Origin of the sequence: Segeticoccus rhizosphaerae, from assembly GCF_005222685.1 — a bacterium.
Taxonomy (GTDB): Bacteria; Actinomycetota; Actinomycetes; order Actinomycetales; family Dermatophilaceae; genus Segeticoccus; species Segeticoccus rhizosphaerae.
Genome location: NZ_SWMA01000024.1, coordinates 1 through 56,442, shown reverse-complemented (window position 1 = coordinate 56,442; position 56,442 = coordinate 1). Strand labels below are relative to the sequence as shown.

51 protein-coding genes, 1 tRNA gene and 1 pseudogene (1 of these 53 only partly in view) are annotated in these 56,442 nt (G+C 71.1%); 19 read left to right on the top strand and 34 right to left on the bottom strand.

Translation table 11 applies throughout. From position 1 onward, the window contains the following. From FCN22_RS15280 to FCN22_RS15245, 8 genes are all read right to left on the bottom strand, one after another. Window positions 1-154 carry the 5' end (the start) of an FAD binding domain-containing protein gene (locus FCN22_RS15280; RefSeq protein ID WP_137122430.1) on the bottom strand. It extends 698 nt beyond the left edge of the window, so 154 of the gene's 852 nt are visible here — the first part of the coding sequence; the start codon lies at window positions 152-154; its stop codon lies off the left edge, out of view. Then, entirely contained in the window at window positions 154-2,652 is a 2,499-nt protein-coding gene (locus FCN22_RS15275) for a xanthine dehydrogenase family protein molybdopterin-binding subunit (RefSeq protein WP_137122413.1), read from the bottom strand. The genes FCN22_RS15280 and FCN22_RS15275 overlap by 1 nt, the downstream gene beginning before the upstream one ends. Continuing rightward, window positions 2,649-3,119, bottom strand: coding sequence for a (2Fe-2S)-binding protein (locus FCN22_RS15270; protein WP_137122412.1), 471 nt, complete (start codon window positions 3,117-3,119; stop codon window positions 2,649-2,651). The genes FCN22_RS15275 and FCN22_RS15270 overlap by 4 nt, the downstream gene beginning before the upstream one ends. 144 nt (window positions 3,120-3,263) lie before the next feature. Next, window positions 3,264-4,448, bottom strand: coding sequence for an XdhC family protein (locus FCN22_RS15265; protein ID WP_137122411.1), 1,185 nt, complete (start codon window positions 4,446-4,448; stop codon window positions 3,264-3,266). After that, window positions 4,441-5,553 (bottom strand): vWA domain-containing protein, encoded by a 1,113-nt coding sequence (locus tag FCN22_RS15260; protein ID WP_238384771.1) that lies wholly within the window; start codon window positions 5,551-5,553, stop codon window positions 4,441-4,443. Before FCN22_RS15260 ends, FCN22_RS15265 begins: the two co-directional genes overlap by 8 nt. 6 nt (window positions 5,554-5,559) lie before the next feature. Further along, window positions 5,560-6,447, bottom strand: coding sequence for an AAA family ATPase (locus FCN22_RS15255; RefSeq protein WP_238384770.1), 888 nt, complete (start codon window positions 6,445-6,447; stop codon window positions 5,560-5,562). 102 nt (window positions 6,448-6,549) lie between these two features. Further along, a complete protein-coding gene (locus FCN22_RS15250) occupies window positions 6,550-7,218 on the bottom strand; it encodes a nucleotidyltransferase family protein (protein ID WP_238384769.1) in 669 nt (222 codons plus the stop codon). 9 nt (window positions 7,219-7,227) lie between these two features. Continuing rightward, window positions 7,228-8,637 (bottom strand): NAD(P)/FAD-dependent oxidoreductase, encoded by a 1,410-nt coding sequence (locus tag FCN22_RS15245; protein WP_137122410.1) that lies wholly within the window; start codon window positions 8,635-8,637, stop codon window positions 7,228-7,230. Between the two features lie 224 nt (window positions 8,638-8,861). Between FCN22_RS15245 and FCN22_RS15240 the strand changes: the two genes are divergently transcribed. From FCN22_RS15240 to FCN22_RS15230, 3 genes are read left to right on the top strand one after another with little or no spacing between them, the layout of a single operon-like run. After that, window positions 8,862-10,019 carry a carbohydrate kinase gene (locus FCN22_RS15240; protein WP_137122409.1) on the top strand — a complete coding sequence of 386 codons (1,158 nt, stop codon included), beginning with the start codon at window positions 8,862-8,864 and terminating at the stop codon, window positions 10,017-10,019. Continuing rightward, a complete protein-coding gene (locus tag FCN22_RS15235) occupies window positions 10,016-10,945 on the top strand; it encodes a pseudouridine-5'-phosphate glycosidase (protein WP_137122408.1) in 930 nt (309 codons plus the stop codon). Before FCN22_RS15240 ends, FCN22_RS15235 begins: the two co-directional genes overlap by 4 nt. Before the next feature lie 37 nt (window positions 10,946-10,982). Further along, complete coding sequence (locus FCN22_RS15230) at window positions 10,983-11,315, top strand: YqfO family protein (protein WP_137122407.1); 333 nt, start codon at window positions 10,983-10,985, stop codon at window positions 11,313-11,315. A 12-nt stretch (window positions 11,316-11,327) separates the two neighbouring features. On the opposite strand, the gene FCN22_RS15225 is transcribed toward FCN22_RS15230, so the two are convergent. The 4 genes from FCN22_RS15225 to FCN22_RS15210 all read right to left on the bottom strand — a co-directional run bounded on the left by FCN22_RS15225 (window position 11,328) and on the right by FCN22_RS15210 (window position 16,158). Next, a complete protein-coding gene (locus tag FCN22_RS15225; RefSeq protein ID WP_137122406.1) occupies window positions 11,328-12,161 on the bottom strand; it encodes an SDR family oxidoreductase in 834 nt (277 codons plus the stop codon). A 114-nt stretch (window positions 12,162-12,275) separates the two neighbouring features. Next, a complete protein-coding gene (locus tag FCN22_RS15220) occupies window positions 12,276-12,749 on the bottom strand; it encodes a hypothetical protein (protein ID WP_137122405.1) in 474 nt (157 codons plus the stop codon). 207 nt (window positions 12,750-12,956) lie between these two features. Next, window positions 12,957-13,033, bottom strand: a tRNA-Met gene (locus tag FCN22_RS15215). Between the two features lie 62 nt (window positions 13,034-13,095). Then, complete coding sequence (locus tag FCN22_RS15210) at window positions 13,096-16,158, bottom strand: UPF0182 family membrane protein (RefSeq protein WP_238384768.1); 3,063 nt, start codon at window positions 16,156-16,158, stop codon at window positions 13,096-13,098. 105 nt (window positions 16,159-16,263) lie between these two features. On the opposite strand from FCN22_RS15210, the gene FCN22_RS15205 reads away from it, so the two are divergent. Continuing rightward, on the top strand, window positions 16,264-16,803 hold the full coding sequence (locus FCN22_RS15205; protein WP_137122404.1) for a PPA1309 family protein: 540 nt from the start codon (window positions 16,264-16,266) through the stop codon (window positions 16,801-16,803). Here the strand turns inward: FCN22_RS15205 and FCN22_RS15200 are convergent. After that, on the bottom strand, window positions 16,800-17,879 hold the full coding sequence (locus FCN22_RS15200) for a YlbL family protein (protein ID WP_137122403.1): 1,080 nt from the start codon (window positions 17,877-17,879) through the stop codon (window positions 16,800-16,802). The two genes, FCN22_RS15205 and FCN22_RS15200, sit on opposite strands and share 4 nt — an antisense overlap. 11 nt (window positions 17,880-17,890) lie before the next feature. Further along, window positions 17,891-18,328 (bottom strand): molybdenum cofactor biosynthesis protein MoaE, encoded by a 438-nt coding sequence (locus tag FCN22_RS15195; protein ID WP_137122402.1) that lies wholly within the window; start codon window positions 18,326-18,328, stop codon window positions 17,891-17,893. 196 nt (window positions 18,329-18,524) lie between these two features. On the opposite strand from FCN22_RS15195, the gene FCN22_RS15190 reads away from it, so the two are divergent. Continuing rightward, window positions 18,525-20,009 (top strand): zinc-dependent metalloprotease, encoded by a 1,485-nt coding sequence (locus tag FCN22_RS15190; RefSeq protein WP_238384767.1) that lies wholly within the window; start codon window positions 18,525-18,527, stop codon window positions 20,007-20,009. Next, window positions 20,006-20,641 carry an NUDIX hydrolase gene (locus FCN22_RS15185; protein ID WP_202911607.1) on the top strand — a complete coding sequence of 212 codons (636 nt, stop codon included), beginning with the start codon at window positions 20,006-20,008 and terminating at the stop codon, window positions 20,639-20,641. Before FCN22_RS15190 ends, FCN22_RS15185 begins: the two co-directional genes overlap by 4 nt. Before the next feature lie 34 nt (window positions 20,642-20,675). On the opposite strand, the gene FCN22_RS15180 is transcribed toward FCN22_RS15185, so the two are convergent. Then, the gene (locus tag FCN22_RS15180; protein ID WP_202911606.1) at window positions 20,676-21,242 is read right to left on the bottom strand and encodes a M48 metallopeptidase family protein; all 567 of its coding nucleotides are present in this window, start codon (window positions 21,240-21,242) and stop codon (window positions 20,676-20,678) included. 286 nt (window positions 21,243-21,528) lie between these two features. On the opposite strand from FCN22_RS15180, the gene FCN22_RS21930 reads away from it, so the two are divergent. The 3 genes from FCN22_RS21930 to FCN22_RS15165 all read left to right on the top strand — a co-directional run bounded on the left by FCN22_RS21930 (window position 21,529) and on the right by FCN22_RS15165 (window position 24,248). After that, entirely contained in the window at window positions 21,529-21,693 is a 165-nt protein-coding gene (locus FCN22_RS21930; RefSeq protein ID WP_137122401.1) for a DUF5679 domain-containing protein, read from the top strand. A 132-nt stretch (window positions 21,694-21,825) separates the two neighbouring features. After that, window positions 21,826-22,803, top strand: coding sequence for a TOMM precursor leader peptide-binding protein (locus tag FCN22_RS15170; protein ID WP_238384766.1), 978 nt, complete (start codon window positions 21,826-21,828; stop codon window positions 22,801-22,803). Between the two features lie 116 nt (window positions 22,804-22,919). Beyond that, window positions 22,920-24,248 (top strand): ABC1 kinase family protein, encoded by a 1,329-nt coding sequence (locus tag FCN22_RS15165; protein WP_137122400.1) that lies wholly within the window; start codon window positions 22,920-22,922, stop codon window positions 24,246-24,248. 324 nt (window positions 24,249-24,572) lie between these two features. Here FCN22_RS15165 and FCN22_RS15160 read toward each other — a convergent pair whose 3' ends face one another. From FCN22_RS15160 to nudC, 5 genes are all read right to left on the bottom strand, one after another. Beyond that, the gene (locus tag FCN22_RS15160; protein WP_137122399.1) at window positions 24,573-24,860 is read right to left on the bottom strand and encodes a WhiB family transcriptional regulator; all 288 of its coding nucleotides are present in this window, start codon (window positions 24,858-24,860) and stop codon (window positions 24,573-24,575) included. Window positions 24,861-25,087: 227 nt separating this feature from the next. Further along, on the bottom strand, window positions 25,088-25,339 hold the full coding sequence (locus tag FCN22_RS15155; RefSeq protein ID WP_137122398.1) for a hypothetical protein: 252 nt from the start codon (window positions 25,337-25,339) through the stop codon (window positions 25,088-25,090). Between the two features lie 141 nt (window positions 25,340-25,480). Beyond that, window positions 25,481-27,631, bottom strand: coding sequence for an ATP-dependent DNA helicase UvrD2 (locus FCN22_RS15150; protein WP_137122397.1), 2,151 nt, complete (start codon window positions 27,629-27,631; stop codon window positions 25,481-25,483). Between the two features lie 132 nt (window positions 27,632-27,763). Further along, the gene (locus FCN22_RS15145; protein WP_137122396.1) at window positions 27,764-28,198 is read right to left on the bottom strand and encodes a PPOX class F420-dependent oxidoreductase; all 435 of its coding nucleotides are present in this window, start codon (window positions 28,196-28,198) and stop codon (window positions 27,764-27,766) included. A 90-nt stretch (window positions 28,199-28,288) separates the two neighbouring features. Beyond that, window positions 28,289-29,263, bottom strand: a complete 975-nt coding sequence (gene nudC, locus FCN22_RS15140) for an NAD(+) diphosphatase (RefSeq protein WP_238384765.1) — start codon at window positions 29,261-29,263, stop codon at window positions 28,289-28,291. Window positions 29,264-29,304: 41 nt separating this feature from the next. On the opposite strand from nudC, the gene FCN22_RS15135 reads away from it, so the two are divergent. Further along, window positions 29,305-30,669: a phosphotransferase gene (locus FCN22_RS15135; protein ID WP_162308227.1), complete on the top strand. Its 1,365-nt coding sequence runs from the start codon at window positions 29,305-29,307 to the stop codon at window positions 30,667-30,669. An 80-nt stretch (window positions 30,670-30,749) separates the two neighbouring features. On the opposite strand, the gene FCN22_RS15130 is transcribed toward FCN22_RS15135, so the two are convergent. Further along, window positions 30,750-31,247: a hypothetical protein gene (locus FCN22_RS15130; protein ID WP_137122393.1), complete on the bottom strand. Its 498-nt coding sequence runs from the start codon at window positions 31,245-31,247 to the stop codon at window positions 30,750-30,752. Between the two features lie 125 nt (window positions 31,248-31,372). Here FCN22_RS15130 and FCN22_RS15125 point away from each other — a divergent pair, with 125 nt between their 5' ends. Then, complete coding sequence (locus FCN22_RS15125; RefSeq protein ID WP_137122392.1) at window positions 31,373-32,203, top strand: GAF domain-containing protein; 831 nt, start codon at window positions 31,373-31,375, stop codon at window positions 32,201-32,203. Between the two features lie 27 nt (window positions 32,204-32,230). On the opposite strand, the gene FCN22_RS15120 is transcribed toward FCN22_RS15125, so the two are convergent. From FCN22_RS15120 to moeB, 4 genes are all read right to left on the bottom strand, one after another. Then, a complete protein-coding gene (locus tag FCN22_RS15120; protein WP_137122391.1) occupies window positions 32,231-35,683 on the bottom strand; it encodes an ATP-dependent helicase in 3,453 nt (1,150 codons plus the stop codon). Next, entirely contained in the window at window positions 35,683-38,832 is a 3,150-nt protein-coding gene (locus FCN22_RS15115; RefSeq protein ID WP_238384764.1) for an ATP-dependent helicase, read from the bottom strand. The genes FCN22_RS15120 and FCN22_RS15115 overlap by 1 nt, the downstream gene beginning before the upstream one ends. A 164-nt stretch (window positions 38,833-38,996) precedes the next feature. Next, window positions 38,997-39,353 (bottom strand): MGMT family protein, encoded by a 357-nt coding sequence (locus FCN22_RS15110; protein WP_238384763.1) that lies wholly within the window; start codon window positions 39,351-39,353, stop codon window positions 38,997-38,999. Window positions 39,354-39,454: 101 nt separating this feature from the next. Beyond that, window positions 39,455-40,681, bottom strand: a complete 1,227-nt coding sequence (gene moeB, locus FCN22_RS15105; protein WP_137122389.1) for a molybdopterin-synthase adenylyltransferase MoeB — start codon at window positions 40,679-40,681, stop codon at window positions 39,455-39,457. Window positions 40,682-40,789: 108 nt separating this feature from the next. On the opposite strand from moeB, the gene FCN22_RS15100 reads away from it, so the two are divergent. The 3 genes from FCN22_RS15100 (at window position 40,790) to FCN22_RS15090 (ending at window position 42,193) form a co-directional block, all read left to right on the top strand. Beyond that, window positions 40,790-41,401, top strand: coding sequence for a TetR/AcrR family transcriptional regulator (locus FCN22_RS15100; protein WP_137122388.1), 612 nt, complete (start codon window positions 40,790-40,792; stop codon window positions 41,399-41,401). A 106-nt stretch (window positions 41,402-41,507) separates the two neighbouring features. Continuing rightward, window positions 41,508-41,735: a DUF3107 domain-containing protein gene (locus FCN22_RS15095; protein ID WP_137122387.1), complete on the top strand. Its 228-nt coding sequence runs from the start codon at window positions 41,508-41,510 to the stop codon at window positions 41,733-41,735. Between the two features lie 188 nt (window positions 41,736-41,923). Then, window positions 41,924-42,193, top strand: a complete 270-nt coding sequence (locus FCN22_RS15090; protein ID WP_137122386.1) for a GlsB/YeaQ/YmgE family stress response membrane protein — start codon at window positions 41,924-41,926, stop codon at window positions 42,191-42,193. A gap of 144 nt (window positions 42,194-42,337) precedes the next feature. Here the strand turns inward: FCN22_RS15090 and FCN22_RS15085 are convergent, their stop codons facing one another. Further along, window positions 42,338-43,039, bottom strand: a complete 702-nt coding sequence (locus FCN22_RS15085) for a ferritin-like fold-containing protein (RefSeq protein ID WP_202911605.1) — start codon at window positions 43,037-43,039, stop codon at window positions 42,338-42,340. Between the two features lie 209 nt (window positions 43,040-43,248). Here FCN22_RS15085 and FCN22_RS15080 point away from each other — a divergent pair, with 209 nt between their 5' ends. After that, the gene (locus tag FCN22_RS15080) at window positions 43,249-44,748 is read left to right on the top strand and encodes a DEAD/DEAH box helicase (protein WP_137122384.1); all 1,500 of its coding nucleotides are present in this window, start codon (window positions 43,249-43,251) and stop codon (window positions 44,746-44,748) included. A gap of 33 nt (window positions 44,749-44,781) precedes the next feature. Here the strand turns inward: FCN22_RS15080 and FCN22_RS15075 are convergent, their stop codons facing one another. Further along, on the bottom strand, window positions 44,782-45,561 hold the full coding sequence (locus tag FCN22_RS15075; RefSeq protein WP_137122383.1) for a ParA family protein: 780 nt from the start codon (window positions 45,559-45,561) through the stop codon (window positions 44,782-44,784). An 83-nt stretch (window positions 45,562-45,644) separates the two neighbouring features. Continuing rightward, window positions 45,645-46,517, bottom strand: a complete 873-nt coding sequence (locus FCN22_RS15070; RefSeq protein ID WP_238384762.1) for a RecB family exonuclease — start codon at window positions 46,515-46,517, stop codon at window positions 45,645-45,647. A gap of 237 nt (window positions 46,518-46,754) precedes the next feature. Here FCN22_RS15070 and FCN22_RS15065 point away from each other — a divergent pair, with 237 nt between their 5' ends. Further along, window positions 46,755-47,402, top strand: a complete 648-nt coding sequence (locus FCN22_RS15065; RefSeq protein WP_137122382.1) for a hypothetical protein — start codon at window positions 46,755-46,757, stop codon at window positions 47,400-47,402. Window positions 47,403-47,445: 43 nt separating this feature from the next. On the opposite strand, the gene FCN22_RS15060 is transcribed toward FCN22_RS15065, so the two are convergent. Then, a complete protein-coding gene (locus FCN22_RS15060; RefSeq protein ID WP_137122381.1) occupies window positions 47,446-47,964 on the bottom strand; it encodes a MaoC family dehydratase in 519 nt (172 codons plus the stop codon). 204 nt (window positions 47,965-48,168) lie between these two features. Here FCN22_RS15060 and FCN22_RS21635 point away from each other — a divergent pair, with 204 nt between their 5' ends. After that, the gene (locus FCN22_RS21635) at window positions 48,169-48,864 is read left to right on the top strand and encodes a hypothetical protein (protein ID WP_162308226.1); all 696 of its coding nucleotides are present in this window, start codon (window positions 48,169-48,171) and stop codon (window positions 48,862-48,864) included. A gap of 97 nt (window positions 48,865-48,961) precedes the next feature. On the opposite strand, the gene FCN22_RS15045 is transcribed toward FCN22_RS21635, so the two are convergent. Further along, on the bottom strand, window positions 48,962-50,416 hold the full coding sequence (locus tag FCN22_RS15045; protein WP_137122378.1) for a threonine/serine exporter family protein: 1,455 nt from the start codon (window positions 50,414-50,416) through the stop codon (window positions 48,962-48,964). A gap of 134 nt (window positions 50,417-50,550) precedes the next feature. On the opposite strand from FCN22_RS15045, the gene FCN22_RS15040 reads away from it, so the two are divergent. Then, a complete protein-coding gene (locus FCN22_RS15040; protein WP_137122377.1) occupies window positions 50,551-52,053 on the top strand; it encodes an aminopeptidase P family protein in 1,503 nt (500 codons plus the stop codon). 82 nt (window positions 52,054-52,135) lie between these two features. Here the strand turns inward: FCN22_RS15040 and FCN22_RS15035 are convergent, their stop codons facing one another. From FCN22_RS15035 to FCN22_RS15025, 3 genes are all read right to left on the bottom strand, one after another. Beyond that, window positions 52,136-53,041, bottom strand: coding sequence for a trypsin-like serine peptidase (locus FCN22_RS15035; protein WP_202911604.1), 906 nt, complete (start codon window positions 53,039-53,041; stop codon window positions 52,136-52,138). A gap of 265 nt (window positions 53,042-53,306) precedes the next feature. Continuing rightward, window positions 53,307-53,831, bottom strand: a complete 525-nt coding sequence (locus FCN22_RS15030) for a YflT domain-containing protein (protein WP_238384761.1) — start codon at window positions 53,829-53,831, stop codon at window positions 53,307-53,309. Between the two features lie 90 nt (window positions 53,832-53,921). Then, the gene (locus FCN22_RS15025; RefSeq protein ID WP_137122376.1) at window positions 53,922-55,118 is read right to left on the bottom strand and encodes an acyl-CoA dehydrogenase family protein; all 1,197 of its coding nucleotides are present in this window, start codon (window positions 55,116-55,118) and stop codon (window positions 53,922-53,924) included. Between the two features lie 251 nt (window positions 55,119-55,369). On the opposite strand from FCN22_RS15025, the gene FCN22_RS15020 reads away from it, so the two are divergent. Then, a complete protein-coding gene (locus tag FCN22_RS15020; RefSeq protein ID WP_238384760.1) occupies window positions 55,370-56,230 on the top strand; it encodes a serine protein kinase RIO in 861 nt (286 codons plus the stop codon). A gap of 75 nt (window positions 56,231-56,305) precedes the next feature. Here FCN22_RS15020 and FCN22_RS22965 read toward each other — a convergent pair. Continuing rightward, window positions 56,306-56,442: pseudogene (locus tag FCN22_RS22965) on the bottom strand (IS30 family transposase); the annotation flags it as partial.

Here is a 56,442-nt window from a genome sequence, read left to right as displayed (position 1 = left end):
CGACGACCTCGGGGGCAGCGAGCCTCAGCTTGAGCACCGGCAGGAGACTCTGTCCACCAGCCAGCACCTTCACGTCGTCACCGCTCTCGGCGAGCAGCCGGAGAGCCTCCTCGACGCTCGTGGGCGCGTGGTAGTCGAACGCCGCGGGGATCATCACGCACCGCCTTCGGTCCGGGGGCCCTGTTCGGGACTGATGACCCCGCTGCTGTTGAGGTTGCCCGAGGTCTGCTCGGGGTTGGTCGGCTGCACCGACGCCGGCTCACCCTGCTCACGCGACTGCAGTGCCTGCCAGACCCGACTGGGAGTGCACGGCATGGTGAGGTCCTGCACGCCGAGGTGCCGGATCGCGTCCAGCACGCCGTTGACGATCGCCGGGGTCGAGGCGATGGTGCCTGCCTCCCCGACCCCCTTGACCCCGAGCGGGTTGGTGGTCGACGGGGTCTCGGTGCGATCGGTGATGAAGTCGGGCACGTCCGCGGCACTCGGCACGAGGTAGTCCACGAAGGACCCCGTGACCAAGGTGCCCTGGTCGTCATACACCGCCTCCTCGAAGAGCGCCTGGGCGATGCCCTGCACCAGTCCGCCATGGACCTGGCCCTCGACGATGAGCGGGTTGACCACGATCCCGACGTCGTCGACGCAGACGTACTTGCGCAGCTTCACCGCGCCGGTCTCGGTGTCGACCTCCATCGCCGCGAGGTGGGTGCCGTGCGGGAAGGAGAAGTTGACCGGGTCGTAGGTGGCGTCGGAGTCCAGCGTGGGCTCCATCCCGTCGGGCAGGTTGTGTGCGGCGAAGACGGCGAGCGCGATCTCCCCGATCGCCATCCCCTTGTCGGTGCCCTTGACGCTGAACCGACCACCGGAGAACTCGAGGTCGTCCTCGCTCGCCTCCATCAGGTGGGCGGCCACGTGGCGAGCCTTCTCGATCACCTTGTCCGCGGCCTTGACCACGGCGATGCCGCCGACCGAGAGCGAGCGCGATCCATAGGTGTCCAGGCCCTTGACCGAGACCTGGGTGTCGCCGTGCAGGACCTCGACGTCCTCGAACGCGACGCCGAGCCGGTCGGCCACGATCTGGCTCCACGCCGTCTCGTGCCCCTGGCCGTGGGCGCTCGCGCCGGTGACGACCTCGACCTTGCCGGAGGGCAGCATCCGGACCTGGGCGTTCTCCCAGCCGCCGGCGCCGTAGGCGAGTGAGCCGAGGACCCGTGAGGGGGCGAGGCCACACATCTCGGTGAAGGTCGACGTGCCGATGCCGAGCTGGACGGGGTCGTTCGACTCCCGGCGCCGCTGCTGCTCCGACCGCAGCTCGTCGTAGCCGAAGAGCTCCAGTGCCTTGTCGGTCGCGGCCTCGTAGTTGCCGCTGTCGTACTCCAGACCGGCGACGGTGGTGAAGGGGAACTCCTCGTGGCGGATCCAGTTCTTGCGCCGCAGCTCGATCGGGTCCATCTGGAGCTCCGCCGCGAGGTCGTCCATCAGCCGCTCGATGGCGAAGGTGGCCTCCGGACGTCCGGCGCCGCGGTAGGCGTCGGTCCACGTCAGGTTGGTGAAGATGTTGTGACAGGTGAACCGATAGGCCGGGAACTTGTAGATCGAGTTGTACATGAACGCCCCGAGCACTGGCACCCCCGAGGTCACCAGACCCAGGTAGGCGCCCATGTTGGCCAGCAGGTCGACCTTGAGGCCGGTGACGATGCCCTCCTTGGTCGCCGAGAGGGTGAGCCGCTGCACCTGGTCGCGTCCGTGGTGGCCGGCCACGAGCGACTCACTGCGAGTCTCGGTGTACTTCACCGGCTTGCCGAGCCGGTTCGCCACCAGCAGCGTGGTCACCTCCTCCGGGGTCACCTGGAGCTTGCCGCCGAACCCGCCGCCGACGTCCGGGGCGATGACCCGCAGCTTGCTCTCCGAGATGTTGCAGGTCAGCGCGAGCATGAGTCGCAGGATGTGCGGCACCTGGGTCGCCGACCACATGGTGATCTGCTCGCTGGTGGGGTCGACCACGGTCGACCGGGGCTCCATGAACGCGGGGATCAGCCGCTGCTGGCGGTAGGTGCGCTCGATCACCACGCCGTCGCCGCGTGCCTGGTCGATCGCCGCCTCGACGTCGGAGCCGGTGCCCGCCTCGGCGGAGTCGAAGATCCAGGTCGCCGACTCGTTGGTGCCGAGATCAGGATGTGCGTATGGCGGGCCCGCGGCCGCCGCTTCCAGGTCCAGCACCGGCTCGAGGTCGTCGTAGTCCACCTCGACCAGCTCGGTCGCGTCCCGCGCCTCGCGTGGACTGCGCGCGACGACCACGGCGACGATCTCGCCGGCGAACGCGACCCGGTCGACGGCCACCGCGTGGTGCTCCGGGGCCTTCTGGTCCGGAGTGACCGGCCAGGCGTTGGGCAGGCTGCCGTGCGCCGCGGCCAGGTCGGCGCCGGTGTAGACGGCCACCACGCCGGGTGAGGCCTTCGCGTCGTCGGTCTGGATACCGGTGATCGTGGCGTGCGCGAGGGGACTGCGCACCATGCCGAGGTGCAGCATGCCGGGCAGGGTGATGTTGTCGGTGTAGCGCGTGCGCCCGGTGATCAGCCGCTGGTCCTCCTTGCGCTTGCGTGGAGAGCCGATCTCCGCGGCCGGAGCCGTCGTGGTCTCGTCGAGGGCCGTCATGACTGTGCCCCCGTTCCGGCAGCCTGCCGGACCGCCTTGACGATGTTCTGGTAGCCCGTGCAACGACACATGTTGCCCTCGAGTCCCTCCCGGATCTCCTCGTCAGTGGGATCGGGGTTCTCGGCCAGCAGGTCGAGCGACTGCATCATCATCCCGGGCGTGCAGAAGCCACACTGCAGGGCGTGGCAGTCGTGGAAGGCCTGTTGGATCGGGGCGAGCTCACCGTCCGTCGCCAGTCCCTCCACCGTCCGGACCTCGTGGCCGTCGGCCTGCACCGCCAGCACGGTGCAGGACTTCACGCTGCGTCCGTCGAGATGGACCGTGCAGGCCCCGCAGTTGGTGGTGTCGCAACCCACCACCGTGCCGGTCTTGCCCAGCTGTTCGCGCAGGTACTGCACGAGCAGCGTGCGGTTCTCGACGTCGTCGGTGTAGTTGACACCATCGACGGTCATCGTGATGCGGGTCATCCCTACCTACCCTCCATCGTCGCCGAGGACCGGGCAGGAGCCGTTCCGTGGCGACGCCGGACCGGACCCGTGTGGCTCTCACCCAACCGCCCCTGCCCACCGAATACAAGGGGAACGATGAAAACCGTTTGTGGGGGCAGCCGTTCAGGGCACGGTGTCGTGGTGGATCCGGCCCTCCGTCGCTGCCAGACGGGAGCCGCTGCCGCCCCAGCGCAGCTGGATGATCTCGGCGGCGATGGAGATGGCCGTCTCCTCGGGGGTGCGGGCCCCGAGGTCGAGCCCGATCGGGCTGCTGATCCGGGACCGCTGATCGTCGGTGACACCGATCTCCCGCAGCTGCTCGGCCAGCTCGGCGTGGGTGCGGCGCGAGCCCATTGCGCCGATGTAGGCCAGCTGCGGCAGCTCGAGCGCGGCCTGCAGCAGCGGCACGTCGAACTTCGGGTCGTGGGTCAGCACGCAGACCACGGTGCGGTTGTCGAGGGAGCCCGCCTCGGCCTGTGCCCTCAGGTAGCGGTGCGGCCATTCCACGACGACCTCGTCCGCCCCCGGGAAGCGGGTCGCGGTGGCGAACACCGGCCGGGCATCGCACACGGTGACCCGATAGCCGAGGAACGAGCCGACCCGTGCCACCGCCGCCGCGAAGTCGATCGCCCCGAACACGAGCATCCGCGGGGGTGGCGCGTAGGAGGCTGCGAACACCCGCATCCCCTCGCCCCGGCGCTGCCCGTCCGGTCCGTAGGTGAGCAGCTCGTTGCGCCCGTTCGCCAACAGGCCGGCGACGTCGTCGGCCACCGCCCCGTCCGCGCGGTCCGACCCCAGGGTGCCGGTCACCACGACCCCGCGGTGCACCTGTGGATGGGCGACATCGTCCCCACCGTCGTCGCCGGGTGGCACCGGGCGGATCACCAGCCGGCGGCCGAGCCACCCGGGGTCGGGGTGCTCGACCACGGTCGCGACGGCCACGGGACGGCCCTCGTCGATGTCCTGCGCGACCTGGTCGAGCACGGGAAACGTCTCGGGAGAGATGTTCTCGACGAAGACGTCGAGGATGCCGCCGCACGTCAGGCCCACGGCGAAGGCGTCGTCGTCGCTCACGCCGTAGCGCACCAGCTCCGGAGTCCCGCGCTGCGCCACCTCACGGGCGAGCTCGTAGACCGCACCCTCGACGCAGCCCCCGCTGACCGACCCGACCACGGTCTCGTCCGGTCCCACCAGCATCGAGGCTCCGGGCTGGCGCGGCGCCGACCGCCAGGTGCCCACGACGGTGCCGAGCACCGCGTTCTCACCAGTGCTCCACCACTGCATCAGCTCGGACAGGACCTCACGCATGAGCCACCACCTCCAAGAGCTCGGCGAACGACGCCATCGAGTGACCGGCCACGAGCCGGTCGACGTGCGGGAGGGCGGCGGCGATACCGCCCTGGACGGGCCGATAGCCCTCCTGCCCGCGGTGCGGGTTGACCCAGACCACCGCGTGCGCGAGCCGGTGCAGCCGGGCCACCTGCTCCCCCAACAGCCCCGGGTCCCCCCGCTCCCAGCCGTCCGACGCGATCACCACGACCGCTCCCCGGGCGAGACCGCGTTGGCCCCAACGCAGGCAGAACGCCCGCAGCACCTCGCCCAGCCGGGTCCCGCCGGACCAGTCGGGGATGCTCGCCCCCGCCGCCCGGAGGGCCGCGTCCGGGTCACGCAACGACAGCGCGGGCGTCACCCGGGTCAACCGGGTGCCGATGGTGAAGACCTCGACCCCCCTCGGCGCCACGCGCAGCATCCGGTGCGCCAGGCGCAGGTGCGAGTCGGCATACGGCTCCATCGACCCGGAGACGTCGAGCAGCAACACGACCCGGCGGGGACGGGTCTGCCGACGCCGCCGGCGCAGCGGGCCGGGCTCGCCGGCACGGCCGAGCTGGTCGCGCAGGGTGCGGCGCGGATCGATCTCGCCGTGCCGGTGCGGCCCGCGGCGCAGGCTCCGCCGTCGCGGCGGACGCACCCGCAGGTCGCCGAAGAGTGCCTCGAGCCGCCGCCGTTCGGCCGGTGAGAGCTGGGCGATGTCCCGGTGCCGCAGCACCTCGTCGCCGCTCGCGATGGCGGCCAGGGGCCGGTCGTCGCGCTGCGCCTGCTCCGACCCCGGCTGCGCGGTCAGGGCCGCCTGTGCGACCGTGACGGGAGGAGCGTCGGTGCGCCGCCGCCGTGGCAGGTCCTCGTCGGAGAACCAGATCTCGAATGCCTTGTCATAGCAGTCGAGATCGTCGGGCGAGGCGCACAGGGTGGCTCGCCCCGACCAGTAGACGCCGCGGCGGTCACCGGCCCCGGCGAGGGCGGTGGCTCGCAGGAACGCCTGGGTCCGGTCGGCCGTCACCGCCATCCCGGCCTGCCGCAGCACGCGCGCGAAGGCGACGAGACCCTCGTCGGCCGCGAGCACCTCCTGGACCACGCGCCCTCACCCGGCCAGCACCGCGTCGAGCCGCCCCCGCACCCGGTCGGCGTCCTCGCGGTACTTCAGTACCGCGCCCAGGGTGGTGCCCGCCGCCTCGTTGTCGAGGTCGGCGTGGCCGAGCCGGTGCAGCGCCCGCGCCCAGTCGAGCGACTCCGCCACTCCCGGCGGTTTGAGCAGGTCTCCCGGCTCGCGCATCCGATGGACGGCTCGAGCCACCTGCTCCGCGAGCTGCCCGGACACCTCGGGCTGCCGGGTGCGGATGATCTGGACCTCGCGCGCAAGGCTCGGATGGTCCAGCCAGTGGTAGAGGCACCGGCGCTTGAGGGCGTCGTGCAGCTCTCTGGTGCGGTTGGACGTCAGCACGACCACCGGAGGCACCTCGGCGCGCACCACGCCGTACTCCGGGATCGTGACCTGTCCGGTCGACAGCACCTCGAGCAGGAAGGCTTCGAACTCGTCGTCGGCACGGTCGATCTCGTCGACGAGCAGCACCGCTCCCCCGGCGCGCAAGGCACGCAGGATGGGCCGGTCCAGCAGGTAGCGATCGGCGAACAGCGTTCCCTCCAGCTGCTCGACATCGAGACCCGGCTCCGCCGACTCGGCGGCCTCCACGGCGCGCAGGTGGAGGATCTGCCGGGGGAAGTCCCAGTCGTAGAGGGCCTGGCTCGCGTCGATGCCCTCGTAGCACTGCAGTCGGACCAGCGGGACGTCGAGGACCTGCGCCAAGCCCTCGGCCAGTGCCGTCTTGCCGGTGCCGGGCTCGCCCTCGAGCAGCAGCGGCCGCTGCATCGCCAGCGCCAGGAAGGTGATCGTCGACAGCCCGTCATCCGCCAGGTAGCCGGTCCTGTGCAGCCCGGCGGCGACCTCGTCCGGTGATGTGCACTCCCGCACGCCGTAGCCTCCTGTCTCGAGGGTCGATCTCAGGACTTCATGACCGCAGCGTATGCCGTCCGCACAAGTGGTCGCGCGGCTACCCGGAACCCCTGGGCCGGATCAGCCGGGACCAGTCTTCGGTGCCGGCGGCGAGTCGACGTCGGCGCCGGTCGCGAGATCCGCGCACTCCACGAGCTGCGCGCCGTGGCTGCGCAGGTAGGCCCCGGCGCCGCGGTCGCCGTCCACCGTCTCGCAGACTCCGGCCCAGTGGTTGCGGCCGATCAGCACGGGGTGGCCGACCCTGCCGGCGTAGGACGCCCGGACGAGAGCGTCCGGTGTGGCGCGCGGGAGCAGTCGGGCCACGACGTCGGCGCCGACGTCCGGCAGGTCCACGAGGTGCACGCAGGCACAGCACGGCGACTCGTCCGGCCCACCGTGATCTGCAGCCACGTCAGCTCGGACCATCAACGCCACCAGGCCCGCTCGCAGGGAGGAGCCCAGTCCCTGCGCCCAGTCGGCTGCTTCCACCACCTGCACCGGCCAGTCGGCCAGCCGCTCGGCAACTGCTTCCGAGGCCGCGCCCACCACCACCGTCACCTGGTCACAGCCGCCGGTCAGCAGCACCTCGGCCCCTCGCTCGGCCCAGGTGGCGTCCTGCCGTGCGCCCCTCACCCCGTCGGTGCGGAGAGCCTTCGGCCCACCGGCGCGGCGCCCGGCCCCAGCCGCGAGCAGCAGCCCGGCCACACGGCATACCCCGCGGACGCCATGGCTCGCCGACGCGTCGCTCACCCGACCGGGTCAGTCCTCGTCGCGCCGGGTCTGGCCCGGCCGGTCCAGCGAGGGCCGGAAGTCCTTGCCGAGCTGCTGCAGCGCGAGCCTGGCGAAGGTCTGCTGCTCGGTCACCGTCCGTTGGGCCCGGCCACGACCGAGGAAGCTCACCACCCAGTGCAACAGCGTGGTGATACGGCTCTTGAAGCCGATGATGTAGAACAGGTGGACCCCGAGCCACAGCAACCAGCCGAGCAGACCTGACATCCGCAGCCTGCCGATGCTGACGACCGCACTGAACCGCGAGATCGTCGCCATGCTGCCCTTGTCGAAGTAGTGGAAGGGCTGCCCGGTCTCACGACCCTCCAGCCGGCGGTGGATCTGGTCCGCGGCATACCGCGCCGACTGGATGGCCACCTGCGCCACCCCGGGGAGGTGGTCGAGGGTGATCATGTCGCCGACCACGAAGACCTCCGGGTGACCCGGCAGGGTCAGGTCGGGCTGCACCGGGATCCGGCCGGCCCGGTCGACCTGCAGGCCCACCTGGTCGGCCAGCTGCCGGCCGAGGGGGCTGGCGGAGACGCCGGCCGCCCAGACCTTGGCGACCGCGTCGATCCGCTCCCGCCGGCCGTCCTGGTGCTCCACGACGATCCCGGTGCGGTCCACGTCGACGACCTTCTGACCGAGTCGGATCTCCACCCCCATCTTGCGAAGTCGCCGGGCCGCCTTGCCACCGAGGCGGTCGCCGAAGGAGCCGAGGACCGAGTCCATCGCATCCAGCATGATGATCCGCGCCCGGGTGGGGTCGATGTGCCGGAAGTCGTGACGCAGCGTCCGTTTGGACAGCTCGGCGATCTGCCCTGCCATCTCGACCCCGGTCGCGCCCGCACCGATCACCACGAAGGTCATCAGCCGGTCGACGTCCTCGGTGCGCCCCGCAGCTGCGGCCAGCTCGGCCAGCTCGAACGACCCGAAGATCCGTCCTCGCAGCTCGAGGGCGTCATCGATGCTCTTCATGCCGGGCGCGTTGTCGGCGAACTCCTCGTGCCCGAAGTAGGACTGTCCCGAACCGGCGGCCACGATCAGGCTGTCGTAGTCATAGGTGTGCTCGCGCTCGAGGACGTGCGCGGTGACGGTGCGGTGCTCGAGGTCGATGTCGGTCACCTCTCCGAGCACCACGTCGGCGTTCTTCTGCCGGCTCAGCACCTCTCGGGTCGAGGGGGCGACCTCGCCCTCGGACAGGATGCCGGTGGTGACCTGGTAGAGCAGCGGCTGGAACAGGTGGTGGGTCGTCCGGGCGACGAGGGTGAGGTCGACGTCGGCCTTCTTGAGGGCCTTGGCCCCGAACAGGCCACCGAAGCCCGAGCCGATCACCACCACCCGGTGTCGCCCCCGTCGCCCGGTCGCGGGTGCCGTCGGTACCGTCTGGTCGGCGCTCATCGCTGTCCTCCAACGTCGTGGTCCACCCATCATGGCGGCCTTCCCCCCGGTTCAGCGACCGCGGCGGCCGGGACAATCCCGGCCGCGTTGTCTGACGCGTCACGCCCGAAGCTCCCTGCTTGGCAACGGCAGACTGGAGCTGATCCCGCGAGCGCAGCGACCGCCCGTCGCTGTGCGGTCGGTCGACTTGCTTAGAAACCTAAAGTTCCTTTACTCTTTCTAGTATGACGTTGACCGAGCGGGAGCGCGAGATCGTCGCGCTGTTGCGGGCGGACCCGATGATCACCCCCGCCCAGATCGCCGAACGCGTCGCCAGCAGCCGGGCCGCGGTCAACGTGCACCTGTCAAACCTCGGCAAGAAGGGGGCCATCCTCGGCCGCGGCTACATCCTGCGCGAGGACCGGGCGGTCGTCGTGATCGGCGGGGCCAACCTGGACGTCAAGGCCCGCAGCGCACGCTCCGTCACGCCGGGCACCAGCAACCCGGGTCACGCTTCGATGTCCCCCGGCGGGGTCGGGCGCAACATCGCCGAAGCCCTGGCCCGCCTCGGCACCAACACCCACCTAATCTGCGTCGTCGGCCGGGACCCGGCAGGCGAACGGCTGCTCGCCGACACCCGTGAGGCCGGGGTGCACCTGGACCATCTGCACCGCAGTGACGGCCCCACCGGCACCTACACGGCCGTGCTGGACGCCGACGGCGAGCTGGCCGTGGCCGTCTCCGACATGACCGCGACGCAGGAGCTGCGGCCCGAGCACGTGACCGGCGCGAGGGACCTCATCGGCAACGCCGACCTGCTCCTGCTCGACGGCAACCTGCCTGCGGACACCGTTGCCGCCGCCCTCGACCTCGGCCACGCCGCCGGCGTCCGGTGCGTCCTCGAGCCGGTCAGTGTGCCGAAATCGGCCGCCCTCGCGGCCCTCATCCAAGCCGACCGGCCGCTGTTCGCCATCACCCCCAACCGCGACGAGCTGCAGGCCATCACCGGCCTGCCGGCGGGCACCGAGCCACAGCTGCTCGCCGCCGTGTCGTCGCTGCACGACCGCGGCGTGCACCACGTCTGGGTGCGCCTCGGCGCACACGGCAGCCTCTTCAGCACCGCCGGCGAAGGGCACCAGCTCATCGCCGCCTGGCCGGTCGAGGTGGTGGACGTGACCGGCGCCGGGGACGCCATGCTCGCGGCGTTCGCCCACGCGCTCCTCACCGGCCACGAGCCGGCCGTTGCGGCACGGCACGGTCACGCGGCCGCCGCGCTGACCATCCAGAGCACCCACACCGTCCGACCGGACCTGACGCCCCGGCTCATCCAGGACGTCCTGCAACAGCAGGCCCAAGACACCCAAGAGACCCAGCACATCCCGGAAGGCACCAAGACCCCATGACGACACGGACCGCACCACACCCCGCCCTCACCCTGACCCCCGAGGTCGAGCAGGCCCTGCGCGACGGCCGTCCTGTCGTGGCCCTCGAGAGCACGATCATCAGCCACGGCATGCCCTACCCGCAGAACGTCGCCATGGCCACCGAGGTCGAGCAGATCCTGCGCAGCCACGACGTGGTCCCGGCGACCATCGCGGTGCTGCACGGAAAGCCGCGGATCGGCCTCGAGCCGGACGACCTGGAGCTGCTCGCATCGGCCCCCGACGTCGCGAAGGTCAGCATCCGGGACCTGCCGTATGTCGTGGCGAGAGAGCAGCACGGCGCCACCACCGTGGCAGCCACCATGCGCCTGGCCGCGCTGGCCGGCATCCGCGTGTTCGTCACTGGCGGGCTCGGCGGCGTCCACCGCGGGGCACCGCAGAGCTTCGACGTGAGCGCGGACCTCACCGAGCTGTCGACCACCGAGGTCGCCGTGATCAGCGCCGGGGTCAAGAGCATCCTCGACATCGGCCTGACCCTGGAGAAGCTGGAGACCCTCGGCGTGCCGGTCCTGTGCAACGGCACCGACGAGTTCCCCGCCTTCTACTCACGCCAGAGCGGGTTCGAGGCGCCGCTGCGCGTCGACGGCGCGGAGGAGATCGCCGCGATCATGCACGCCAAGTGGGATCTGGGCATCGCCGGCGGCATCGCCGTGGCCAACCCAATCGCCGCGCAGGACGAGATCCCCTCTGAGCGCATCTCGGGCATCATCGACCAGGCCCTCGCGGACATGAATAAGCGCGGGATCCACGGCAAGGACGCGACTCCCTACCTGCTCGGCCGGATCGTCGAGATCACTGGCGGCGAGAGCCTCACCGCCAACATCGCGCTGGTGAAGCAGAACGCCGTCCTCGGCGCACAGATCGCCACGGCCTACACCGCCGGGTGACCCGCGCCGGAGGAGGGTGCCGGATAGGTTGGCGGACATGAACGCCGGACCCAGGGATGTCCTCGTCTTCTACGCACCAGTCGGGGCGACGCAGTCCGTCCTCGACGCGATCTTCGCCGCGGGGGCCGGGGCAGTGGGTGACTACCGCGAGTGCGCCTTCACGGCGCGAGGCACGGGCCAGTTCCGGCCGGTCGCCGGCGCGAACCCGGTGATCGGTGCGGTCGGCGACCTCGAACGCGTCGCCGAGGACCGGGTCGAGGTCATGCTCCCGAGGAGCCGGCGGCGCGCGGTCGTGGCGGCCCTGCGGGCAGCCCACCCCTACGAGGAGCCGGCCTTCCACCTGATCGAGTGCGCCGACCCGGAGCACTGATCCGAGAGAGCTTCAGGGCTGGAGCAACGCCCCCGTGGCGGTCAGGATGCTCCGGCCGGTGGTGTCGACCAGCTTCTGCGCCGCGATGCTGCGCGCTTGCTCCGACGACTGGTAGCGCAGCGCAGGTGAGGGGTCGGCGGCGATCTGGCAGATGAGGTCGGCGACGGAACCGGGCGACTGACCGCCTCCACCCAGGTCGGCCATCATCGCGTTGTAGCGATCGATGAGCTCCCGGTAGGGATCGTCAGTGGTGATGTTGCCCACCGCGCCGCCGAGGTTCGCGAAGAATGCGGTGCGCACCGGTCCGGGCTCCAGCACCGAGATGTGCACGCCGAACTCGCGCATCACCGCGGCCAGGCCCTCCATGAGGCCCTCGACCGCGAACTTTGAGGCGTTGTAGGCATCGCTGAACGGCATACCCACCACACCGTTCATGCTCGTGACGGTGATGACCCGGCCGGCTCTGGCGGCCCGCATGCCGGGCAGCACGGCCTTGGTCACCCGCGCGACCCCGAGGAAGTTGAGCTCCATCGACTGCGCCAGCGCCTGGATGCTGAGTTGCTCCAAGGTGCCGCGGTGCCCAGCCCCCGCGTTGTTGACCAGCAGGCCCACACTGCCGTGGTCGGCGAGGACCGATCCGAGACACGCATCGACCGAGGCGTCGCTGGTGACGTCGAGCGCCCGCACCTCCACGGCCTGCTGCTCCATCGCCACCTGCCGCAACGCGTCCGCCGCGTCGGGGCGGCGAGCCGTGGCGACGACGTGCCACCCGGCCTCGGCCAGGGCCCGGGCGGCGGCCAAGCCGATTCCGCTGCTGGCCCCCGTGACCACCGCGATCGAACCCATGTCGGCCCCTCTCCTTCTGGACGAGGTGCGCTCCAGTCCTGTCGACGGTCCTGGGACGACGTCGGACGCGCGCCATCGGCATCGTCCCAGATCTGGCGGGCTCCTGTCCGGAGGTCAGGCCTTGTCCTCGGGACGCCAGCCCTTGTCGTAGACCGCCGCGAGCCGGGTCAGGGCGACAGCCGCCAGCAGCAGGCCGAAGTCACGCAGTGCGACGTCGTAGAAGCCGGAGTACGTGAGCAGGTTGATGATGATGCCCGCGAGCCACAACGCCACGACATACGACGCATAGCGAGGCCGGAGGAAGACCAGGATGGCGGCGACCACCTCGATGCTCCCCACGATGACCATCGCGGTGTGCGCGCTGAACGGCAGCAGGTTGACGATCCACGGGGCCAGGTAGCTCTCCCAGTTGGTCATCAGGTTGACGTACTTGTCCAACCCCATCAGCAGGGGCAGGGCGATGAATCCGATCCAGAGCACGAGGAACGCGCCGTAGGCCGGCTCGGTCCGGGCGCGGTGAAGAGCGTCGGAGACGCCATGGACCGTGGTGGTGTGCGGGGTGGAGGGGTGAGCAGCGGTGGCAGCCATGGGAACCTCTTTCTAAACACAATTGAACGTATTTTTAGATTCCCACTGCCCGGGCCGCCTGTCAATGGCCCGTTGAGGTCAAGGGTGGAGGCGAGCCGACTGGGGGCGGAGCGGAGCACCATCGACCATCGACGCCAGCAGTCCGCCGGTACAACGGCACGAGGCCCCTTCCAGGATCTGGAAGGGGCCTCGTGCCGTGCTACGACGTGGTAGCGGGGGCAGGATTTGAACCTGCGACCTCCGGGTTATGAGCCCGGCGAGCTACCGAGCTGCTCCACCCCGCGTCGGTAACCACGACGATACGGCACCTCAAGGGTCAGAGCAAATCGGCGCCGCGTCCCCACGGTTACGGAGTCTTGGTGCCCGACGGCGCGGAGGGCATGGTCACCGAACCACCCTCCGGGGCCGCCGCCACCGCTTTGGCGAGCGCCGCCTCGAGCCGCTTCTGCGCCTCGCCGTAGGCCGCGAAGTCGCCCCTCTTCAGCGCGGCCTGACCGTCGCTGTAGGCCTGCTGCGCCTCCGCGAGAGCCTGGTCGAGCGCGGTCTTGTCGACCTTGCCGGTCGTGGTGGAGCTGGGACCGGACGATGGGGAGCTCGACGACGTCGGGGTGGGGCCTTCCGAGCCCTGTGACCCAGAGTCGCCCGCCGTGGCGCCGGAGTTGCCGCCGAACAGACCGTCGAGCGCTCCGTCCAGCGTGTCCGACCAGGCCAGCTTGTTGCCGAAGGCCGCCACGATCGCCCGCGACAGCGGGTAGGACGAGCCCGTCTTGGCACTGACGTAGATCGGCTCGACATAGAGCATGCCGCCGCCGACCGGCAGGGTGAGCAGGTTGCCGAGCTGGATCCGGGAGCCCTCCTGCCGGTTCAGCGACAGGAACTGCGACAGCGTCTGCGGGAACCGTGGCGAGCTGACGTTGGAGGACTCGATGTCGTTCTGGACCTGACCGGGGCCCTTGACCGTCGTGTCCCGTGGCAGCTCGAGCAACCGGATCTGGCCGTAGTCCTGGCGACGCTTGCCGTCCTTGTCGCCGGCGTTGGCATCCACCGCCATGAACCCGGCCAGCACCGGCCGGTCGCCCGTCGGCATGAAGGTGGTGGTCAGGGAGAACTGGGGGGACTTCTGGCCCGGCATCGCCACGCTGAGGTAGTAGGGCGGCTGCGGCACCTTGACCTGCTCCTGCGTCGGGTCGTCCGGCACCAGCCAGTAGTCGCCACCACCGAAGAACGACTCCGGGTCGGTGACGTGGTACCTGGCCATGAGGGTGCGTTGGACCTTGAACAGGTCCTCGGGGTAACGCAGGTGCGACATCAGGTCGCCATCGATCTTGGCCATCGGCTCCACCGACCCGTGGAACGCCTTCGACCAGGCCCGCAGCACCGGGTCGTTCTTGTCCCACGCGTAGAGGTGCACGGACCCGTCGTACGCGTCCACAGTCGCCTTGACCGAGTTGCGGATGTAGTTGACCTTGCCGGCCTGGATCGCGCTGACGCTGGTCGTGCGCTCGGTGAGGGCGTCCGAGGTCGCGGACCCGATCGACTGGAGCGAGGAGTAGGGGTAGTGCGCCGAGGTGGTGTAGCCGTCCACGATCCACTTGACCCGACCGTCCACGACCGCCGGGTACGGGTTGCCGTCGACCTTGAGCCAGGGGGCGACCCGCTGCACCCGCTCGCGCGGGCTGCGGTGGTCGAGCAGCCGCGAGTCGGAGTTGACCGTGTCGGTGAGCATGATCTTCAGGTTGCGGTACTTGATGGCATAGGCAGCCTTCTTGAAGAAGGAACCGATCGGCACCCCGCCGTCGCCCTGGTAGGTGTTGTTCTTCTGCCCGGTCTTGCTCTGGTCGGGGTAGTCCAGCTCGCGAGGAGTGCTCCCCTTGGGTCCTCCCACGATGGAGTAGATCGGTGACTTCTCACCGAAGTAGATCCGTGGCTCGAACTTGCCGAGCGGACCGACCGGCGGGATGTTCTTCTCGAAGAAGACCGGCTGGCCGTCGGCGCCCCGCTGGTTGCCGTAGGCCGCCACGACGCCGAAGCCGTGGGTGTAGACGGTGTGGTCGTTGATCCAGTTGCGCTGGTCGGCAGGCACGCCGGACAGGTCGAGCTCGCGCACGGCGATCACCGTGTCCCGGCTCTTGCCGTCGATCGTGTAGCGGTCGACGTCGAGCGAGTCGGCGAACTTGTAGTAGGACTTGACCGCCTGCAGCTGCTGGAAGGTCGGCGAGACCAGGCTGGGGTCGACCAGCCGGATGCCGGGGATGGTCTGCGCGTCGTCGCGCAACTGGCCCTGGTTGGCCGTGGTCGTGGCGTCGTAGGTCTCCGAGTCGGTGGTATCGATGTTGTAGGCCGCGCGGGTCGCCTTGATGTTGCGTTCGATGTAGGGGGCTTCGAGGGTCTTCTCGGACGGCTTGACCTTGAAGTTCTGGACCAGGGCCGGGTAGATGCCACCGACCGCCACGGCGAGGACCAGCAGCAGCGACAGCCCCAGCAGCGGGAAGCGCCACGACCGGGTCCAGATCGTGGAGATGAACAGTGCGGCGCAGACGATCGCCGCGACGGCCAGGATGGCCTTGGTCGGCAGCACCGCGTGGGCATCGGTGTAGGTGATGCCCGTGATCAGGTGGGACTCCTTGGTGGTCAGGTCGTAGCGGTCCAGCCAGTAGCTGGCCGCCCGGACCAGCACGATGGCCGCGAGCAGCACGCACAGGTGGATGCGGGCGGCGGTCGTCGTGTGGGCGCCGCGGCCCTGCAGCTGCAGGCCGCCGTAGACGTAGTGCGTCAGAGCCGCCGCGAGCGCACCCAGGATGAGGATCATGGTGAAGAAGCCGGTGAGGAAGTCCAGCCACGGGAGCGTGAAGACGAAGAAGCCGATGTCCTTGTGGAAGGCGGCATCGGTGCTGCCGAACGGCACCCGGTTGATCCACAGCAGGACGGTCTTCCACTGGGCGGCGGCGGCGATGCCCGCGAAGAGTCCGACGGCTGCCGGCAGCGCGATGAACGCGAGGCGCCGCAGCGGCTCGAGCATCTCCCGGTAGTGGTCGAGGTTGCGCTGCTCCGCGGTGACGGGGGCATAGATCGGGCGGGTCCGGTAGGCGATGAGCAGGCTGGAGGCGATCACGGCGGCCGTCACGACGCCGGCGGCGAGGAAGAGCAGGACCTTGGTGATGAGCTCGGTGCGGAACACCTGGGCGAAGCCGACGCTGTCGAACCAGAGCTTCTCGGTCCACAGCTGGGCGCCGACCGCGACGAGGATGACGATCACCGCGACGATCACCAGGGTCGGGACGAGCGCTCGCGGCCGTCGTCCACCGGGCACGTGCCCGCCCGGACGGGGACCCCGGCTTCTGGGGCCGCCGGAGCCTTCTCCGTCGTCGCCGCCCCTGCCGCCCTGGCCGAACCAGTCCCGCTGTGTCACCGATACACCCGATCTCGCCGCTGGCCGTGCCCACGCACGCTCTTGTGTGGGGTCCAACCTAACTGAGCGGGGGATGGTTCCCGGCACCACCCTGCATGCGGCAGCATGGTGGCCGTGAGCTCACCGGTCCAGCACGCCCTCAGCCCCCTGGCCCGTTCGGCGATCGACGCCGAGCGGCACGTCGGCGCGGCCGGCTGGGACCAGGCTCCCCGCCTGTTCGCGCTGGTCCGCACCGCCGGGCTGCTCGAGCGGGAGCCCCAGCTCGCGGCCGAGCTGGGGTCCTCCGACCCGGACGGCTTCACCGCCATCGAGCAGGAGGGTATGCCGCACACCTCCTCCCTGGAGTCGCTGCTCGGCCGTTTGGCGTGGCCGCCCGAGGTGGACGGCGTCGCCCTCGCCGTGGAGCGCATCGTGGTGCCGCCCGACGCGGAACAGGACCTGCCCGCGGACCCCGACCAGGCGACCGAGGTGCTCGCCGCCCACCCGGCACGCAAGGACGTGCGGCTGCTCGTTGCGGTGCTGCGTGAGGGCGAGTCGATCTGCCTGCTGCGTCAGCGGGACCACGACAACGACGACGACGTGGCGGTCGGCAAGGACCTGGCGCCCGGCCTGGTGCACGCCCTGGCAGTCACCCTGCAGGATTAGGGCTTCTCGACCCCGGTGCAACGGGGCAGGTCGGCCCGCTCGCCCTGCCCGATCTGCTTGACCAGGTGCCGGGCCTGGTCGAACGTCGAGACCTTGACCACCTGCAGACCGTCCGGGACGTGGTCGACCACCTCGTCGCAGTTGGCGGCCGGGGCGAGGAACCACTGAGCGCCGGCGTCGCGGGCGCCCACGAGCTTCTGCCGGATCCCGCCGATCGGGCCGACGTTGCCCTGGCTGTCGAGGGTCCCGGTGCCGGCGAACCGCACTCCTCCCGTCAGCTTGCCCGGGGTCAGCGTGTCGTAGATGCCGAGGCTGAACATCATCCCGGCTGACGGGCCACCCACGTGGCCGGCATAGATGTTGACGTCCACCGGGAAGTGGAAGCGGGGAGCCAGGTAGACGCCGACCACGGTCCGGCCACCGGACTTGCCGGTCGGCACCTGCAGGGACAGGTTTTTGCCCTTGCGCTCCACCGTCATGGGCACGCGGGTGCCCGCCTTCTCCTTCTCGATCAGCCGCTGCGCCGCGGCAAGATCGGGAACCGGCGTCCCGCGGACCTTGCGGATGAGGTCTCCTTCGCGCAGTACACCCTGGGCGGGCGCCTTCGGCAGGACCGCCGCGATGACCACGTCCTCGGGAACCTTCTTGCCGATCGCTCGCAGGGCGATGACCTTCGCCTCGTCCTGAGACCCCTGCATCTCCGCGGTGTTGCGCTGCTGGATCTTCTTCCCGCTCACGTTCTGGGGAAAGACCTCCTTGACCGGGACGACCTCGCTGGAGGAGTCGAGCTCGGCGCTGACCCAGTCCCAGACGTTCACCGGGTAGTTGGGCCCGCCGTAGAGGGAGACCGTGGTGAAGTCGAGGGCGCCCGCCGTCGGGTAGGTCCTGGTCCCCTTGACCGTGATGATCTGCCTGCCGTCGATGGTGCCGAGGGTGTTGGTGGCCGGCCCCGGACGGTAGATCGCGTAGGGCAGGTGGATGAGGCTCATCGCCGCCGCCACGGCGATCGCGATGACCACGAGGGCGAGCGCGGCGGCGGTGCGGCGGCTGATGCCGGTATGCGGTGGCGCGGGCACGGGCCCATCCGTCACGGAAGCCCCACCCACTCGTCCGTGCCGTCGGTGAACTGCTGGTGCTTCCAGATGGGAACCTGCGCCTTGAGCGTGTCGATGAGCTCACGGCATACCTCGAAGGCAGGCGCCCGGTGGGGCGCGCTCACGGCCGCGACCACGGCCAGGTCCCCGATCTCGAGCGCGCCGGTGCGATGGACGGCTGCGATGGCCAGCACGTCGGGTCGGGCGGCCAGGCGCTCCGCGATCTCGGTCAGAGCTGCCACGGCCGTGGGGTGCGCCGAGTAGTCGAGCCCGGTGACGTCGCGGTCGTGGTCACGCTCCCGGACGATCCCGACGAAGGTGGCGATGGCGCCGGCGCGGGGGTGCCGCACGGCTGCCATCACCTCGTCCACGGAAAGGGGTGTGTCCCTGACCTCGGCCATCACGACCCCGGTGCGGTCGGTCTGCTCCATGCTCGTGCTCACCCTCCTGATGCGTCGACGGGGCATGATTGCAGCCGTCGCTGTGCGCCACGCCGGCAGCGCCCGAGACGGCCCGGCCGGCGGGTCTTGCGCCCAGAGCGAACCCCGCCCCGCGGGGAACTCACCAGGGCCTCCTCGTGGTTATCTGGAGGAGAGAACCATCCTCTCAGGAGGCAAGGAGCGCCGCGTGCCTGATACACCCACCCCGCCCCCGTCCGGCCGTCCGGACGACGAGCCCGACTTCGAGGCGATGCTGCGGTCGCTGCTCGGCGACACCGACAACCCGGATGTGGCCAAGGCCCTCGGGGCAATGGGCCTGGACCAGTCCGACCCGGCGACCATGGGCATGATCTCGGCGCAGCTCAAGGCGATGTTCAGCGGCGAGGGCGGCGCCTTCAACGTGGAGATGGCCCACGACGTGGCGCGCAAGACCGTCTCGGCCGCCGGCGACTCCTCTGTCTCGGCCGCGATGGTCAGGGACGTGACCCAGGTCGCGCAGGTGGCCAGCCTGTGGCTCGACGAGGTCACCGACCTCGGCGCACCCAGTGCTGGGGTGCACGCTTGGAGCCGGGCGGAATGGGTCGAGCAGACCATGCCGGTGTGGCAGCAGCTGGTCCAACCGGTGGCCGAGGGGGTCAGCAGCGCCATCCAGTCGGCGATGAAGGAGCAGCTCGGCGGGTTGGGCGGTGAGGGGTTGCCCGGGATGCCACCCGGGCTGCCGCCGGGCATGGACCCGAGCGCGCTGATGGGCCAGATGGAGCCGATGATCGCGCGGATGAGCGGTTCGATGTTCGGGATGCAGGTGGGTCAGGCCGTGGGCACGCTCGCCGCCGATCTGGTGACCGGCACCGAGGTCGGCCTGCCCCTCGTCCCGGACCACGCGGTCGTGGTGCTCCCGGCCAACGTCCAGGCCTTCGCCGAGGGGCTGTCGGTCGACGCCGGCGAGGTGCACCTCTACCTCGTCGTCCGCGAGGCCGCCAGGGTCCGCCTGTTCGCAGGGGTCCCGTGGCTCGGTCCGCAGCTCATCGCCGCCGTCCAGGCGTATGCCCGTGACATCCGGATCGACACCGAGGGCATCTCCTCGGCCATCACCTCGGTCGACCCCTCCGACCCCGCAGCGATGCAGGAGGCCCTCGCCGGCTCGCTGTTCACACCGGAGCCGAGCGCGGCGCAGCAGTCGGCCCTGCGCCGGCTGGAGACCTACCTCGCGCTCGTGGAGGGCTGGGTCGACGTCGTCACCGAGCGGGCCACGAGTCGGCACCTGCCGCACGTCGCAGCGCTGGGCGAAGCGGTCCGCCGCAGGCGTGCCTCCGGGGGTCCCGCCGAGCGCGTCTTCAGCCAGCTGGTCGGCCTGGAGCTGAGGCCCCGCCGGATGCGCGACGCCGCCAACCTGTGGGCGGCGCTCGAGTCGTCCGCCGGCCCGCAGGCCCGCGACGCGGCCTGGGCGCACCCCGATGTGGCGCCGACCGCAGCCGACCTGGACGACCCGCTCGGCTACGTCGAACGGGTCGGCCACCCCACGGCCGACGACACCGAGATGGACGCAGCCCTCGATGCGCTGCTGCGCGGAGACCTGGGGTCGAGCGGCGAGATCGAGGAACCGGGGAGCGACGAGACCGGGGGCGACGACCCGGGCGCCGCGGGCGGGGTCGACGACGGCCCCGCACGGTGACCGAGGCCACCGGGGGCCCGTCCGCGTCGGCCGAGGACGAGGCACGAGGGCCTGCTGAGGTGCGCCGGTCCGAGGGGCTCGCGCACCTGCACGCCGACGCCGTGCGGTTGCTGCAGCGGTGGGACGCGCCGGACCTGGCGCAGGACTTCCTGGCGCAGGCCTTCCTCGACCTGCTGCTGGGCACCGGGCCGGCCGCGGTCCACCGGCACGGGCCGCCGGGCCACCTGACCGCCAGCGCGATCGTGCTCGACCGGGCCGGTGCGCGGGTGCTGCTCACGCTGCACCGCAAGGCGGGTCGATGGTTCCAGTTCGGTGGTCACCTCGAGGCCGACGATGCGGACGTCCATGCCGCCGCGACACGGGAGGCCCGCGAGGAGTCCGGGATCCTCGACCTGGAGCTGGCTCCCGGCATCAGCGAGCTCTCGATCCATGACCTTCCCCCGACGTTCGGCAACTGCCGAACGCACTTCGACGTGCGGTTCGCGGGGACGGCGCCGGCCGGTGCCGGCCACGCGGTCAGCGAGGAGTCCCTCGACGTGCGGTGGTGGCCGATCGACGACCTTCCCGCCGAGGCGTCACCGGACCTGCCGCGGCAGATCGCGGCCGCCCGGCGCCACCTCGGGCTCGGCTGACGATCACGGGCGTGACCGTCACCCACCGGTGCGGTCATCGCGGCTGGGTGGCCTCCGTGCCGTCCGGGTCCCAGTCGTCCGCGGGGTCGTCGTCGGACAGGTCCAGGCCCGCGGTCGCGGCCACCCCTTCGAGGTAGCCGCGGGCCCGCTCGGTGCGCGGATAGGCCGTGAGGAGTCCCCAGAAGGTCTCGCCGTGCCCCGGCTGCAGCAGGTGGGCGAGCTCGTGCAGGATGACGTAGTCGAGCACCCAGCCGGGCATCCCCTTGAGCCGGTCGGAGATGCGGATGCTGGCGTCGGCGGGCGTGCACGATCCCCACCTCGAGTTCTGGTTGTCGACCCAGCGGATCGTCCTCGGCAGGGCCGCTCCCCCCAGGTAGCGCCGGGACAGGCCCTGGGCCCGCTCCATGAGCTGGGTGTCACTGGGCCGCCTGCGACGCTCCCCGGCGTCGAGCTTGCGCAGCATGGTGTCCACCCACCGGCGCTCGTCGGCCGCGCTGAGGTGGCCCGGGATGAGCACGATCGTGCGGCCGTCCTCGCGGTAGGCACTCACCGTGCGCCGCCGCCGTCTGCTCCGCCGCACCTCGATCGGTCCGCTGCTCATCTTCCGACGATAATCCACAACGCCGACGTCGCACGGGACGCGCGCGGCCTGTGGACAACCCGCGACACCGCAGGTCAGCACCGGTGGAGCCCGTCGGTGGCCGGCGAGGACACCTTCGCGGACGGAGTCCGGCGCGGGAGCCCGAGGGGGGCGAGAGCGGGTCCTGAGCACGAAAACACGCCCGGAAACACCCCCACGAAGTGCGATGTTGTGCTCAGCCTGGTTTAGGGTGATCGGAGTCCGGTGCCGCGGCAGAGCGGTGCGACAGACAAGGAGACGAACACGTATGGCTGAGACCGGCGAGACCTACAAGGGCGACTTCTACTGCGTGAAGTGCAAGGAGAAGCGCGAAGCTGAGGGCAACGTGGTCGAGACGAACGGCCGTCGCATGGCCAAGGGCAAGTGCCCCGTGTGCGGCACCAACCTCAACCGCATCCTGGGCAAGGCGTGACCTGAGAGCACGACGAAGGGGCGGGACCCGGCAGCTGCCGGGTCCCGCCCCTTCGTCGTGCCTGTGGACAGCGGCCTCCCGGCAGTCCGGTGCGGTGGCAGGGTCGAGCATGTTGCCCAGCCGGAGGTCCCGATGTCTGTCCGTCCCCGCCTCAAGAACCACGTCCGAGCGTTGCGCCGGTCGCCCGACGCCGTGCAGTTCGGCCTGCTCCCGGACACGGGGTTGGTCGTCGAAGGCCTGAGCGAGGACGAGATCACGCTGGTCGAGCACCTCGACGGCAGCCTGGACCACACCCAGCTGTATGCCGTGGCGCAGGACCGTGGCGTCAGCGCCGCCCGCCTGGACCTCCTGCTCGCCGAGCTGCGCCGACACCGCCTCCTGGTCGAGGACCCCACGGACCGGGCCGACCTGTGCCTGCTCGAGCGGGCACCACAGGATACCCAGCGGTGCGACGCCGACGGCCTGGCCCTCGCCTACCGGCTGGCGGGTGACGGCCTGCGCCAGCTCGCGGCCCGGCGCCGGCGCTACGTCCTCGTCGGAGGCAGCGGCAGCCTGCCCGAGGCGGTCTGTGCGCTGCTGATCGCCGGAGGTGTCGGGCGGGTGGACGCCGGCGCGGCCGGTTTCGACGCGGCCGTGCAGGCCCTCTCACCCGGCCGCGTCGAGGAGGGGAGCGCGCTGGTGGTCCGCCCCGACCTGGTGCTGCTGCCCGCCAACTCCGCGCTGCCTCCCGGAGCCGGCGCGCCCTGGTGGCGGCACGGCATACCGCACCTGCCGGTGGTGGCCCAGGGCCACCGCGTCGTCATCGGGCCCCTCGTGCTGCCCGGTGCCGGTCCGTGCCTGGACTGCCTCGACCTGCACCGGCGCGACCGCGACCCCGCCTGGCCCGCGCTGCTCACCCAGCTCGCCCCTCCCCTGCCCGGGCCGAGCCGGCCGGTCGAGGCCGAGAGCACGCTCACCGCGACCGCGGCGGGGCTGGTGGCGATGGTGGCCCACGGTCACCTCGACGGCCTGCGGCTGCCCGTGGGGGTCTCGCTCGAGCTCAACCTTCCGTGGCCGTGGCTGACGCACCGCGAGTGGACGTCACACCCGGGCTGCACCTGCACGCAGTGACGCGATCGACGGGCAGCCGGTCCGATGCCCGTTCACCGCTGGATGCCAGGGGCGACGGCTCGCCGTCTCTGGGCCCTTCGTCGGTGCCGAGGGTCCGGAGCAGGGACAATGGGTTCATGAGCGACATCCCGCGCCGGGCCGTGGTCCGCAGCGCGAAGCTCGCGGCGCTGCCGCTGGGCTTCGCGGGCCGGACCGCGATCGGTCTCGGCAAGCGGGTCGGCGGACGACCCGCCGAGGTGGTCGCGGCGGAGATGCAGGCGCGCACCGCCGAGCAGCTGTTCAAGGTGCTGGGCGAGCTCAAGGGCGGCGCGATGAAGTTCGGCCAGGCCCTGTCGATCTTCGAGGCGGCGATGCCCGAGGACCTCGCGGGCCCCTACCGGGCCACGCTGACCAAGCTGCAGGACGCGGCGCCCCCGATGCCGACGAAGACCGTGCACGCCGTGCTGCGGGACGACTTCGGTCCGCGGTGGCGTAGCCGGTTCACCAGTTTCGAGGACCGGCCAGCGGCCGCAGCGTCGATCGGCCAGGTGCACCGGGCGGTGTGGGCCGACGGCCGCCCGGTCGCGGTCAAGGTGCAGTACCCGGGGGCCGGGCCGGCCCTGCTCAGCGACCTGAGCCAGGTCTCGCGGGTGGCCAGGGTCGCCGCGGGGTGGATCCCGGGTCTGGACCTCGCGCCGATCCTCGAGGAGCTGAAGGGCCGGATGGCCGAGGAGCTCGACTACCGGTTGGAGGCGACCTCCCAGGCGCAGTTCGCCGAGGCGTTCGCCGGCGACGAGACCTTCGCACTGCCGGACGTGGTCGACTCCAGCGAGCACGTGATCGTCAGCGAGTGGCTGGAGGGGCTACCGCTCTCGTCGATCATCGCCGCGGGCACGCCAGAGGTCCGCGACCAGGCGGCGACCCGCTACATGGAGTTCCTCCTCGCCGGCCCGCAGCAGGCGGGGCTGCTGCACGCCGATCCACACCCCGGCAACTTCCGGCTGATGCCCGACGGCCGGCTCGGCGTCATCGACTTCGGCGCGGTCAAACGGTTGCCTGACGGGCTCCCCGTGGAGATGGGCGAGCTGCTCACGCTCGCGCTCGAGGGCGATGCGCAGTCACTGCTGGAGGGCTTGCGCGAGCTGGGATTCGTCAAGTCCACGATCGACCTGGATGCGGAAGCGGCCCTCGCCTACCTCGAGCCGTTCATCGCCCCCCTGCGCACCGACACGTTCACCTTCAACCGGCCGTGGCTGCGCGGCGTGTTCGCCCACATCAACGACCCACGACGGCCGCAGTTCTCGGTGGGTATGAAGCTCAACCTCCCTCCGGAGTTCCTCCTGATCCACCGGGTCTGGCTCGGCGGCATCGGGGTGTTGTGCCAGATCGGCGGGCAGGTGCCGGGCCGGGCCATCGTCGACGACCTGCTGCCCGGAGCGGACCTGCCCCCGCTCTCCCAGGCATGACGAAGGCGGAGGCGCTTCGACCGGGTGGTCGAGACGCCTCCGCCTCAGGATCAACGCTGGTGACTCCCCCGTGGGATCACCCGCGTCGCTGTCGACGCTCGGCACGCCGGGCCTCCATGGCCACTCGCAGCGAACGCCGGCGGACACCCTGGTCCGTCTCCGTACCGTTGCGCTGGGCCATTCGGGCACGTGCCAGGTCCTCATACATGAGGTGATACATGGTGGAACTCCTTGAAAAGTCAAGAGATTGACGGTGAGGGGGACGCCGGTCGGATGCGTTGACACGCACCCGACCAGGTCCGGTCGTGAGGCCGGGACCACGCATCAGGCGGCCACCGTCGACTTGCGGGGACGCCCTCGCGGACGCTTCCGTGCGACGACCACGCCCTGGATGAAGAGCTGGCCGCCCCAGACGCCCCACGGCTCGGCGCGATCGAGCGCTCCGGCGAGGCACTGGGTCATGACCGGGCAGGAGCCGCACAGGCTCTTGGCGAACTCGACGTCCTCTGGCCGCTCGGCAAACCACATCTCGGGGTCGTTCACTCGGCACGGGATGTCCTCGCCGGCCTCATGCGCCTGGGCGTTCTTGTCGATCAGTTGCGATAGCTGCATCGGGGTGTCACCTCCAACGTGTCGTCGCCCTCGGTCCGAGGGCTGGTCCTGTTGTGTGTTCCGTGTCGCTCCAGGGCGGGGCAGGGTCTCTCCCGTGACCTCGGAGCTGGTGCTGCTCTTCATTGCTGGCTTCCTGGTGGTCTTGGGCGGCCTGCTCGACACACGAGAAAGGCCGCGGATCCCGGATGTCGGGTTCCGCGGCCTGGGGGTGACCTGGTCTGGAAGTGCTAGACGGGAGGTCTTCCGGAGCCGACGAACGCGACATCACTGTTGAGGGACTTGGGGGTGGCGTAGAACGCGAGGTCAACCACGACACGAGTCGTGTGGACCGCGGCAGCGCCGCCGATGGCGAATGCGGACACACCGGTCCCCTGACCCATCCCACTGATCGGCGAGATCAGGGCGCGGCCGGCAGCCTGCGGGCAGCCGACGAGGACGCGGGGCTTGTGCATCGCGTTCGACATCGTGGTGATCTCCATCAGGGCCAACCTCCTCATCTCGTCTCGTGGTGTTCCACAGCAGGCCATTTCGGCCCCTGTGCGGTTCGTACGCATGAAAGAGTAGAGCAGGCGGACCTACGGCGGCAAAGCATTTAACGAGAAATCTTCACGCTGGGTCGCTCACGGCGCGTCACTGTTCCTGAGTTCGGTTGCTGCAGAGCCCTTTTCGGCGATCTCGGCCGGGTCGGATCCGTCCAGAACCGCCAGTACGGACGCGCCGTAGCGCTCGAGCTTGCGCGTCCCGACCCCGGAGATCGTCGCGAGATCTCCCAGTCCCGCGGGGCGTCGTTCGGCGATCGCGGTCAACGTCGCGTCGGTGAAGACCACGTAGGCCGGCACCTTGGCATCGGTCGCGACGGCCAGACGCCAGGAGCGCAGCGCCTCGAAGGTCGCCTCGTCGTAGGTGGGTGGGCAGGCGCTGCACCGACCGACTTTCCGCTCGGCCGCGGTGTCCAGGCCGGTGCCACAGGTGCGGCAGAAGGCCGGACGCGCGGGCCGCGCCGCCCGGCCACGCGACCGGGACTTCGGCTGGGAGCGGGCCCCCTCCCCCAGGACGCTGGCAGCGTTGTCGAGGAACCGGGACGGTCGGCGCGAGGCGCGCCCGCCCGGGTTGCGCGCCGCCGCCCACGAGAGCCGCAGCTCTCGGCGCGCGCGGGTGAGCCCGACATACATCAGCCGGCGCTCCTCCTCGATGGCCTCGATCCCCTCGGCCATGCTGATCGGCAGCAGGCCGTCGCTGCACCCGACCAGGAAGACCGCGTCCCACTCGAGCCCCTTGGCCGCGTGCAGGGAGGCCAGGGTCACGCCCTGCACGGTGGGCGCGTGCTGCTCGGAGGCCCGGCGGTCCAGCTCGACCACGAGGTCCGGCAACCGCGCGTCCGGCACCGCCGCCGCGAACTCGTCGGCCAGCGAGGCGAGCGCCTGCAGCGACTCCCACTTCTCGCGGGTCGCGCCGCCGCTGCTCGGCGGGGTGGGACCCCAGCCGGCGCCGCCGAGGACGTCACGCACGAGGTCACCGAGCGGCTTGGTGGCGTCGTCGCTGCGGGCCGCCCCGCGCAGCAGCAGCACCGCCTGCCGGACCTCCTGGCGCTGGAAGAAGCGCTCACCACCGCGCACCAGGTAGGGGATCTCGACGTCGGCCAGGGCGGACTCGAAGCCCTGGGACTGGGCATTGGTGCGGAAGAGGATCGCGATCTCACTGGCGGGCACACCCTGCCCGACGAGGGCCGCCACCTGGCCCGCGACCCCCACCGCCTCCGCCTGGTCGTCCGGGTAGGCCGTCAGTCGGGGCTCGGGGCCCGGGGCTCCCTGGGCGCGCAGCTCGATGGTCCGGCCCTGGCGGCCCTGTGGACCACCGCGGACCACGAGGTTGGCCAGCGAGATCACCTGCGGGGTCGAGCGGTAGTTGCGCACCAGCTCCACCGTCTCGGCCCCGGGGTGGCGGTTCGGGAACTCCAGCAGGTGGCGCGGCGATGCACCGGTGAAGGAGTAGATCGTCTGGGCCGCGTCGCCCACCACGCACAGGTCCGAGCGGTCGCCGAGCCACAGGTCGAGCAGGTGTTGCTGGACCGCGTTGACGTCCTGGTACTCGTCGACCACGAAGTGGCGATACTGCGAGCGCACCGTGCGGGCGATGTCGTCGCGCTCGGCAAGGATGCCGGCCGTCATCAGCAGGACGTCCTCGAAGTCGATGACGTGGCGCTCGGCCTTGACCTCCTCGTAGGTCTCCAGCACCCGGGCCATCGCGGTCGCGTCGAGACCGGCAGGGTCACGGCCCGCACGCCGCGCGGCCGCGGGGTAGGTCTCCGGCGTGAGCATGCTGACCTTGGCCCACTCGACCTCGGCGGCCAGGTCGCGGATCGTGGTGCGGTCGAGCTGCAGCCGCAGCCGCGAACCCGCCTCGGCCACCGCGGGAGCCTTGTGCTTCAACACCTCCGGGGCGGCTCCGCCGATCGCCTGGGGCCAGAAGTAGTGCAACTGGCGCAGGGCAGCCGAATGGAAGGTCCGCGCCTGCACGCCCGGCACGCCGAGCTCGCGCAGCCTGGTGCGCATCTCGCCGGCGGCCCGCGCCGTGAACGTCACCGCGAGCACCCGGCCTGGTTGGTACGCGCCGGACAGGACGCCGTAGGCGATCCGGTGCGTGATCGCGCGCGTCTTGCCGGTGCCGGCGCCGGCCAGGACGCACATCGGCCCGAGCGGTGAGGCGGCGACGAGCCGCTGCTCGGGGTCGAGCGCGGCGAGGACCTCGTCGGGGCTGGGGGGTGTGGACATCACCCCGATCCTCCCAGAGGCCACCGACCGGCGGCGAACCCCTGTGGACCGCTCACGGCCGCCGGCCGGCAGGCGGCGGTCGACCGCGGTGGGGTCGGGCTGCGGTGTGCCGGGTGTGTCGCGTGCGCCGGTTCAGCGCGGTGGCACGCCGTAGACGTGGGTCACCTTCAGTCGCGCCACCAGCCGCCGGTCCGCCACCATGGCGGCGCGGTAGTCCTCCCAGTCGGGGTGCTCGCCGTTGATCAGGCGGTAGACCTCGATCAGCTCCTCGACGGTGGCGTCGCCCGGTGCCGCCGCGACCGGCGACAGGTCGACGTCACCCTCGAGCACGGCATACGCCCATCCGTCGTCGGACCGGACGAACAGTGAGGCCCGCGGGTCGCGGCGCAGGTTGCGCGTCTTGGCGCGGTCGTCGGTGATCGACACCCGCACCAGGTCGGTGTGGTCCTCGAAGACGTAGCTGACGTGGGACAGCTGGGGGCGTCCGTCGCGCTTGATCGTCGTGAGGACGCCGAGATGGTGTCGGGTGGCCAGCTGCCGCAGTGCGGCGGTGCTTTCGGAGCTCATGCCCTCACTCTGCCACCGCTGGCCGTGGCACTCGCGACCACGGGCGCTCGGGGCTTCGCTGCGCTGGCTCGCGCACGCTGTCGTCGCTGCTCACCGGCGATCGACCGCGCGCAGCCCCTCCACGGGCTCCTCGGCCTGGGTCAGCGGACCGCCGTACCACTCCTCGATGAGGTGCCGTGCGATCGACAGCCGCGACGAGAGCCGCAGCTGACCGCTCGCCGCCCGCTGCGCCACCTCCTCGCGGGTGTACCAGCTCGCGGCGGCGATCTCGACCGGGTCGAGCCGCAGCTGCGCGCTCACGGCCCGGGCCGTGAACCCCACCATGAGCGAGGCCGGGAACGGCCAGGGCTGGCTGCCGCGGTAACGGACGTCGATCACGGTCACGCCGACCTCCTCGAGGACCTCTCGGGCCACGGCCGCCTCCAGCGACTCCCCGGGTTCCACGAAGCCGGCGAGCACGGACCCGCTGCGCTCGTGCCACTGCGGTCCGCGGGCCAGCAGGATCCGATCGTCCTCGTCGGTGACGGCCATGATCACCGCCATATCGGTGCGCGGGTAGTGCTCGCTGCCGTCCTGCTCGCATTGGCGCACCCAGCCCGCCTCGCGGGGCACCGTGGTCGCGCCGCACCGGGGGCAGTGGGTGTGGGTGCGGTGCCAGTTCGCCAGCGCGAGCGCCTCGGCGAAGAGACCGGAGTCGTGGTCACCGAGGCTCGCGCCTGCCCGGCGCAGCGTCTGCCACTGCTCGTCGGCCGACTCCTGGGCCTCCTCCTGGGTCTCCTCATGGGCCTCGTCGAGCAGCGCGACGTATGCCGAGCCGCCACCATCGCGGCCCAGGTAGACCACCAGGTGGTCGCCGTCCCCCGGCTCGGGCTCGCGCAGGGCGAGGCGCAGACCCTCGTCCGTGGGTTGCGTGCGGGCACGGTCGCCGCGCAGGTGCAGCACGCGGGTCGCGGGGTCGGCCAGCAACCCGGTGAGCAGCTCGGGCTCCCTCCGCACGTGGGCGTCACGGTCGAGGGCGCCGTTCGACAGGGAGAGCTCGAGCAGGGTTTCCGACGACAACGTCACGCCTGCCAGCCTAGGACGCCGTGACGTCATACGGTGGGCGGGTGACACGCAGCCCGCTCGCTCTCGCAGCCCTCGCCAGCGCCGCCGTCCCCGGTCTCGCACCCGTCTCGGTCCAGGGCGTCACCGCACGCACCGGCGAGCAGTACCAGGTCGCCTTCCTCGAGGACCAGGAGGGCCGCCGGTGGGTGGTGCGGCTGCCGCTCAACGCCGTCGCCGCCGCGCAGCTCGACGAGGGTGAGTCCCTGACGCGGCTGCTGGCCCGCCGGATGCCGTTCGCCGTGCCGGTGCCCCAGGGCTACGCCCAGCTGAAGGAGGGTGGGCGCGCCGCCGTCTATCCCCGGCTCGCCGGCGAACCCCTCGACTGGACCCAGCTGCCGGCCGGTTCGAGGCTGGCCGCCGAGGTGGGGCGGGCGATCGCGGCGGTGCACAACGTCGACCGCGGGCTCTACGACGAGGCGGGCACACCGTCCTACGACGCCGACACCTACCGCACCCGCCGGCTCGCCGATCTCGACCGCGGGGCCGCCACGGGCCACGTGCCGACCGGGCTGTTGTCGCGCTGGGAGCACGCGCTCGAGGAGGTGACGCTGTGGCGGTTCGCCACCTGCCCGGTCCACGGCAACCTCACCGACCGGCACGTGCTGGTCGCGTATGACGGGTCCGACGACGCCGGTGCCGGCACCGTCAAGGGGCTCACCGGATGGGAGCGCGCTCAGGTGGCCGACCCGGCCGACGACTTCGGGACCCTGGTGACCGGGTGCGCGCCGGCCGCGTTCGACACGGTGCTGGAGGCCTACTCCCACGCCCGGGCGGAGCGCCCCGACAAGCACCTGGAGCGTCGCGCGCGACTGGCCGGCGAGCTGCGGGGACTGACCGCCCTGCTCGAGGCCGTCACCTCCGAGGACGACGAACTGGTCGAGAGCCGGGCGCAGGCGCTGCGACGCCTGGACCAGCACGCGCACGACACCGACCTGTTGCCGCCCCCGACCCGCTCCGTCCCGGCCGGGTCGCCTGCCTTCGCCGACAGCCTCGAGGGCGGGGAACTGCCCGACCTCGACGCGGACACCGGGTCGACCCCCGAGGCCGCGGCGCCGTCCACCGATGACGAGGGAAAGGGCTTGGACCAGGGCGGGGCCGTCACGCCGGACACCGAGCCCGCAATGCCGGCGCCTGCCGAGCGCGAGGACGGCGGTGACCACGAGGCCGCCGTCGCCCCATCCGCAGCGGCCGGGGACCAGCAGGTGACCGAGTCGTTGGAGTTCGACGCCCCGGCCGGCGACGAGGAGGCGAACGAGTCGCTGGAGTTCGGGGCACCGTCGGACGCCCACGTGCCGCAGTTCGACCCGACGGAGGCCGCCGAACCGAACGCCGGTGACGACGACCCGTCCGGACCCAGCCGCTCCTGAGGCAGCGGTCCGGACGCGGACGCGAGGTCGGACCCGGGCGAGCCCCAGCGAAGTCGCCGTTGCTCGACCGAGCCGCGAGCTCAGCCGATGAAGTAGGACGGATCAGCGGGGTACCGTTCACCCCCGAGGGGTCGCTGAGCATCGATCAGGGCCTGGCGGGTGGAGCTGGCGCGTGGAGGCACGCCGTGGTCTCCCTCGGCGCCGGCATGGCCGTCGCTCTGCTGGTCGATGAGGTTGATCGCGACCGTCAGGGTGGCCAGAGCACGCTGCTGCCGGGAGGTGGACGTCCGGTCGGCGAGCGCGACCAGACGAGAGCGGGCCTGTCGCAGGACGTGCCCGCGCAGCACGGGATCGTCGGGGTGAACCTGCGCCACCAGCTCCTCAGCCGGCCGCAGCGGTGACCACTCGGCAGGGGCGGCGCGGCGCAGCACCCAGCGCAGCACCGAACCGGCGCTCTGGCCAGGGCCGGGCGGTGGGGCACCGGCGCCGAGCTGCGCCGTGGCCAGGGGGTCGATCGATCCGGTCCGAACCGCGTCGTGGGGGTCGTGGGGGTCGGGGGGAAGGTCTGCCGAGTCCATGAGTGTCTCCTGGCAAGCTGGCGCCACGCCACCAGGGTCACGGGAGGCCTCACCAGGCCGAGGTCAGGGGCCCGCCGCTCATCTTCGACCGTGCGCACCGATCCGTCAACGGTCCAGCGGGCCGTATGCTGGAAGCCTCGTTCACCACGTTGAGCCAAGCATGGGATCGGCTTCATGCGGCTTCGCCAGCCCACCCGGAGGCCCCCATCTACGACCATGGGCTCTACCTGAGGACGCTCTCGGAGTTCACCGCCAAGCTGCTGGTTCCGTATGAGGTCGACGCCGTGCTCGACGAGTTGGCCGAGCGCGTCACCAGCGTGCTCGGCCTGCTCGGTAGCGGGGTCAGCCTGCACAAAGGGGAGCGGCTGGAGGTCGTCACCGCGGTCGACTCCCGGATCGCCGCGGTGGAGCTGGCACAGCAGGACAGCCAGGACGGCCCGTGTGTGGAAGCTGCCCGCACCGGCCGAGTGGTGTCGGTGGATGACCTGTCCATCGACGTCGACCGGTGGCCCGACTACCAACGCGCTGCACGGCAGGCCGGTGTGCTGGCCGTGGCCTCGTTGCCGATGCGGCTGGCCGGGCGGACCGTCGGCGCGCTGAACCTCTACAGCGAGAACCGCCGACAGTGGAGCACAGAGGATCTCGCGGCAGCCACCGTGATGGCCGACATGGCCACCGCCTACCTGATCAATGCCTCCGAGCAGCGCCGCCAGGTCGAGCTGAACGAGCAGCTGCAACACGCCCTGGACGCTCGGGTCATCATCGAGCAAGCCAAGGGCATGGTCGCCACCAGGCAACAGATCAGCGTCGAGCTCGCCTACGAGCGGATCAGGGCCCACGCGCGACGCCGCAACGCCACCGTGCGCGCCGTCGCCGAGGCGATTGTGCGCCTCGGCCTCCAACCGGCCCAAGATGCACCCGGAGACGACCCCACCGGCCCGCAGCACGAGGCGTGACCGCGACGTCGTAGCCACCGCCCACCGTCACTCGGGCACGGCACGCAGGACGTCCAACAGGTCGGTCTCGCCGAGCAGCTCCGGCCAGACCGTGCGCCCGGTGGCCGCGTAGTAGAACGCGGCGTCGACGTCCTCGACCTCGATCCCGCGCAATCGGGCAAACGCGAGCCGGTAGGCGGCGAGCTGAATCGCCCTGATCCGCGCCCGCTCGCCGGTCGGCTCGGCTCCGGTCTTCCAGTCGACGAGCGTGAACCCACCTGCGGGACGGGCGAACACCGCGTCGATACGGCCGCGGATCGCGATGCCGTCGACGACGGTCTCGACCGCGATCTCGACCGCCTCGGGCCGGCGACCGGCCCACTCGCTGCGCAGGAACCGAGCCTTCATCGCGGGCAGGTCCTCGTCGAGTCCCGGGTCCTCGTCGGCGCTTCCGGGCAGGTCGAGAAGGTCGACCAGCGCCGCCTGGGCGTAGTGCTGCTCCACCCAGGCGTGGAAGGCGGTGCCGCGGCGTGCAGCCTGCGCCGGAGGCGTGGGCATCGGCCGGCGCAAGGCCAGCGCGAAAGCCTCGGGATCGGTGGCCAGAGCCACCACGGAGGAGGCCGAAAGGTGGCGCGGCATCCGGACGGCCTCGGCGTCGCGCCGACCCGCTCGGTCCCGCTCGGCGAGCAGCATCTCGATCTCCTGCTCCCGCGGGTCGATCGGGAGCATCGGAGCCGTTGTCGCCCCGTCACGCGTCTCCGCCATCGCGTCGAGCACCGCCTGCACGGAGTCGGTCAGCTCGAGCCTGCGATGCGACTGGGCATCCACCGGCCACGAGACGCTCTGGCTCTGCTGGGTCCGGGGGTTGACCGCCTTGCCGTGATCGTCCGGCTCCGGCATCTGCGCCCAGACACCGACCTGCGCCAGACCGGCCTCCACCAGCTCATCGAGGAACCGAGAGGTCACCCGGGGGGACTTGCCATCGGCCCAGACGTGCGCCGTGAGCAGCAGCTCCCGCCGCGCTCGGGTGAACGCGACGTAGGCCAGACGCCGTTCCTCGGCGATCGCGTGCTGCCCGCCCTCGAGCACGAAGCGTTCGAGGTCGTCCTTGAGCTCCGCCAGGTCGGCAACCTCCTTCCAGCGCCAGCGTGGCAGCCCGTCGCAGTCACCCCGCACGTCGTAGGGCACGCCGTCGAGTCCGCTGCACCAGCCCTTGTCCTTCGGCGTACCGACCGACCACCGCCCGTCGGACCAACGGCTGCTGGGCGGCGAGGGCCACGACGGGAACGCGCCCTCCGTGAGCCCGGCGACGGCCACCACGTCCCACTCGAGGCCCTTGGCCGCGTGGACCGTGAGCACCTGCACCGCGTCGAGCGAGGCCTCCAGGGGCGCCTTCTCGAGCCCGCGCTCCTCCTCGAGCGCGGCGTCCAGCCACGCCAGGAAACCGCCGAGCGTGGGTCGGTCGGCGCTCGCGGAGAAGCTCGCCGCGACGTCGGCGAAGGCGTCCAGGTGCATCCGGGCGGTGGCGAGGGTGTGCTCGGGCCGGGCCAGCACCTCGATGTCGAGACCGAGGGCGCGCTCGGCCTCGCCCGCGAGATCTGCCAGCCCCAGACCGGTCAGCGACCGCAACCGCCGCACGACGTCCGCGAGCCCGGCCAACCGCTCGCGGGCCACGTCACCGATCCGCTGGCCGTCGGCCCCGTGCCAGCCCTGTGGCGGCAGCTCGTCGAGCGCCTCGACGATGCTCGCGCGCTCGCCGCTCTCGGGCGCCATGTCCCTGGTGTTCCTGGTGTCCCTGATGTCCTTGGCGTCGTTCGTGTCCTTGGCGTCCTTGGTCGCCCCCTTGGCCGCGTCCCGGCGCTGCAGGTGGCGTGACCAAGCGGCCAGGCCGTCCAGGTCGGCCGCGCCCAGCCGGCAGAGCGGCCCGGTCAGCAGCCGCATCAGGTGGTCGCCCCTGCCCGGATCGTGCACGACAGAGAGCAGCGCCACGATGTCGGAGACCTCCGGGGTGGTCAGCAGACCGCCCAGCCCGACGACCTCGACCGGCAGACCGCGCTCCTCCAGTGCCGCGACGATTGTCGGGAACTGGGACCGCTTGCGGCACAACACTGCTGCCGACCGTCCGGTGCGGGTCGCCCGGTCCGGACCGGTGAACCAGCGACGCTGCACCCAGTCGGCCACGTGCGAGGCCTCGTCCTCCAGCGTCGACAGCCGCGCCGCCTCGACCGAACCCTCCTGCGCGTCGGGACGCGCCCGCAGCAGCTGCACGTCGACGTGCGAGTCATCCCGCAGCGGCGCGGACGACAGGTTCGCCGTCGCGAGGATGGTCCGGTCGTTGCGCCAGCTGGTCGAGAGCGGCAGCACCGCGGCCGGCCCTGCGGCGTCACGGAACTCGCGCGGGAACCGGCTCAGCGTGGTCGCACTCGCGCCGCGCCAGCCGTAGATCGACTGGTGCGGGTCGCCCACCGCGGTGACCGGCACCGCCGGGCCGTCGTCAGGCCCTGCGGACGCGTCGGGCACGTAGAGGCTGCGCAGCAGGGTCAGCTGGGCCTCACTGGTGTCCTGGAACTCGTCGAGAAGCACCGCGCGGAAGCGCCCGCGTTCCATCGCCCCGATGTCGGCGAAGCGCATCGCCAGCCGCGCCGCCAGCGCCATCTGGTCGGAGAAGTCGAGCGCCTCGCGACGCCGCTTGAGGTCGAGGTATGCCGCGACGAGCGGCAGGATCTGACGTCGCCCCTCGAGGGTGCGCAACACGTCGCGGACCGGAGCAGGCACCGAGGAGGCCTTGCCGCCGCTGGGAAGGGCCCCCACCCGATCCGCCACCTCGCCGAGGAACCTGTCGAGGGCGTCCACCTCGAGCAGGTGCTCGGCCATCTCCCCCGCGATGGAGGTGACCGCTCCGACCACCGTCGACAGGGCCGGCGCAGCGCCGCCCGAGGTGCGGATCTGCTCCAATGGTCCGTCGTAGGACTCGGTTACCTCGGCGGCGTACTGCCAGGCGGCGGCCTCGGACAGCAGCCGTGCCTCCGGCTCGATGCCGAGCCGAAGCGCGTGCTCGCGCACCAGCCGGCCGGCATACGAGTGGTAGGTCGACACCGTGGGCGTGCCGCCGAGCACCTCGGCCCCGTCCTCGAGCTCGGGCGGCGTCCACAGCCCCACCCGCTGGAGTTGGCGCAGCCGTCGTCCGATCCGGTCGGACAGCTCTGACGCGGCCTTGCGGGTGAAGGTCAGCCCCAACACCTGGTCGGGCTCGACGTGACCGTTGGCCACCAGCCAGACCACCCGGGAGGCCATCGTCTCCGTCTTGCCGGAGCCGGCTCCCGCGACGACCAGCAGGGGTCGAAGCGGCGCCTCGATGACAGCGGCCTGCTCGGGCGTCGGTGGCGGCCCGCCGAGCGCGGCCGCGATCTGCGCAGCGGAGCGCACCGGAGCACGCCGGACGCGCTCCTCGCGCACAGCCCCGGGCTCGCTGGAGATCACCTCTTCGCGCAACAGATACATCAGATCGCCCTCCCCTCTGGCTGCAACGGGCAGCTCGTGCGGACCGGGCACCGCGTGCAACCGTCGCCGATCGTGGCCAGGACGGTCGGCGCGGCCATCCCCTCCGCCGTCTCCAGCACGAGCTCCTCCGCCCATGCCGGGTCATCGTCCCGCGCCAGCGGATCCTGCTCCTGCAGCGTGGTGTTCTTCAACGAGGCCTTGCCGATCTGCAACAGGGCCGCACCTGCGGATACGTCGCCGGCCTCCTCGAAGGCGCCGTGCTCGATCGCCACCTGGTAGGCACCCAGTTGCGGGTGCCGGGGCAGGTCGTCGGCGGGTGGCTTGCGGCCGCCCGTCTTGAGGTCGATCACGCGCACCCCGTGCTCGGGGTGGGTCTCGATGCGGTCGACCCGTCCGCGCAGCAGCGCACGGCCGAGCTGCACCTGCAGGTCGAGCTCGGTGCCGGCCCGCTGCCAGCCCTCCTTCCGGGCCTCGCGGTAGTAGCGCGCCAGCCGGCCCACCATCTCCAGGGCCTCCGACTTCTGCTTGCGTGAGACCCAGCTGTCCGGCAGCCCGAGCCGGGACCAGCGTGCCTCGACCTCGGCCGCGAGGGTGGGCTCGTCGACGTCGTCCAGCTCGGCGGCGATGTCGTGGATCAGCGTGCCGATGTTGGCCGCGCCCTGGTCGGGCCCGTCACCACCACAGGTGACCAGGAGCCACCTCAGGCCGCAGTCGGCGAATCCCTCGATGCGAGAAGGAGACACGCTGACCACGGCACCAACCGGCCGCAACGGTCGGTCGTCGCTGACGTCGGTGAGCGCCCACCAGGCGGCCGGGTCGGCGCCACGCACCTCCTCGGCTGCCAGCCGGGCCAGCTGTGCGGCCGCCACCTCACGTTGCTCGTCGGTCCCTGACACGAGCTCCCGTCGCAGCTCGGCGACCACGCCGGGCAGCGTCGCAGGGCGCGGCACGGGTGCGAAGTCACGATCCGCCTCGTCGTCGAGTGGGTCGACGAGGTCGAGGTAGACCGAAGGCTGTTCGTCCTCGCTGCGCACGGCAGTGACCAGCAACCGCTCTCTCGCGCGGCTCACTGCGGTGAGGAAGGCCCGGGTCTCGTCATAGCGGACGGCCGCCTGCGCCGCCCGCAGCGACTGGCCGCGTCCGGTCAGCACGTCGACCAGCCGTTCGGACCCCAGCAACGAGCCCCGCAGGCGCAGGTCGGGCCAGACGCCCTCCTGCACTCCCGCGACGACGACGAACCGCCACTCCCGTCCCGCCGCTCCCTGCGCCGTGACGAGCGCGACGGTGTGCTCGCTCGGGGCCCGCGCGACGAGGGTGTCCCCCGCGACGTCCTGCCCGCGGATGTGCTCCAGGAACCCGCCCGGCCCCATCTGGGGCAACCGGTCGACATACCGGGCAGCGGCGTCGAAGAGGGCCACCACCGCGTCCAGGTCACGGTCGGCGCGCGCGCCGGACAGGCCGCCGTCGAGCGCCGTGCGGGCCCAGGCCTCCCCCAGGCGGGTCGCCCGCCACATCGCCCAGAGGACCGTCTCAGCGGTGACCCCCGGAGCCCACCGGCGCACGCCGGACTCGTCGGTCACCGTGCGGGCGGCCTCGACCCCGGCCGCCACGGCTCTGGCCACTCGGCGGGCCGGCCCAGCCTCGGCGAGCCCGAGGATCAGCTGGTCGGGGTCGAGCACGACCGAGACGAGCAGCTCGTCACTGGTGCGACCCCCGCCCGCCTCCAGCTCCTCGCGGCGCAGCACCCGCCGCAACCGGCGCAACGACACCGAGTCGGCACCGCCGACCGGTGAGGTCAGCGCGTCGACCGCCACCTCGGCCGGGAGCGGGTCGGGGTCGCCCCACGCGACCTTGAGAGCGACCTCCATCAGCGCGAGGAGTGGACGCACCGCCACCTCGTCGCGCACCGGCAGCTCGGTCGCCGGCACCGAGACGGGCACGCCGGAGGCCATCAGAACCCGTCGCAGCGCGCCGGTGCGGCCCTGCCCGCGCACGACGACCGCCATGTCCTCCCACGGGATGCCATCGGCCAGGTGGGCGCGACGCAGCTCGACGGCGATCAGCGCAGCCTCCTGCGAGGCCGCCCTCACCAACGCGACGTCGCAGCGTCCGCCCGGCTGCGTCGCCACCTCGCGGTGGGCGACGCCGCCGACCGTCCCGATCCGGCGGGTCACCCGGTGCGCCACCTCCCGCAACACCTGAGGTTGCCGGTATGACGTGCCCAGGCTGATCGTCGTCGGACCACCCGCTGGCCCCACGGCCTCCGCGAGCTGCCCGAATGCCCTCGGGTCCGCGCCACGGAAGCCCTCGACAGTCACATCGGGATCTCCGATGAGCACGAGGTCGATCTGCGGGCTCGCGACCACCTGCAGCAGCCGGCTGGCCGCCGACGTGAGCTCCTGGGCGTCGTCGACGACCACGAGTCGCAGCGCATCGCGGACCCGGACGAGGGCAGTCGCATCCTCCTCCAGCAGCTCTGCGGCGGCACCCAGGATCCACGCGGGGTCGTAGGCGCCGGGCCGGGAGAACGCGGTCACCTCGTCGTACTCCGCCAGCACGCTCGCCGCTGCCACCCACTCGGGCCTCTCCTGCTCGCGACCGAGCCGGGCCAGGTCCCCGGCGTCGAGCCCGCGCTCGACCGCGCGCATCAACAGATCGCGCAGCTCGGCCCGGAAGCCTCGCGTGGGCAGAGCCGCCACCACGTGCTCGGGCCAGTCGGGCGCCCGCCCGTCACCGGAGGCGTGTCCGGACAGCAGCTCGCGCAGGATGATGTCCTGCTCGGGCCCGCTGAGCAGCCGGGGGGTGGGGTCGCCACGCAGCGCGGCAGCCTGTCGCAGGATGCCGAACCCGAAGGCCTGGTGGGTCCGGGCCAGGGGCTCGGTGGAGGTGCCGCCGAGCCGGGCGGTGACCCGCTGGCGCAGAGCCGCAGCAGCCACCCGGGTCGGCGAGAGCAGCAGGCACTGGTCGGGCCGGAGCCCGTCGGAGCGGACCCGGTCGACGACGGCCTCGACGGCGAGCGTCGTCTTGCCGGTGCCGGGGGCGCCGAGCACGCGCAGCACGCCGCCGCGGTGCGCAACCGCGGCGGCCTGCGCGTCATCGAGCTCTGGAGTCCCCTCGGCCAGATCGGGGGCGCGGCGCAACGTCAACACGGCCCGATCCCATCACGCCCCGCCGACACCACTGCCGAGCACCCACCACGACCCAGAGGCGTGGCGCCGCTACGCCCCACCTCACACTGGGACCCCCCGGCGCGACGAGGCACGGCGTCGTGGCGGGGTCGAACCCGAACTGCGGTGCACTGCGGAGGTGCGCTTCATCCCGGGTGGGTCGGTCGCTCCACCGGGCCGTCCCATCGGGCCCGGCGCAGGTCGACGCGCTCGCCGCGCAGCGGCGTGCCCTCCTCACGGTAGTGCTGATGCGCTTCCCCCTCGTGGCAGGCGGGCGGTCTCCCGTCGGCGCGGATGACCCGCCACCAGGTGGTCGCCGACCCGTAGTGCGACATCACCGAACCGACCTGCCGCGGTCCGCCCCGGCCGACCAGCTCGGCGATGTCGCCGTAGGTCAGCACCTGTCCCTCCGGGATGGCGTCGACGACGTCGAGCACCTCCTCGGCGTAGTCCGGCAACGCCAGCCCGTATGCCGCGTACGGGTCGGTCAGCTCGTCGGTCACCCCGGGTCTCCTCCCGTCTCGGGCCTGGTCAGGCCTCACTCAGGTCTGCTCGGTTCCGCCCCGCAACAGGTCGGTCTGCTCGACTGGCGGCACCACTGCACTCAGTAGGTCGGCAGGGACGGGTCGACCTCGGCCACCCAGGCGAGGACTCCGCCCTCGAGGTTGCGGGCGTCGGTGCGGCCGGACGCACGGAGCAGTCGCACGGCCTCCGCGGACCGGGCTCCCGACTTGCAGTGCACGATCACGGGGCGATCGGCCGGGATCTTCGACAAGGCGGCCCCCGAACGGAATTCGTCCATCAGGACGACGTCGGCGCCGGGGATGCTGACGATCGAGCGCTCCTCCGGACCGCGCACGTCGACCAGGGTCCACGGCTCGCCGTCCCCCGCCTCCCGGGCACGCAGCAGATCGCGCAGCTCGCGGACGCTCACGGTGGGGACCACGTCGGTGCCGGACCCGGCGTCGGTGACGGACGGCATACCGCAGAAGTCCCGGTAGTCGACCAGCTCGGTGATGGTCGGGTGCTCACCGCAGACCGGGCAGCCCGGGTCCTTGCGCACGGTCAGGGTGTCCCAGGTCTGCCGCAGCGCGTCGTGCACGAGCAGCCGGCCGACCAGCGGTTCGCCGATGCCCAGCAGCAGCTTGATCGCCTCGGTGGACTGCACCGAGCCCATCGCTGCCGGCAGCACACCGAGCACACCGCCCTCGGCGCAGGACGGCACGAGACCCGGCGCGGGCGGCTCCGGGAAGACGCAGCGGTAGCAGGGGCCGTGCTGGGCCCACCAGACGCTGACCTGGCCGTCGAACCGGTAGATCGAGGCCCAGACGTGTGGCTTGCCGGTCAGCACGCAGGCGTCGTTGAGCAGGTAACGGGTCGGGAAGTTGTCGGTGCCGTCGACGACCAGGTCGTAGCCCGAGACCAGGTCGAGGGCGTTGTCGGAGTCGATGCGGAGCCGGTGCTCGACCACCTCGACGCCCGGGTTGATCGCGGCGACGGTACGCGCGGCGGAGCTGGTCTTGGCGGCGCCGACGTCGTCGACCCCGTGCACGACCTGCCGCTGCAGGTTGGTGACGTCGACCACGTCGTCGTCGACGATGCCGAGTGTGCCGACGCCCGCGGCGGCGAGGTAGAGCAGGGCCGGGGAGCCGAGCCCACCAGCGCCGACGACCAGGACTCGGGCGGACCGCAACCGCCGCTGCCCCTCGAGGCCGACCTCGGGGATGAGGATGTGGCGGGCATAGCGCGAGGTCTCCGCCGGCGTCAGGCTGGGCGAAGCGGTGGGGACGCCGGCGTCGATGAGCGCTGCCGGACCGAGCACGGGAGCCATGTGTCTCAGCCTACGCGCGCGTAAGATGCGGTCGTTGAAACCAGCAGAGGACCGGAAGGGGCATTCCTCGTGTCACTGAGCTCGGACGTCCGAGGCCGCGGGGTGCGCATGCCTCGCTCCGCTCGCCGTATCCAGCTGCTCGAGGCCGCCCAGGAGGTCTTCGTCGAGGCCGGCTACCACGCCGCCGCGATGGACGACATCGCCGAACGCGCCGGGGTGTCCAAGCCCGTGCTCTACCAGCACTTCCCCGGCAAGCTCGAGCTCTACCTCGCGCTGCTCGACCAACACAGCAACGAGCTGACCGACCTCGTCGTGGCGGCGATGTCGTCCACGACGGACAACGCGCAGCGGGTCGCGGCGACCATCGAGGCCTACTTCGAGTTCGTGGACCGCGACGGCGCGGCCTTCCGGCTGGTCTTCGAGTCCGACCTCACCAACGAGCAGGCGGTCCGCGAGCGCGTCGACAACACCTCCACGGTGACCGCGCACGCCATCGCCGAGGTGATCGGCGAGGACACCCGTCTGCCGGCCGACGAGGCGCAGCTGCTCGGCATCGCGCTGTCCGGGATGGCCCAGGTGTGTGCGCGCTACTGGCTGGCGCAGGGCACGTCCATCCCCCGCTCCGAGGCGGCCCGGTTGGTGAGCATCCTGGCCTGGCGGGGGCTCGGCGGCTTCCCGAAGGCGGACCAGGGGGAAGAGTCGGCCCCCTCCGCGGGTTAGCCTCAGCAGGGAGCGGTCGTCCGGCCGTAACCATCCCAGCCCGTCGACAGGTGCACCGGCGCAGACCGCGCGGATCGGTGCACTCCCCGTGCAGAAAGGCAGTCCCGTGGAGGTCAAGATCGGCGTGCGCAACGTCGCGCGCGAGATCCAGCTCGAGTCCGATCAGAGCGCTGAGGAGATCCAGGCCACCGTCACCAAGGCCCTCACCGACAAGACCGGCACGTTGAGCCTCACCGACGAGAAGGGCCGCACCGTCGTGGTGCCGGTGGAGGCCCTCGGCTACGTCGACATCGGTGCGACCGAGAAGGCCCGCGTGGGCTTCGGCCTGAGCTGAGCGAAAACCGGGCCCGACCCGGTACGGGTACCCGAAATAACGATCTTTACTCCTGCCACAGTGTCAACTTGCGCACCGCGGCCCGGAGGTGCAGGGTAACGCCACACGGCACGACCCGCCCGCAACAGATCGCGGGTGGGCGTTCCCCTGATCGCCCGCTCCGGCGGGCACTGGAAGGAGCGGTTCCCATGGGAGCCATCATTGCCGCAGTCATCGTCGGTGCGATCATCGGCGCGCTCGCGCGTCTGGTGATGCCCGGCAAGCAGGACATCTCGATCCTGATGACGGTCATCCTCGGAATCATCGGTGGGCTGGCTGGATCGTGGATCTGGCACGCGCTCGGGGGGTCCGACACCAAGGGGATCGACTGGATCGCCCTGATCATCGGCATCATCTGCGCCGCGGTGCTCATCGGGATCTACACCTCGCTCACCGGCAGGAAGCAGGTCACCCGCTGATCGCTGCGACCCACCTGCTCGACTGATCGACCACGAGGGCCTCGTCCGCACGGACGGGGCCCTCGTGCTGTCCACCGCTCGTTGCGGCCAGAGCGGCCCCTGCATTGGCCGATGGTCCGGGGACAACGGGTGGCACGCCGGCCGTCAGGCGTTGAGTCCGAGGCGTCCCATCCGCCGGGTGTGGGCGTCGGTCAGCCGGGCGAACATCCGGCCCAGCTCGGCCAGGTCTGCCCCGCCGTGGTCGTGCCCGCCGACCAGCAGCGAGGACAGCGCGTCGCGCTCGACCGCCACCCGCTGGGCCTGCGAGATGGCCTCCCCGACGAGCCGTCGACCCCACAGCGCGAGCCGGCCGGCGATCCGCTCGTCCCGCTCGATCGAGGCCCGCACCGCCTGGACCGCGAACTCGGCCTGCCCCCCGTTCTCCAGGACGCTGTGCACCAGCGCAGCGGTCGAGGGGTCGACGTAGGCCGACACCTCCCGGTAGAAGTCCGTGGCGATGCCGTCGCCGACATAGGCCTTGACGAGGCCCTCGAGCCAGCCGTTCGGCCGGGTGCGGGCGTGGAACTCGTCGATCGCGGCGATGAACGGATCCATCGCGGCCTCCGGGTCGGCCCCCATCTCCTGCAATCGGGCCACGAGGAGCTCGTAGTGGTGGAACTCGGCGGCCGCCAGCCCGCCGAGCGCCGCCTTGTCGGGCAGCGTGGGTGCGGCATCGGCGTCGGCGGCCATCCGCAGGAAGCCGGTCAACTCGCCATAGGCGAGCACACCGAGCAGATCGACGACCGCAGCGCGATAGCCCGCGCCGTCCTCGGTGGGGGGCGTCTGGTCGGGTGTCGCAGCGTCCATGGCGTTCACGGTAACGGGCACCGGGTAGACTGGACCCGACATACGGTGACCGGTCGGCCACACATGGCATGTGGTAGGACGTCTGACCCGCCCTCGGGGTGGCCAGAAATGAAGAACTCCGATCGGCCCGCTTCACGCAGGTGCGGCCCGTCTCGTCGATCATCGCGATCGTCGGTGCGTGTGTGCCCCCGCCCGATCGAGAGAAGTACATGGACCAGGCCCAACAGACCTTTGCCGATTTCGGCGTCCACCCCGACATCGTCGCCGCGCTTGGCGACGCGGGAATCATCCACCCCTTTCCCATCCAGTCGATGACCCTCCCGGTGGCCCTCGACGGCCACGACATCATCGGCCAGGCCAAGACCGGCACGGGCAAGACGCTCGGCTTCGGTGTGCCGATCCTGCAGCGCGTCGTGACCCCGAGCGACGCCGGTTTCGCGGCACTCGCCAACCCCGGCAAGCCGCAGGCGCTCGCCGTGGCGCCGACCCGTGAGCTCGCCGTGCAGGTCGCCGGCGACATCGAGCGCGCCGGCAAGAGGCGCGGCGCCCGCGTCCTCACCGTCTACGGCGGTCGTGCCTACGAGCCGCAGGTCGAGGCGCTGCAGCGTGGCGTCGAGGTCGTCGTCGGCACACCGGGCCGGCTGATCGACCTGGCCAAGCAGGGTCACCTCGACCTGTCCCACGCCAAGACCGTCGTCCTCGACGAGGCCGACGAGATGCTCGACCTCGGCTTCCTGCCGGACGTCGAGAAGCTGCTGGCCCTGACCCCCGCATCCCGGCAGACCATGTTGTGGTCAGCGACGATGCCCGGCGCCGTCGTGGCCCTGGCCCGTCGCTACATGACGCAGCCGACCCACATCCGGGCGATGGAGGAGGACGGCAGCGACCGGCGCACCGTCAAGGCGGTCGAGCAGTTCGTCTACCGCGCCCACGCGATGGACAAGGTCGAGATGCTCGCGCGGATGCTGCAGGCCAAGAACCGCGGCCTGACCATCATCTTCAGCCGCACCAAGCGCACCGCGGCCAAGGTGTCCGACGAGCTCGTGGACCGCGGCTTCGCGGCCGCTCCCATCCACGGCGACCTCGGCCAGGGCGCCCGCGAGCAGGCCCTGCGGGCGTTTCGCAAGGGCAAGGTCGACATCCTGGTGGCCACCGACGTCGCCGCCCGCGGCATCGACGTCGACAACGTCACCCACGTGGTCAACTACCAGTGCCCGGACGACGAGAAGACCTACCTGCACCGGATCGGCCGCACCGCGCGCGCCGGCAACACCGGCATCGCGGTCACCTTCGTCGACTGGGACGACATCCCGCGGTGGGGTCTGATCAACAAGGCCCTCGACCTCGGGATCCCGGACCCGCTGGAGACCTACAGCTCCTCCGAGCACCTCTACGCCGAACTCGAGATCCCCACGACTGCCACGGGTCGCCTGCCCCGGTCCGCCCGCACGCGGGCCGGCCTCGAGGCAGAGGAGGTCGAGGACCTCGGTGAGACCGGCAAGCATGGTGGTCACCCCGGCCCGGCCCGGTCCCGCGACGGCCGGTCGGGCGGGTCCCGCTCGGGCGGTCGCGACGGCGCGAGCGGGTCGCGGCACGACAACGGCGGCACCGCCCGCCGTGAGGACGACCGGCCCCGCCGCAAGCGCAACCGCCGCCGCACCCGCGGTGGCAGCACCAGCGCCGCCACTGCGGCCCGCGAGCAGGCCTGACCCACCACCGCGCTCGGCGCCGCTCGGCGCGGCTCAGGTCGCGCCGAGCAGGGCCTTGGCGACCTCGCGGTAGGCCTGCGCCCCTTTGGAACGTGGAGCGGAGCTGAGGATCGAACGGCCGAGCGCGGGTGACTCGGCGAACCGCACGGTCCGTGGGATCGGCGGCGACAGCACCGGCAGGTCGTAGCGCTCGCCCACGTCGGCGAGCACCGCCCGGGCGTGGTTGCTGCGCCCGTCGAACAGCGTGGGCAGGATGCCCAGCACGGTCAGGCCGGGGTTGAGGATGTGGCGCACGTCGGCCACGGTGTCCAGGAGCTGCCCCACACCTCGATGGCTGAGCATCTCGCACGGCATCGGGATCACCAGCCCGTCGGCGGCGGTGAGCGCAGCCAGCGTGAGCACCCCGAGCGAGGGCGAGCAGTCGAGCAGCACCTGGTCGTAGCGCGGCAAGAGCGGCTCCAGCGCCGAGCGCAGCACGTATTCGCGGCCCGGCCGGGTCAACAGCGCCGCCTCGGCACCGGCCAGCTCGATCGTGCTCGGGAGCAGGTCGAGGCCCTCGCTCACCTCGAGCACTGCCTCGGCGGCGTCGAGGCGACCCACCAGCACCTCGTTGATGCTGGAGACGACCTCGTCGGCGTCCGTGCCGAGGCTGAAGGTCAGGCAGGCCTGGGCGTCGAGGTCGACGAGCAGCACGCGTTGTCCCAGCTCGGCGAAGGCGGCCCCGAGGGAGGCGACCGACGTCGTCTTGGCCACGCCGCCCTTCTGGTTGGCGACGGCCACCACCCGAGCCCGGCCGTCCTGTTGCTCCACCACGCTCCCGACCCCGTTCCAGCCTCGTCGCGCCACGGCGGCTCGCCCGCCGTGGTCGGCACGGGCCAGTCTGTCAGTCCGGCCCGTCAGCTCGACTCGTCGCCCTCCAGCGCTGCCCAGGAGGACTTCTCGGGTCCCACTCGCTGCCCCTCGAGACAGTGCTGGCGGTAGTCGCACCAGGCGCACAACGGCGAAGTGCGAGGCGCGAACAGCGTTGACTCGATCCCGATCTCGCGAAACTCCCCGTCGGCACGCTGCGCGTCCCGCGCGATCGACTCGGCCTCGCGCAGCTTGTGGGCCAGCGACTCCTGCGTGTGCCGGTGGGACACGACCTCACCGGAGGGGATGTGGTGCAGCTCCACCCGCGCGCACGGCATACGAAACATTCGAGCCGCCGCGACGGCATACAGGGCGAGCGACAGCGAGGTGCGCGCATCCTCCTCGGTCGAGGGCCGCCGGCTCGTCTTGTAGTCCACGACCACCACCTCGCCGTCGCGCTCATCCAGTCGGTCGATGCGTCCCTGCAGGGTCAACGTGCCGGTCTTGAAGGCCACGGTGCGCTCGGTCGCGCGCGGTTCGTCCGCCGGGTCGACACCCTCCAGGTAGCGCGCGACGTCCTGCTGGGTGCGCTCGCGCCAGCGCCTCGAGTGGTCGGGGTCGCGGAAGCCCACGTCGATCCAGTTCTGCCGCACCAGCTCGGCGCCACCGGCCGGGGTGCGCCGCGCGAGCGGCAGGTCCCACCAGTCGCGCAGCGCGTTGTGCGTCGCGATGCCGAGGGACGTGTGCGCACGTTGGGCGCGGCTCTCGGGCCTCGGCCGGTCGAGGTAGGACATCCGGTAGCGCCGCGGGCAGTCCAGCCAGGTGAGCAGCTTGCTGGGGCTCGCGGGAAAGAGCGGCCTCGGCATGCCACCGAACTGCTCCTGCACCGGCGCCTGCCCCACCGGACCGCTCCCACTCACCCCACGACCGTAGCTGCCAGCCCTGACAGAAGCGGGTCCCCCTGTCGACATCGGCGCGGCAACCCGCTGGCCAGGCCATGACCATCACGGACAGGTCCAGCCACCCACGCTCGCCCCGGGCCGAGGACCCGGGTCCGGCAAAGGTCCGCGTGGCCGGTGGAAAGCCACCTGCGTCCGTGACAGCCTGAGGTGGAGAGGTCCTGACCCTCCGCCCGAACCAGGAAAGGCCATGTCCTGATGAGCAACGGCAGCCCGCACGGCCCGGACGACCCCGAGCGGCCCGACAACCCCTACGGTCAGGCTCCGCCGCCAGAGGGCACCCCCTACGGTCAGGCTCCGCCGCCCCCGCCGGGTGAGCCCTACGGCGGCTACCAGAGCATGCCCGACGTGTCAGGGGGACCGACGGAGCCGGCGCCCACGGCGACACCGCCCTCCTCGATCACCACCGCGGTGAAGCTGATGTACGTCGGGGCCCTGATCAGCCTCATCGGCCTGATCACGTCCCTGCTGTCCACAGGTGACATGCGTGCCGCGGTCGAGGACTCGCTCCGCAAACAGGGCAAGAAGGTGGACCCGTCGGTGGTGGATTCGCTCGTGACCGGCGGCATCATCATCGGTGTCGTGACTGCCCTCATCGGGATCGGGCTGTGGATCTGGATGGCGCGCAAGAACCAGGCCGGACGGTCCTGGGCCCGCATCGTCGCGACGGTCCTCGGCGGCCTCAACGTCCTGCTGACCCTTGTCAGCCTGACCCGGTCCACCTCGACCGGTGTGGGCACCGTCGTCAACATCATCATGGTCCTGCTCGCGCTCGCGATTCTGTTCCTGTTGTGGCGCAGGGAGTCCAGCGACTACTACGCCGCCCGCTCTGCTCCCCGGTACTGACGCCCGCGCCGCAGCGGCACGCCGCCGCGGCGCCTGCACCCGGTCAGTCGGACGCGGGCGACCGCGCCGGGTCCGGGCGCGCGGGCTGCTCACCGCCGCGTGCCGCGAGGTAGCTCCGCTTGGGCACCATGACCTTCCGGCGGAAGACGCACACCACCGTGCCGTCCTGCTTGTAGCCGGTGGTCTCGACGTGCACGATGCCGCGGTCGTCCTTCGAGGTCGACTCCCACTTGCCGAGCACCGTCGTCTCGCCATAGAGCGTGTCACCGTGGAAGGTCGGCGCGACGTGTCGCAGCGACTCGACCTCCAGGTTGGCGATCGCCTTGCCGCTCACGTCCGCGACCGACATACCGAGCAGCAAGGAGTAGACGTAGTTGCCGACGACCACGTTCCGACCGAACTGGGTGCTCTCCCCCGCGTAGTGGGCGTCGAGGTGCAGCGGGTGGTGGTTCATCGTGAGCAGGCAGAAGAGGTGGTCGTCATACTCCGTGACCGTCTTGCCCGGCCAGTGTCGGTAGACTGCACCCACCTCGAACTCCTCGTAGCTTCGGCCGAACTGCATGGGGGCGCTCCTTCGGTCCTGACGTGGTTCTGCTGGCGTGATCCTGGCGGTCATGCTGCCGGACCCGCGGGTATGCCGACAGGGCACCTCCGTGTGCGGTTGGTCACCTTCGCAACACGCAGCTGGGCGCAGGGGGAACTGGGGAACGCACGCATGGACATCGACGTCCGAACCACGCCCATCACGACGTTAGGAAGATCCCGCATGCTCAACCGACTCGGCCGGCCTGCGCTGGCGCTGTCCGCGACCGCCGTCACTGCCCTCATGCTCACGGCATGCGGCAGCAACGATGCCCCGAGCGTCAGCGCCCCGAGCGACACGGCCTCCGTGGCGCCCAGCACCCCGGCGCAGACGCCGTCCGCCCCGGAGACGGCAGCGCCCACCACGACTTCCGCGCCGAAGACCCCGTCGGCCGCGCCGGGGACGCCGACGCAGAAGCCCTCGAAGCCGGCCACCGGCAAGAACGTCATCCTGGCCAAGAAGAAGCAGTTCCAGGTGACGATGCCGAAGGGATGGCAGGACATCGGGAAGAAGATCGGTGACATGAAGATCATCGAGCTGGCCATCGCCGACGGCAAGCCGTCGAACGGCACACTGACCAACATCAACGTGGCCAGCATCAAGCTCGGCCTGAGCGACACCAAGCTGCCCGCCGAGCAGAGTGCGAAGAAGTACAAGGAGCAGGGCGACGTCGTCAAGATGCAGCCCCAACGCAAGATCGGCGGCGAGAGCGCCAACGGCTACACCAAGCACGACAGGAAGAACACCCAGTCGCAGACCCAGTGGTTCCTCTCCCACAAGGGCACGGTCTACATCATCACGCTGACCAACCACCCGAAGTCGGCGAGCACCGCCGACAAGGCCCTGGGCGAGGTCATCAGCTCCTGGACCTGGCGCTGACACCGAGCGTCATCACCTGCCGGGCACAGGAGCCCGTCCCGTCACCAGGAGGGGACGGGCTCCTCGCTTGCACCGACGGACCGGGGACAATTCCTGCCTACTCGCGGGCGTCGGCCCGGGCCCGTTGCAGGGCGCGTTGCTGCCCCCGGTCCAGCTCGTGCAGGATCGGCCGCGCCAGGAAGGTGCCCATCGAGACCCCGGCCGCCAGGCCGAGACCGATCCCGGCCGCCGACAGCAGCGTGGACAGCCCCGTCCCCAGGCTGTCCGGGCGCTGCACGAGCTCGAACAACCCTCGGTAGACGGTGAACCCGGGGACCAGCGGGATGATGCCGGCCGAGCTGAGCGCCAGAGCGGGGATCCGCAGCTGCCGGGACAACACCTGCGAGAGCACACCGATGGCGAGCGCCGCGACCGCGCTCGCGGACGGCATGCCAAGGTGCAGGTCGACGGCGAACGAGTAGAGCAGCCAAGCCATCCCGCCGACACCCGCCGCGACGCCAGTGGCGCGCAGGCCGGTGTAGGCCGACAGGCTGAAGGCGGCGGCGATGACGATCGACGCGACGAGAAGCACCACCCGGTTGCCGCTCAACGGGGCCGAGGTGGACAGGTGCATCGTCACGCCGGCGTGCTGGGCCGCGGCGAGCGTCACGGTGATGCCCACCACGATCCCGACGGTCAGCGTGACCACCTCGAAGGTGCGCGCGGCGGCGGTGAGGTAGTAGCCGTCGATCGCGTCCTGGGCGGCGCCCACGACCGACATTCCCGACAACAACACGACGATGCCGGAGACCACGACCAGCGACGGCGACAGCCCGCTCGGCACCGAGACGCCGTGCGACTGCAGGGCATACAACAGCACCGCGAAGACCGTGGGGATGGCGGCCCCGACGGCCTGGCTGAAGAACGCCGAGATCCCCCGGTGCGCGAGCCAACGCTGCGTCCGGTCGATCAGCGCCGTCGCGACCGCGCTGATGAGCATCATGATGACGCCCGCGCCGAACAACGCGGCGACGCCGGCGGCGAGGGCGGCCAACGAGCCGGTGACCAGCCAGCGCCGGTAGGGATGGGGCGCGCGGATGACCTCGTCCAGCCGGGACCTGGCTTCGTCGACGGCCAGCAGGCCCTTCGTGATCTCACGGACCAGGTCGTGCAGCTTCTCGAGGCGGGTGTAGTCGGCCGTGCGCACCTTGACGATGCGCATCACGGTCATCGGATCGTGCTCGACGCCGCGGTGGTAGGAGACGGTGATCGAGGTGAAGGCGATGTCGACGTGGCACGAGCGCAGGCCGTAGGCGTCCACCATCCGCAGCACGGTCGCGGTCACGTCGGACGCGGACGCGCCGGTCGACAGCATCGACTCGCCCATGCGTAGCGCCAGGTCGATGACGGCGCGGCCCTTGCGTTCGTCGATCGCGTCGCCACCAGCGCTCACCGCGATGATCGTGGTGGGCGGCGAGCTCGAGCGGACTGCGCGCTGGGCCCGGTCCCGGAGGGCTCGAGCCGCCGCGGGTGAGGGACGTCCGGCGCGGGGCAGGTGCTTGGGACTCGACACGACGACAGCCTGACGCCCGCGCACTTGATCTTCAACCTCGGGGTGGGGTGGGCGCGTCAGCACGCCGTCGATGGGGCTTCGGCACGCTCGACGGCAGGTGCTGGGCCGCCGTGGGCACGTGCGACGATGGAGCGGTGAGCGAAGAACAGAAGAAGCCCGAGCACCGTAGCCGTCCCTCCTCCGCGGCCTTCCGCACCTTCGTGTCCTCCGGTTGGGCGCCGCGCCGGACCACGACGCCGGAGCGTGCAGAGGTGGCTTCGTATGCCGCGGCACGTCGCCAGGCGCTGTCCGACCGGTTCGCGGGCGAGCGGATCGTGGTCCCCGCCGGCGGCCTCAAGGTCCGCAGCAACGACTGCGACTACGTCTTCCGCCCCCACTCCGCCTTCGCCCACCTGACCGGGCTGGGCGGTGACCGGGAGCCGGACGCCGTGCTGGTGCTCGAACCGCGCGACGGCGGCCACGACGCCATCCTGTACTTCCGCCCGTTGGCGGGTCGCGACACCGAGGAGTTCTTCGCCGACTCCCGCTACGGGGAGTTCTGGGTCGGCGCCCGGCCCAGCATCGAGGACATCGAGGCGGAGCTGGGCCTCACCGCGCGGCACATCGACGAGTACGCGGATGCCGTCGCGAAGGATGCTGGTTCGCTCACCATCCGGGTCGTTCGCGATGCCGACCGCGATCTGACCGAGAAGCTTGACACCGTGCGCGCCTCGGCGTCGGAGACCGACGAAGCCAGCGAGACCGAGCAGGTCGAGGCCGCAGACGACGAGCTCGCGGCGTTCCTGTCCACCCTGCGACTCGTCAAGGACGAGTGGGAGATCGAGCAGATGCGCCTCGCGGTGGCGGCGACCTCTGACGGCTTCGACGCCGTGGTCGCCGACCTTCCCGAAGCGGTGCGGCGGGGCCGCGGCGAGCGCTGGGTCGAGGGTGTCTTCGGCCTGCACGCGCGGCACGCCGGCAACGGCATCGGCTATGACTCGATCTGCGCCTCGGGCGACCACGCCAACACGCTGCACTGGATCAAGAACACCGGCGACGTCAACGAGGGCGACCTGCTCCTGCTCGACGCTGGGGTCGAGGTGGACTCGCTGTTCACCGCCGACATCACGCGCACCCTGCCGGTCAGCGGCACCTACACCGACGCCCAGCGCAAGGTCTACGAGGCCGTACTCGCCGCGCAGGAGGCCGGCATCGCCGCGGTCAAGCCGGGCAACAAGTTCTCCGACGTGCACGCCGCCGCCATCCGGGTGATCGCCGAGCACCTCCACGAGTGGGGTCTGTTGCCCGAGGGCGTCGACGTCGAGGCCACGCTCGACAAGGAGCATGGGCAGTACCACCGCCGCTGGATGGTGCACGGCACCAGCCACCACCTCGGCATCGACGTGCACGACTGCGCACTGGCTCGCAAGGAGGACTACATGGACGCCGAGCTGCGTCCCGGCATGATCCTCACGGTCGAGCCGGGCCTCTACTTCAAGGCCGACGACGAGCTCGTCCCGCAGGAGCTACGCGGCATCGGCGTGCGGATCGAGGACGACGTGCTGGTGACGGCCGACGGCCACGACAACCTCTCCGCCGACATCCCCCGCACCGCGGACGACGTCGAGGCGTGGATCCGCCGGATCCAGCAGGGCTGAACCCTTCGACCTCATCGTCGTTGCGGCGGGGTGGGTCCGTCGACGGACCCACCCCGCCGCAACAGTCGGAAGGGTCGATGCGTCAGCGGGTCGACGCCTGGCTGTAGACGGCTTGGATCGCGCTACCGAAGTAGGGACCGAACATCGTGTCCTTGAGGCCCTGGTAGCCGAAGGAGTTGATCGAGTTCAGCTTGCCGCCGGTGATCCAGCCCCCGCCCGACGACCCGCCGGTCATGGTGCAGGGCAGAGCTTGGTCGGTGCTGGTCCCCCACGTGTCGTCCCTGACCGAGCCGGTGCACTTCCACAGCTCCTGGCCGTCGTAGCGCTGGGCGGCCGGGTAGCCGTAGGCGTCGTAGGTCAGGCCGCGCGCGAGGTTGAAGGCGATGGGGTAGGAGCCGACCACGTCGTTCAGGCTCTTGCCACCGAGCTCGTTCATCACGGCGAAGCCGGTGTCCACGTCGAAGTCCCCCTGCTGGGCCCAACCGTCCGTGGTGAGCAGCGTGTTCGCCGTCCACTTGCCGTAGGGGGCCTGGCCGTCGAGGTAGGCCGGCACGAAGGCGAAGTTGGTCACGAACGCCCCCGGTCCCTCGTTGACGCAGTGCCCCGCCGTCGTGACCACGTCACCGTTGCTGCTGCCGGTGGAGGTGCCCGAACAGACGTAGTTGGAGCCACCCATGGTGAAGAAGACCTTGCCCAGCTCGGGCTGCGTGGGCACCTCGACGGCCTTGCCCGACGAGGTGGCGCCGGGCTTTCCCTTTGCGGAGATGCCGTATCGCGCCTCGATGGGCTTCGCGTTTCTCATCCGGTCGGCGGTCCAGTAGTCGGCGATCCGGTGCTGCTCCGCCTTGCTCAGGGCGGCCGAGTGACTGGCGACACCGGAGCTGTTCCCGTGGTCGGTCGGGATGGCTGCCTGGGCGGGAGCGGCGACCGCAGCCGAGACCAGCAACGCCGCCCCGGTCAGGGCGATGCGGACGGTGGTGACCTTCATGGGGGTCCTCTTCGGGTGGAGGTCGGGACCGGTCAGGGCCCGGGCCGCGAGGATGCGGCCGCCGTGACGCTATGACAGGGGCACCGCGCCCGCCAGACTCACCGCGGCCTGACCTGCACCACCAACGAGGGGCGATCGGGGGCATTCGGAGGCAAAGAGGTGCACTGGGCCCCTCGCCATACCCTCGGATGACGAGATTCCGACCAAGAATTGACCCTCGACCAGGGGCCATCACGTGCCGCCCAGTGGTGAGGGCACGTCCCGCTCAGTGGGTGAGGGAGGGCCCCGAACCGGGCAGGTGGGCCAGCAGCTCACGGGCCTTCTGCGCGAGCTTGTGCTCGACCAGCACCTCGTACTTGGTGGCGACCACCTGGCTGACCGAGGTGAAGTCGCGCTTGCCCTGCGTCGCGGCATAGCCGAGCAGCGCCCAGACCAGGCCGAAGATCGCACCGAAGATCACGGTCGAGAGCACCGTGGCCAACATCTCGTTGTTGTTGCCGAAGAGCGCGAAGATGAGCCCGACGAACAGACCCAGCCACACACCGGAGAGCGCGCCGCCGAGGGCCACCCGCCCCCGCGTGAGCCGGCCGGTGACCCGCTCGACCTGCTTGAGCTCGGTGCCCACGATCATGCAGTTCTGCACGGGGAACTCGTGGTCGGACAGGAAGTCCACGGCCTTCTGCGCGTCGTCGTACTTGTCGTAGACGCCCAGGGACATCGGGTAGTCCAGGGTGAGGGCGGTCATCCGTCCCGGTCCCATCCCGCGTGGCATGCCAGGTTGCGAGCTCATGCCTGCATTGTCCCATCCCACCGGGTCAGAGCGCCAAACGCGTCAGCGCCCGTGGTCGCGCGCCGCGAGGTGTGCCACCGGTCGTCGACGCTAGCCGAGGCCGTAGTCCTCCAGCAGCCGGCGACCGATGATCATCCGCTGGATGTCGGCCGTGCCCTCGCCGATGAGCAGCATCGGCGCCTCCCGGTAGAGCCGCTCGATCTCGTACTCCTTGGAGTAGCCGTAGCCGCCGTGGATCCGGAACGAGTCCTCGACGACCTCGGCGCAGTACTCCGACGCGAGGTACTTCGCCATCCCCGCCTCGAGGTCGTTCCGCGCGCCACCGTCCTTGACCCGAGCGGCGCGGACCATCATCTGGTGCGCCGCCTCGACCTTGGTCGCCATGTCGGCCAGCCGGAACATCACGGCCTGGTGCTGGGCGATGGGCTTGCCGAAGGTCTCCCGCTGCTGGGCGTAGGAGATGCCGAGCTCGAACGCCCGCACGGCCACCCCGCAGGCCCGCGCCGCGACGTTGACCCGGCCCACCTCGACGCCGTCCATCATCTGGTAGAAGCCGCGCCCCGGCGCGCCCCCGAGGACCTGCGCGTCGGTGGTCCGGTAGCCGTCGAAGACCAGCTCGGTCGTGTCGACCCCCTTGTAGCCCATCTTCTCGATCTTGCCCGGCACGGTCAGCCCGGGTTCGACCTCGCCGAAGCCCGGCTCCTTCTCCACCAGGAAGGTCGTCATGTTCTTGTAGACCGACTCCTCGCCGCGGTCCGTCTTGGTCAGCACCGCGACCAGCGTGGACGACCCCCCGTTGGTCAGCCACATCTTCTGCCCGTCGATCGTCCAGCCGCCCCCACCGTCCGCCACCGCCTTCGTGCGGATGGCGCTGACGTCCGAGCCGCACCCGGGCTCCGACATGGAGAACGCGCCGCGCACCTCGCCGGTGGCCATCCGCGGCAGATACCTCTCCTGTTGCTCGATCGTCCCGTGTTGCAACAACATCCACGCCACGATGAAGTGGGTGTTGATGATGCCGCTCACGCTCATCCAGCCGCGCGCGATCTCCTCGACGCACAGTGCGTAGGTCAACAGGGACTCGCCCAGCCCGCCATACTCCTCGGGGATCATCAACCCGAAGATCCCCATTTGCTTCATGCCCTCGACGATGTTCGCCGGGTACTCGTCGGCGTGCTCGAGCTCGTTCGCGACCGGCAGGATCTGCTCGTCGACGAACTCCCGCACCAGCGCGAGCAGCTCGGACTGCTCGTCGGTCAGGCCCTCGGTGTGCTGCAGTCGTGCCATGGGTGCCGCCTTCGCGTCAGGACGTTGGGGCGAGTATGCCGACCGCTCACCCTCCGCGACAGGGTTACGGCATGTGAGGCCCACCACCGCACCCGCTGGAAAACCCGTTGCGGACGGCCGCGCGAAGACCCCATCCTGTGCTGGTGACGACGCGGCACCCGGCTGCGTCCTGACTCCAGGGAGGCCCGACATGTCCACAACTGTCGTGGGTGCCCACCGCGCCCCCTCCTCCTCACACCTGGAGTCTCATCGTGTCTCACTCGTTCGGAGAGCTGACCCGGCTCTCGACTGACCTGCACCGCGAGGGCTTTGCCTTCGACAGCCTCCCCGACGGCCCGCCCGAGGGAGAGCGCTGGTCCACCTGGGACGGTGCGCAACACGGGCCGAAGCCCCGACCCGACTGGGTCGTCACCGAGCTCGGCGCCGTCGACCTCGACCTCGGCGTGCTCAAGACGGGCAAGGAGGCCGACGTCCACGTCGTGCACCGTTGGGTGCCCGGCCGGCCGGACCGCGACGTCCTGATGGCCGCCAAGCGGTTTCGCTCCGGCGACCACCGTCTCTTCCACCGCGACGCCGGCTACCTCGAGGGGCGCCGGGTCCGCAAGAGCCGTGAGAGCCGTGCGATGGCCCGGCGCACCGACTACGGCAAGCAGCTCATCTCCGCGCAGTGGGCCTTTGCCGAGTTCGAGGCCCTGGGGCAGCTCTGGGCGCTCGACCTCCCGGTCCCCTACCCGGTGCAGATGGACGGCACCGAGCTGCTGATGGAGTTCATCGGAGGCGAGGAGGGGGCGGCGCCGCGGCTGGCCCAGACCCGGCCCGAGCCGGAGCTGCTCGCCGACCTGTTCGAGCAGCTTCGCGAGACGATGACCACACTGGCACTGCACGGCTGGACGCACGGCGACCTGTCGGCATACAACGTGCTGCTGGACGACGATCGGCTGGTGCTCATCGACTGGCCGCAGATCGTGGACGTCATCGGCAACCCGTCGGGCCAGGACTTCCTGCAACGCGACTGCCGCACCATGTGCGCGTGGTTCTCCAGCCGCGGGCTCGCCGTCGACGGTGACGAGCTGTTCAGCGACCTGATGGCCGTCGCCGTCTCCCGCTGGTGACCACCCTGCCCCTCGTGCCGCACCCCCTCGCCGCAGCGCTCGTGAGGAATCATCGTGAGGTTTCGGTCGGCGGATTCAAGCGGTGGGTGCAACACCGTGTGGATCTGACTGTTCCGACAGTAGTTGGTCGAGGGCTTCGGCGGGGGTGCGCCAGCCGAGGCGTTTGCGGGGCCGGTCGTTGAGCTCGGCGGCGACCATATCCAGGTAGCCCG

Excerpts from the sequence above, each read along its gene's own strand:
- FCN22_RS15145 (WP_137122396.1), bottom strand. The coding sequence starts at position 28,198 with ATGAGCTCCGAAAGCACCGCCGCACTGCGGCAGCTGGCCACCCGACAC.
- FCN22_RS15065 (WP_137122382.1), top strand. The coding sequence starts at position 46,755 with ATGAGCAACGGCAGCCCGCACGGCCCGGACGACCCCGAGCGGCCCGAC.
- FCN22_RS15120 (WP_137122391.1), bottom strand. The coding sequence starts at position 35,683 with ATGTATCTGTTGCGCGAAGAGGTGATCTCCAGCGAGCCCGGGGCTGTG.
- FCN22_RS15220 (WP_137122405.1), bottom strand. The coding sequence starts at position 12,749 with ATGGCTGCCACCGCTGCTCACCCCTCCACCCCGCACACCACCACGGTC.
- FCN22_RS15160 (WP_137122399.1), bottom strand. The coding sequence starts at position 24,860 with ATGCAGCTATCGCAACTGATCGACAAGAACGCCCAGGCGCATGAGGCC.
- FCN22_RS15165 (WP_137122400.1), top strand. The coding sequence starts at position 22,920 with ATGAGCGACATCCCGCGCCGGGCCGTGGTCCGCAGCGCGAAGCTCGCG.
- moeB (WP_137122389.1), bottom strand. The coding sequence starts at position 40,681 with ATGGCTCCCGTGCTCGGTCCGGCAGCGCTCATCGACGCCGGCGTCCCC.
- FCN22_RS15180 (WP_202911606.1), bottom strand. The coding sequence starts at position 21,242 with ATGAGCAGCGGACCGATCGAGGTGCGGCGGAGCAGACGGCGGCGGCGC.
- FCN22_RS15235 (WP_137122408.1), top strand. The coding sequence starts at position 10,016 with ATGACGACACGGACCGCACCACACCCCGCCCTCACCCTGACCCCCGAG.
- FCN22_RS15035 (WP_202911604.1), bottom strand. The coding sequence starts at position 53,041 with ATGAAGGTCACCACCGTCCGCATCGCCCTGACCGGGGCGGCGTTGCTG.
- FCN22_RS15100 (WP_137122388.1), top strand. The coding sequence starts at position 40,790 with ATGCCTCGCTCCGCTCGCCGTATCCAGCTGCTCGAGGCCGCCCAGGAG.
- FCN22_RS15155 (WP_137122398.1), bottom strand. The coding sequence starts at position 25,339 with ATGGAGATCACCACGATGTCGAACGCGATGCACAAGCCCCGCGTCCTC.
- FCN22_RS15060 (WP_137122381.1), bottom strand. The coding sequence starts at position 47,964 with ATGCAGTTCGGCCGAAGCTACGAGGAGTTCGAGGTGGGTGCAGTCTAC.
- FCN22_RS15085 (WP_202911605.1), bottom strand. The coding sequence starts at position 43,039 with ATGGACGCTGCGACACCCGACCAGACGCCCCCCACCGAGGACGGCGCG.
- FCN22_RS21635 (WP_162308226.1), top strand. The coding sequence starts at position 48,169 with ATGCTCAACCGACTCGGCCGGCCTGCGCTGGCGCTGTCCGCGACCGCC.
- FCN22_RS15195 (WP_137122402.1), bottom strand. The coding sequence starts at position 18,328 with ATGGAGCAGACCGACCGCACCGGGGTCGTGATGGCCGAGGTCAGGGAC.
- FCN22_RS15080 (WP_137122384.1), top strand. The coding sequence starts at position 43,249 with ATGGACCAGGCCCAACAGACCTTTGCCGATTTCGGCGTCCACCCCGAC.
- FCN22_RS15150 (WP_137122397.1), bottom strand. The coding sequence starts at position 27,631 with ATGTCCACACCCCCCAGCCCCGACGAGGTCCTCGCCGCGCTCGACCCC.
- FCN22_RS21930 (WP_137122401.1), top strand. The coding sequence starts at position 21,529 with ATGGCTGAGACCGGCGAGACCTACAAGGGCGACTTCTACTGCGTGAAG.
- FCN22_RS15090 (WP_137122386.1), top strand. The coding sequence starts at position 41,924 with ATGGGAGCCATCATTGCCGCAGTCATCGTCGGTGCGATCATCGGCGCG.
- FCN22_RS15270 (WP_137122412.1), bottom strand. The coding sequence starts at position 3,119 with ATGACCCGCATCACGATGACCGTCGATGGTGTCAACTACACCGACGAC.
- FCN22_RS15205 (WP_137122404.1), top strand. The coding sequence starts at position 16,264 with ATGGTGGCCGTGAGCTCACCGGTCCAGCACGCCCTCAGCCCCCTGGCC.
- FCN22_RS15125 (WP_137122392.1), top strand. The coding sequence starts at position 31,373 with ATGCTGGAAGCCTCGTTCACCACGTTGAGCCAAGCATGGGATCGGCTT.
- FCN22_RS15265 (WP_137122411.1), bottom strand. The coding sequence starts at position 4,448 with ATGCGTGAGGTCCTGTCCGAGCTGATGCAGTGGTGGAGCACTGGTGAG.
- FCN22_RS15240 (WP_137122409.1), top strand. The coding sequence starts at position 8,862 with ATGACGTTGACCGAGCGGGAGCGCGAGATCGTCGCGCTGTTGCGGGCG.
- FCN22_RS15245 (WP_137122410.1), bottom strand. The coding sequence starts at position 8,637 with ATGAGCGCCGACCAGACGGTACCGACGGCACCCGCGACCGGGCGACGG.
- FCN22_RS15230 (WP_137122407.1), top strand. The coding sequence starts at position 10,983 with ATGAACGCCGGACCCAGGGATGTCCTCGTCTTCTACGCACCAGTCGGG.
- FCN22_RS15170 (WP_238384766.1), top strand. The coding sequence starts at position 21,826 with ATGTCTGTCCGTCCCCGCCTCAAGAACCACGTCCGAGCGTTGCGCCGG.
- FCN22_RS15030 (WP_238384761.1), bottom strand. The coding sequence starts at position 53,831 with ATGAGCTCGCAACCTGGCATGCCACGCGGGATGGGACCGGGACGGATG.
- FCN22_RS15275 (WP_137122413.1), bottom strand. The coding sequence starts at position 2,652 with ATGACGGCCCTCGACGAGACCACGACGGCTCCGGCCGCGGAGATCGGC.
- FCN22_RS15025 (WP_137122376.1), bottom strand. The coding sequence starts at position 55,118 with ATGGCACGACTGCAGCACACCGAGGGCCTGACCGACGAGCAGTCCGAG.
- FCN22_RS15130 (WP_137122393.1), bottom strand. The coding sequence starts at position 31,247 with ATGGACTCGGCAGACCTTCCCCCCGACCCCCACGACCCCCACGACGCG.
- FCN22_RS15225 (WP_137122406.1), bottom strand. The coding sequence starts at position 12,161 with ATGGGTTCGATCGCGGTGGTCACGGGGGCCAGCAGCGGAATCGGCTTG.